The 56372-nt window shown below is 45.6% G+C and carries 60 protein-coding genes, 1 tRNA gene and 1 pseudogene (1 of these 62 only partly in view); 29 read left to right on the top strand and 33 right to left on the bottom strand.

Annotated elements, in window-relative coordinates; translation table 11 throughout:
- Positions 1-240: 240 nt before the first annotated feature.
- The 16 genes from BUB86_RS11815 to BUB86_RS11740 all read right to left on the bottom strand — a co-directional run bounded on the left by BUB86_RS11815 (position 241) and on the right by BUB86_RS11740 (position 13734).
- Complete coding sequence (locus tag BUB86_RS11815; protein WP_254795159.1) at positions 241-1881, bottom strand: DEAD/DEAH box helicase family protein; 1641 nt, start codon at positions 1879-1881, stop codon at positions 241-243.
- A gap of 371 nt (positions 1882-2252) precedes the next feature.
- Entirely contained in the window at positions 2253-3041 is a 789-nt protein-coding gene (locus BUB86_RS11810; RefSeq protein ID WP_073209763.1) for a hypothetical protein, read from the bottom strand.
- Between the two features lie 18 nt (positions 3042-3059).
- Positions 3060-3500 carry a hypothetical protein gene (locus tag BUB86_RS11805; RefSeq protein WP_073209761.1) on the bottom strand — a complete coding sequence of 147 codons (441 nt, stop codon included), beginning with the start codon at positions 3498-3500 and terminating at the stop codon, positions 3060-3062.
- Positions 3501-3560: 60 nt separating this feature from the next.
- Positions 3561-4232, bottom strand: coding sequence for a double zinc ribbon domain-containing protein (locus BUB86_RS11800; protein WP_073209759.1), 672 nt, complete (start codon positions 4230-4232; stop codon positions 3561-3563).
- Between the two features lie 4 nt (positions 4233-4236).
- Complete coding sequence (locus tag BUB86_RS11795; protein WP_073209757.1) at positions 4237-4527, bottom strand: hypothetical protein; 291 nt, start codon at positions 4525-4527, stop codon at positions 4237-4239.
- Between the two features lie 4 nt (positions 4528-4531).
- On the bottom strand, positions 4532-4945 hold the full coding sequence (locus BUB86_RS11790; RefSeq protein ID WP_073209754.1) for a hypothetical protein: 414 nt from the start codon (positions 4943-4945) through the stop codon (positions 4532-4534).
- Positions 4946-5396: 451 nt separating this feature from the next.
- A complete protein-coding gene (locus BUB86_RS11785) occupies positions 5397-5987 on the bottom strand; it encodes a tyrosine-type recombinase/integrase (protein WP_073209752.1) in 591 nt (196 codons plus the stop codon).
- Between the two features lie 100 nt (positions 5988-6087).
- Entirely contained in the window at positions 6088-6369 is a 282-nt protein-coding gene (locus BUB86_RS11780) for a hypothetical protein (RefSeq protein WP_073209750.1), read from the bottom strand.
- Entirely contained in the window at positions 6366-6518 is a 153-nt protein-coding gene (locus tag BUB86_RS17680; protein ID WP_175549492.1) for a hypothetical protein, read from the bottom strand. Before BUB86_RS17680 ends, BUB86_RS11780 begins: the two co-directional genes overlap by 4 nt.
- A gap of 169 nt (positions 6519-6687) precedes the next feature.
- Positions 6688-7704 (bottom strand): DUF3871 family protein, encoded by a 1017-nt coding sequence (locus BUB86_RS11770; RefSeq protein WP_073209745.1) that lies wholly within the window; start codon positions 7702-7704, stop codon positions 6688-6690.
- 449 nt (positions 7705-8153) lie between these two features.
- Positions 8154-9890, bottom strand: a complete 1737-nt coding sequence (locus BUB86_RS11765) for a hypothetical protein (RefSeq protein WP_073209742.1) — start codon at positions 9888-9890, stop codon at positions 8154-8156.
- On the bottom strand, positions 9884-10324 hold the full coding sequence (locus tag BUB86_RS11760; RefSeq protein WP_073209740.1) for a hypothetical protein: 441 nt from the start codon (positions 10322-10324) through the stop codon (positions 9884-9886). The genes BUB86_RS11765 and BUB86_RS11760 overlap by 7 nt, the downstream gene beginning before the upstream one ends.
- Before the next feature lie 46 nt (positions 10325-10370).
- Positions 10371-11066: a hypothetical protein gene (locus BUB86_RS11755; RefSeq protein WP_073209738.1), complete on the bottom strand. Its 696-nt coding sequence runs from the start codon at positions 11064-11066 to the stop codon at positions 10371-10373.
- Positions 11067-11290: 224 nt separating this feature from the next.
- Positions 11291-12175, bottom strand: a complete 885-nt coding sequence (locus BUB86_RS11750) for a hypothetical protein (protein ID WP_073209736.1) — start codon at positions 12173-12175, stop codon at positions 11291-11293.
- A 74-nt stretch (positions 12176-12249) separates the two neighbouring features.
- Positions 12250-13518: a tyrosine-type recombinase/integrase gene (locus BUB86_RS11745; RefSeq protein ID WP_073209734.1), complete on the bottom strand. Its 1269-nt coding sequence runs from the start codon at positions 13516-13518 to the stop codon at positions 12250-12252.
- A 142-nt stretch (positions 13519-13660) separates the two neighbouring features.
- Positions 13661-13734 (bottom strand) — tRNA-His (locus tag BUB86_RS11740).
- A gap of 134 nt (positions 13735-13868) precedes the next feature.
- Between BUB86_RS11740 and BUB86_RS11735 the strand changes: the two genes are divergently transcribed.
- From BUB86_RS11735 to BUB86_RS11725, 3 genes are all read left to right on the top strand, one after another.
- Positions 13869-14624, top strand: a complete 756-nt coding sequence (locus BUB86_RS11735) for a DNA/RNA non-specific endonuclease (protein WP_073209732.1) — start codon at positions 13869-13871, stop codon at positions 14622-14624.
- A gap of 94 nt (positions 14625-14718) precedes the next feature.
- Positions 14719-15501, top strand: a complete 783-nt coding sequence (locus tag BUB86_RS11730) for a Nif3-like dinuclear metal center hexameric protein (RefSeq protein ID WP_073209730.1) — start codon at positions 14719-14721, stop codon at positions 15499-15501.
- Positions 15502-15519: 18 nt separating this feature from the next.
- Positions 15520-16398, top strand: coding sequence for a zinc ribbon domain-containing protein (locus tag BUB86_RS11725; protein WP_073209728.1), 879 nt, complete (start codon positions 15520-15522; stop codon positions 16396-16398).
- A gap of 14 nt (positions 16399-16412) precedes the next feature.
- Here BUB86_RS11725 and BUB86_RS11720 read toward each other — a convergent pair whose 3' ends face one another.
- Complete coding sequence (locus BUB86_RS11720) at positions 16413-16862, bottom strand: type I restriction enzyme HsdR N-terminal domain-containing protein (RefSeq protein WP_073209726.1); 450 nt, start codon at positions 16860-16862, stop codon at positions 16413-16415.
- A gap of 48 nt (positions 16863-16910) precedes the next feature.
- Between BUB86_RS11720 and holA the strand changes: the two genes are divergently transcribed.
- From holA to BUB86_RS11700, 4 genes are all read left to right on the top strand, one after another.
- Complete coding sequence (holA, locus tag BUB86_RS11715; RefSeq protein ID WP_073209724.1) at positions 16911-17939, top strand: DNA polymerase III subunit delta; 1029 nt, start codon at positions 16911-16913, stop codon at positions 17937-17939.
- A 775-nt stretch (positions 17940-18714) separates the two neighbouring features.
- Complete coding sequence (locus BUB86_RS11710) at positions 18715-19203, top strand: helix-turn-helix domain-containing protein (RefSeq protein WP_073209722.1); 489 nt, start codon at positions 18715-18717, stop codon at positions 19201-19203.
- Between the two features lie 57 nt (positions 19204-19260).
- Positions 19261-20034, top strand: coding sequence for a dihydroorotate dehydrogenase electron transfer subunit (locus tag BUB86_RS11705; protein WP_073209720.1), 774 nt, complete (start codon positions 19261-19263; stop codon positions 20032-20034).
- Positions 20022-20927: a dihydroorotate dehydrogenase gene (locus BUB86_RS11700; protein ID WP_073209718.1), complete on the top strand. Its 906-nt coding sequence runs from the start codon at positions 20022-20024 to the stop codon at positions 20925-20927. Before BUB86_RS11705 ends, BUB86_RS11700 begins: the two co-directional genes overlap by 13 nt.
- 198 nt (positions 20928-21125) lie before the next feature.
- Here BUB86_RS11700 and aroC read toward each other — a convergent pair whose 3' ends face one another.
- Positions 21126-22202: a chorismate synthase gene (gene aroC, locus BUB86_RS11695; RefSeq protein ID WP_081373228.1), complete on the bottom strand. Its 1077-nt coding sequence runs from the start codon at positions 22200-22202 to the stop codon at positions 21126-21128.
- Positions 22203-22236: 34 nt separating this feature from the next.
- Positions 22237-22866 (bottom strand): peptidylprolyl isomerase, encoded by a 630-nt coding sequence (locus tag BUB86_RS11690; protein ID WP_073209716.1) that lies wholly within the window; start codon positions 22864-22866, stop codon positions 22237-22239.
- Positions 22867-23176: 310 nt separating this feature from the next.
- Here BUB86_RS11690 and BUB86_RS11685 point away from each other — a divergent pair, with 310 nt between their 5' ends.
- From BUB86_RS11685 to BUB86_RS11650, 8 genes are all read left to right on the top strand, one after another.
- The gene (locus BUB86_RS11685; RefSeq protein WP_073209715.1) at positions 23177-23539 is read left to right on the top strand and encodes a hypothetical protein; all 363 of its coding nucleotides are present in this window, start codon (positions 23177-23179) and stop codon (positions 23537-23539) included.
- Between the two features lie 156 nt (positions 23540-23695).
- Positions 23696-24571 (top strand): M48 family metallopeptidase, encoded by an 876-nt coding sequence (locus tag BUB86_RS11680; protein ID WP_073209713.1) that lies wholly within the window; start codon positions 23696-23698, stop codon positions 24569-24571.
- Between the two features lie 109 nt (positions 24572-24680).
- Positions 24681-26084, top strand: coding sequence for an aminopeptidase C (locus tag BUB86_RS11675; protein ID WP_073209711.1), 1404 nt, complete (start codon positions 24681-24683; stop codon positions 26082-26084).
- The gene (locus BUB86_RS11670) at positions 26077-26784 is read left to right on the top strand and encodes an SDR family NAD(P)-dependent oxidoreductase (protein WP_073209709.1); all 708 of its coding nucleotides are present in this window, start codon (positions 26077-26079) and stop codon (positions 26782-26784) included. Before BUB86_RS11675 ends, BUB86_RS11670 begins: the two co-directional genes overlap by 8 nt.
- Before the next feature lie 10 nt (positions 26785-26794).
- On the top strand, positions 26795-27238 hold the full coding sequence (locus tag BUB86_RS11665; protein ID WP_073209707.1) for a GAF domain-containing protein: 444 nt from the start codon (positions 26795-26797) through the stop codon (positions 27236-27238).
- Positions 27239-27499: 261 nt separating this feature from the next.
- On the top strand, positions 27500-28549 hold the full coding sequence (ilvC, locus tag BUB86_RS11660; RefSeq protein ID WP_073209705.1) for a ketol-acid reductoisomerase: 1050 nt from the start codon (positions 27500-27502) through the stop codon (positions 28547-28549).
- 54 nt (positions 28550-28603) lie between these two features.
- Positions 28604-29071, top strand: coding sequence for a MaoC family dehydratase (locus BUB86_RS11655; RefSeq protein ID WP_073209703.1), 468 nt, complete (start codon positions 28604-28606; stop codon positions 29069-29071).
- A gap of 9 nt (positions 29072-29080) precedes the next feature.
- Positions 29081-30532, top strand: coding sequence for an amidophosphoribosyltransferase (locus BUB86_RS11650; protein WP_073209701.1), 1452 nt, complete (start codon positions 29081-29083; stop codon positions 30530-30532).
- Here the strand turns inward: BUB86_RS11650 and BUB86_RS11645 are convergent.
- The 4 genes from BUB86_RS11645 to BUB86_RS11630 all read right to left on the bottom strand — a co-directional run bounded on the left by BUB86_RS11645 (position 30529) and on the right by BUB86_RS11630 (position 36945).
- Complete coding sequence (locus BUB86_RS11645) at positions 30529-32469, bottom strand: ATP-dependent DNA helicase RecQ (RefSeq protein WP_175549494.1); 1941 nt, start codon at positions 32467-32469, stop codon at positions 30529-30531. The genes BUB86_RS11650 and BUB86_RS11645 overlap by 4 nt on opposite strands.
- 124 nt (positions 32470-32593) lie before the next feature.
- The gene (gene recJ, locus BUB86_RS11640; protein ID WP_073209699.1) at positions 32594-34321 is read right to left on the bottom strand and encodes a single-stranded-DNA-specific exonuclease RecJ; all 1728 of its coding nucleotides are present in this window, start codon (positions 34319-34321) and stop codon (positions 32594-32596) included.
- A complete protein-coding gene (locus tag BUB86_RS11635) occupies positions 34321-35526 on the bottom strand; it encodes an aminopeptidase C (RefSeq protein ID WP_073209697.1) in 1206 nt (401 codons plus the stop codon). The genes recJ and BUB86_RS11635 overlap by 1 nt, the downstream gene beginning before the upstream one ends.
- Before the next feature lie 18 nt (positions 35527-35544).
- Positions 35545-36945 (bottom strand): aminopeptidase P family protein, encoded by a 1401-nt coding sequence (locus tag BUB86_RS11630; protein ID WP_073209695.1) that lies wholly within the window; start codon positions 36943-36945, stop codon positions 35545-35547.
- Between the two features lie 161 nt (positions 36946-37106).
- Between BUB86_RS11630 and trpS the strand changes: the two genes are divergently transcribed.
- Complete coding sequence (trpS, locus tag BUB86_RS11625) at positions 37107-38198, top strand: tryptophan--tRNA ligase (protein WP_073209693.1); 1092 nt, start codon at positions 37107-37109, stop codon at positions 38196-38198.
- A 32-nt stretch (positions 38199-38230) separates the two neighbouring features.
- On the opposite strand, the gene trmD is transcribed toward trpS, so the two are convergent.
- Entirely contained in the window at positions 38231-38911 is a 681-nt protein-coding gene (trmD, locus tag BUB86_RS11620) for a tRNA (guanosine(37)-N1)-methyltransferase TrmD (protein WP_073209691.1), read from the bottom strand.
- Complete coding sequence (locus BUB86_RS11615; RefSeq protein WP_073209688.1) at positions 38908-39753, bottom strand: patatin family protein; 846 nt, start codon at positions 39751-39753, stop codon at positions 38908-38910. The genes trmD and BUB86_RS11615 overlap by 4 nt, the downstream gene beginning before the upstream one ends.
- 122 nt (positions 39754-39875) lie before the next feature.
- Here BUB86_RS11615 and BUB86_RS11610 point away from each other — a divergent pair, with 122 nt between their 5' ends.
- A complete protein-coding gene (locus BUB86_RS11610) occupies positions 39876-40871 on the top strand; it encodes a hypothetical protein (protein ID WP_073209686.1) in 996 nt (331 codons plus the stop codon).
- Positions 40872-40926: 55 nt separating this feature from the next.
- Here the strand turns inward: BUB86_RS11610 and ligA are convergent, their stop codons facing one another.
- Positions 40927-42951, bottom strand: a complete 2025-nt coding sequence (ligA, locus tag BUB86_RS11605) for an NAD-dependent DNA ligase LigA (protein WP_073209684.1) — start codon at positions 42949-42951, stop codon at positions 40927-40929.
- Positions 42952-43057: 106 nt separating this feature from the next.
- Here ligA and BUB86_RS11600 point away from each other — a divergent pair, with 106 nt between their 5' ends.
- The 4 genes from BUB86_RS11600 (at position 43058) to BUB86_RS11585 (ending at position 46443) form a co-directional block, all read left to right on the top strand.
- On the top strand, positions 43058-43531 hold the full coding sequence (locus tag BUB86_RS11600; protein ID WP_073209682.1) for a hypothetical protein: 474 nt from the start codon (positions 43058-43060) through the stop codon (positions 43529-43531).
- Between the two features lie 34 nt (positions 43532-43565).
- Positions 43566-44459 (top strand): DMT family transporter, encoded by an 894-nt coding sequence (locus BUB86_RS11595; RefSeq protein ID WP_073209680.1) that lies wholly within the window; start codon positions 43566-43568, stop codon positions 44457-44459.
- Between the two features lie 986 nt (positions 44460-45445).
- Positions 45446-45775 carry a hypothetical protein gene (locus tag BUB86_RS11590; RefSeq protein ID WP_073209678.1) on the top strand — a complete coding sequence of 110 codons (330 nt, stop codon included), beginning with the start codon at positions 45446-45448 and terminating at the stop codon, positions 45773-45775.
- A gap of 2 nt (positions 45776-45777) precedes the next feature.
- The gene (locus BUB86_RS11585) at positions 45778-46443 is read left to right on the top strand and encodes a nucleotidyl transferase AbiEii/AbiGii toxin family protein (protein ID WP_073209675.1); all 666 of its coding nucleotides are present in this window, start codon (positions 45778-45780) and stop codon (positions 46441-46443) included.
- Positions 46444-46469: 26 nt separating this feature from the next.
- Here the strand turns inward: BUB86_RS11585 and BUB86_RS11580 are convergent.
- From BUB86_RS11580 to pheS, 4 genes and pseudogenes are all read right to left on the bottom strand, one after another.
- Positions 46470-46610, bottom strand: a pseudogene (locus BUB86_RS11580) (phenylalanine--tRNA ligase subunit alpha); the annotation flags it as partial.
- Positions 46611-46657: 47 nt separating this feature from the next.
- Positions 46658-46867 (bottom strand): helix-turn-helix domain-containing protein, encoded by a 210-nt coding sequence (locus BUB86_RS11575; RefSeq protein WP_073209673.1) that lies wholly within the window; start codon positions 46865-46867, stop codon positions 46658-46660.
- Positions 46868-46873: 6 nt separating this feature from the next.
- Complete coding sequence (locus tag BUB86_RS11570) at positions 46874-47356, bottom strand: hypothetical protein (RefSeq protein ID WP_139261579.1); 483 nt, start codon at positions 47354-47356, stop codon at positions 46874-46876.
- 183 nt (positions 47357-47539) lie between these two features.
- Positions 47540-48598: a phenylalanine--tRNA ligase subunit alpha gene (gene pheS, locus BUB86_RS11560; protein ID WP_073209667.1), complete on the bottom strand. Its 1059-nt coding sequence runs from the start codon at positions 48596-48598 to the stop codon at positions 47540-47542.
- 216 nt (positions 48599-48814) lie between these two features.
- Here pheS and BUB86_RS11555 point away from each other — a divergent pair, with 216 nt between their 5' ends.
- The 3 genes from BUB86_RS11555 to BUB86_RS11545 are packed head-to-tail and all read left to right on the top strand — an operon-like array spanning position 48815 to position 51346.
- Positions 48815-49570 (top strand): DUF4348 domain-containing protein, encoded by a 756-nt coding sequence (locus tag BUB86_RS11555; RefSeq protein WP_254795158.1) that lies wholly within the window; start codon positions 48815-48817, stop codon positions 49568-49570.
- Between the two features lie 16 nt (positions 49571-49586).
- Complete coding sequence (murB, locus tag BUB86_RS11550) at positions 49587-50588, top strand: UDP-N-acetylmuramate dehydrogenase (protein WP_073209663.1); 1002 nt, start codon at positions 49587-49589, stop codon at positions 50586-50588.
- Positions 50585-51346, top strand: a complete 762-nt coding sequence (locus BUB86_RS11545; protein WP_073209661.1) for an MBL fold metallo-hydrolase — start codon at positions 50585-50587, stop codon at positions 51344-51346. The genes murB and BUB86_RS11545 overlap by 4 nt, the downstream gene beginning before the upstream one ends.
- A gap of 165 nt (positions 51347-51511) precedes the next feature.
- Here the strand turns inward: BUB86_RS11545 and BUB86_RS11540 are convergent, their stop codons facing one another.
- The 3 genes from BUB86_RS11540 to BUB86_RS11530 are packed head-to-tail and all read right to left on the bottom strand — an operon-like array spanning position 51512 to position 52362.
- Positions 51512-51790: a hypothetical protein gene (locus tag BUB86_RS11540; protein ID WP_073209659.1), complete on the bottom strand. Its 279-nt coding sequence runs from the start codon at positions 51788-51790 to the stop codon at positions 51512-51514.
- 2 nt (positions 51791-51792) lie between these two features.
- Positions 51793-52143 (bottom strand): phage holin family protein, encoded by a 351-nt coding sequence (locus tag BUB86_RS11535; RefSeq protein WP_073209656.1) that lies wholly within the window; start codon positions 52141-52143, stop codon positions 51793-51795.
- A 3-nt stretch (positions 52144-52146) separates the two neighbouring features.
- Positions 52147-52362 carry a YtxH domain-containing protein gene (locus BUB86_RS11530; RefSeq protein WP_073209654.1) on the bottom strand — a complete coding sequence of 72 codons (216 nt, stop codon included), beginning with the start codon at positions 52360-52362 and terminating at the stop codon, positions 52147-52149.
- Between the two features lie 228 nt (positions 52363-52590).
- On the opposite strand from BUB86_RS11530, the gene BUB86_RS11525 reads away from it, so the two are divergent.
- The 5 genes from BUB86_RS11525 to thrS form a co-directional block, all read left to right on the top strand.
- A complete protein-coding gene (locus BUB86_RS11525; RefSeq protein ID WP_073209652.1) occupies positions 52591-53088 on the top strand; it encodes an SPOR domain-containing protein in 498 nt (165 codons plus the stop codon).
- Positions 53089-53099: 11 nt separating this feature from the next.
- Entirely contained in the window at positions 53100-53513 is a 414-nt protein-coding gene (gene ruvX / locus BUB86_RS11520) for a Holliday junction resolvase RuvX (RefSeq protein WP_073209650.1), read from the top strand.
- Between the two features lie 33 nt (positions 53514-53546).
- Positions 53547-54107 (top strand): peptide deformylase, encoded by a 561-nt coding sequence (gene def, locus BUB86_RS11515; RefSeq protein ID WP_073209648.1) that lies wholly within the window; start codon positions 53547-53549, stop codon positions 54105-54107.
- Positions 54108-54187: 80 nt separating this feature from the next.
- Positions 54188-56119, top strand: a complete 1932-nt coding sequence (locus BUB86_RS11510; protein ID WP_175549493.1) for a tetratricopeptide repeat protein — start codon at positions 54188-54190, stop codon at positions 56117-56119.
- An 83-nt stretch (positions 56120-56202) separates the two neighbouring features.
- Positions 56203-56372 carry the beginning of a threonine--tRNA ligase gene (gene thrS / locus BUB86_RS11505; protein ID WP_073209644.1) on the top strand. Its footprint extends 1774 nt past the window's final position, so the window shows 170 of its 1944 coding nt (coding positions 1-170); its start codon is at positions 56203-56205; its stop codon lies beyond the right edge, outside the window.

Genomic DNA, 56372 nt, shown 5'->3' with positions numbered 1-56372 from the left:
TGCTCTCAGTCTGGTTAATAGCGCATTTCTATCTTTAGAAAATCCGATTTTGCAGTAGTTCCCGCTCTTTATAAAGTATAGCATAGCCCATTACAGTCTATAGTCAAAGATGGTATCTCCAAATCGGTAACCATTCACCTTTTTGCCATCTATGGTTTGGCTACAACGCTCTACTTTATATATGCTACATTGCTTAATCTGCGTGGCTTTTGGTGATAATAGAATACCAAGCCGTTTGAACTATTCAGCAAGTTTTAGCTTCAAGTCCTTGTCACTGATGAACTCGTCCTTTTTATAGATCGCCTTGAATGCCTGTTGTAGTTTTTTCTTGTCCTTGACAGCCTTCATCATCTTATCCTTATTCCATCTGAGGCTGTTCATTTCCTTTTCAGTAAGGTATAATCTGAAATCTCGGAACTCTGGATTTTCATCATCGTAATCTGCTGATGGATGCTCCAAGTAGTCCTTTAGCAATTGCTCATAGGAGATAATGATTGCTCTGGCAAGTTGTACGTCAAACTTATCGTACTCTTTCTTGTCGATAGATTCTTGCTTGGTCTGTCTAAGTTTCTCGGACTTGTCATAGAACGCCCAGAGATTCTTTCCGTCTTTGTAAGCCTGACGTATCTTGTGCTTGTGGATGAAAGACTGTTTCTTGTACTCGTTATAAACTAATCGCCCATCCTCGATAGACAATAGATCAGTTTCTACCGTTACTCTGCGGATAAGCACTTCAAGTTCCGATTCATCAGCCTTACTTTGTAATGAAAGTAACTGTGCGGCATCTTCCTCTTTACGTTGCATTTCCTCTTGAAACTCCTCGTCTGATGGTATGTTATCATTGGTAGAGTAGATATGCACCATCGTATTTCGGAAAATGTTCTGGTACTCGCTGTTACATCTTAAACGACCACTAATTTGTTCCATTGTAGTAGATATATCCACCAGCGTTTGTGTCCTGTATGCATCGCTTGTTACTATTACCAATGCGTTATTGGAAAAGAGGTTGCAGCCCTGAAAGCATTTCTTGGTAAAGAAGTTGATGCGCTTATTGGGAGCGATAACCGATTCAATAGGATACTCACCAAGAATCAGCCTGTTACGTTTTCTGGTAGCACAGCATATTTTAACCCCGTCTCTATCTAATGCCAGTGACTCCACGACTTGTTTAATGGTTGTCACGGAATTAAGAAAGATAAATAATTGTTCTACCTCTTTTTCTTCTCCGTTGATGTCTGGTAGGGCAAATCCCTCTTCATTGAATATTCGGATTAGTTTGCACAGTCCTTTGCAAAGATTGGTAGCCTTGATCTTTCTAACAGTAATCGGCATTCTCTGGTTCCACTCTACCCGATAGTGTGGCAACCGTTTAAAGAACTCGATTTCGTAATCTTCATCTATTGGAGTTGCAGACAAGAATGTGTAATGATCAAAAGCCCGTATTGTCTTGCACATATTGGTAATAGCAGATTCTCGGAAATCCATATCTTCAAGAATCAAGTGATATTCATCTATTAATAGTTTCCAGCCATCAGTCTTACCATCCATCCACTTTAAGAGCTTAGGTAGGCTGTCATAAGTAACAGCAATCTTGTATATCTGGTGCTCTCTTATGTACTTATTGAATGCCGATTCAGTTACCTTCCCATAGCATTTGAACACCTCGTATCTGTTATTCTTATCTGCTGCAATGCTTTCGACTAAATCTATGAATGGGCATACTACAATATAGTTGCTCTTGCAATTAATGGCAACATAAGTACCACCAACATCTGTCTTGGTCTTGTTCACGATACCGTGAGGTAATCCATCTTGAAAATCGGGAAGCTCGCTTAGGTATCGGGCTTCTCCACCATTGATAATTTGAATTTCTGAACTCATTTTTAATGTTTTGATTAGTTAACTGTAACGGCATCTGAGCCAATAAATATAATCTGCTGATTGTTGACAAGTTTACAGTACAGAATATTTTCTCTGGTTCTTAAGGAGCGGCTGAAAAAAAATGTTCTGTTCCAGCGCAAAAGAAAGAGGCGTATTCCTACACCTCTGAGAAGTTGGATATATTGTGTTACTGAGAACTAATCAACTAACCAAGTATATGCTTTTCCGATTAGAAGTCCAAGTTAAAAATCTTAAATCTCTGGAATTGCCAAAATAAAGCGATTTTGCTCGGAATCTATTAGCAAGGGTGACAAATTAACAATTCGGGCTTATAAGAACAATTTTAGTGTTAAAATGTCACCCTCATATGTTTATTTGTTTAGACTCCGCTCAATAACTGTACATGCATATAGTAGAGCATATTGAAATCTCTTCTCACCAGACGATTTTGCTAGCAGTTCAAGTTTTGCTTTCGTTTCACTCAGTTTCCGATTCGGATCTTCATAGACAATTTCTTTTACCTCATTATAGATGTCGCAAATCTCGGCATGTCTATCAAGCCATTCGTATCTCTCCATCACATAAAGCTGGATGGCTTCAACATCAAAACGGTCATATGAATGAGTGTTCTGGAAATTATTCAGAGTAGAATCGTCCTCATCTTCAAGAGCTGTGATCTTATATTTCCCTAATAGACTCTTGCTAAAGAAGGCTTCGTTGTGCAATCCACTCTTCTTATCGCCCAACAAAATTGAATAATTATATAACACTATTCCAATGATTCCCCAAAATGCAAAGCCTGTGTCATAGTTTGAACTTACTATGCCTTCCTCTATCCACTCGCTAATTTTGCTGTCGAAGATAGCCTTAGCCTCTTTAACTGCATCAATCATTACTTTGTCGAGTCGAAATAGATTACTGTCCTCTATCAGTTCGTTACGCCATATATTAAAACTTTCACTATCCAATTTCGGATTGTCTTTGCACAATGATTCATGTGCTTTTTGAGCAGGTCGTAGTAAGTCTTCATCAGGCATGTCGCCATATCGCAAACTGGCCTGAGAAACACTTTCTTCTTCATTCTGATTTAATGCCCAATCAATCTGCTTGAGATTGAAGACGTCGTTTTCATTTAGTAATGATGGCTTCTTCTTTTTCATATTTCATATTGTAGCTATTTAATCAAACTTTACATCGGGATTCAGTTCTGCAGGAGTGTACCAAGTAATCCCATATTTTTCCTTTAGGATGCGCTTTTGTAAAGCCCATAGAGTGTGACAACTACCAAGTTTACTTAACAATTCTGCGGCACGGGCAGGATCAGTGGGTAACAACTCTTTGGCTTCCTCAATTCGTTTTTTTCGTAATTCATCTTGTGCTTTTAAGTCTGCACGAAGAGTTTTGAAGAACTCAACTATAATAGGATCGTCATCTTCTATGGGTTCTTCTTCCACTTTATATGACAGCCAACGTTCTTCTTGTGCTATTATCTCTTTGACAAATTGAGTATTGACCTCCCACATAACTTCAGGCAAAATGCGCTGGTATTCGGGGGATCGCTCTAAAGATTTGTTGTATGCCCGTAGTTCTTCTATTGATTTTCCTATTTGTTCATTCATGTTACGTTTATTCAACTAATAAGTAAATATTTCTACTCGGCATTATTATATGAGAAGGTTTTACTTAGAGAAGAATAGTACAATAGCTAAAATTATCATGATGAGTATAGGACCAAAAACAATTAAATAAGCAATATTAGTTTGTAAATTGCCTTGTTTTGCTGCTCTGGCCCATTCTTCTTCCTGTTCTTTTCTCCTCCTTCTTCTTTCTTCTTGTATTCTTCTTACTTCCTCGTCCTTCCTTCTTTGTTCTGCTTGTCCCTCAGGAGTCTTTAGCCATTCTTCATGTTGTTTCCTTGCCTTCTCCTGCTCTCGCTTCCTTTTATTCTCTTCATCAATCTTAGCCCATCTAATTCTCGCTTGTTCTTTTTCATATTTCTGTCTATTCGTACCACATTTGCTACAAGCAGGGTACTGAGAAGAATATTCATGTCCGCATTTGGGACAGGTCACGTAAAGATTGGTACTGCAATGGGGACAGAATTTTGAATCTGCGGGGATGATTTCACCACAAGCATGGCAAATCATGGAGTTTACCTTAACAATCTTTGGTTCGTTATCAACTATTTGGTGAGGATTCTCTCTTCTTGAAGAATAACTCCCAACAGTTTTTGAACTATTTGAAGGGACATCATAACCACGATAGTTACCTAAACCAGTAACCCTGTCAGTGCCGCAATTCTTGCAGTTAGCACCGTTACCAAATTCTTTTCCGCATACAGCGCACTTCATATAATTAATCGTTTAAAAGTTTGACTTCTACAATAGTTTTCAGTTCCATCAACTGAGTATAATTGTTTCTGTTGCTTTGTATTTGAGTAAATAGCTTCTGGGCAATCTCCTTCTTCTTTGGATCCTTCTCAAATTTGTCTGGATGGGACAGTTTAGACAGCTCTTTGAATAAAGCCTCGACCTCTCCACGTTTGTTGATATTTGAGAATAATCCTTGCATATCAAGTTGCTCTGCCTTGATCCTTTCGATTAATATGTCCTGTCCCGTTTGTTTCTTCTTTTTGAAAAACCACATTATATCACCTCCTTCCTTGTAAGAATCCCCCAAAGTTTACGAAATCCTTTATTCTCCAATCAACAAATTTTCCTGTTCTTGCATCTTCAATTATAAACGTGTCCCAATGTAAGACAAACATTCGTCTTACCAATGCTTGGTCAGAGAGAACTATTTTCCCAATAAGAATAATATCATCAACAGGAATCTCAGCACCTGCAGTTGCACGAATTACGATACCACTGACTATTCTTGGGGCTGAATACGGATGCCGATATGATTCATCAGGATTGCCATAGCACATTTCCGCTTCCAATAATGTATCAACAGTTAAGGACTGAAAGTAAGTCTTGGCTTTATTATTGAAATCATTGACAAACTTTCGTCTCTCTGCAGAATCTTTAACGAAGAAATTGACAACCTTATCTATTAACCCCATTTACAGTTTTAGCTCTATCTGTGCCAACTAGCCTCCCAGACATCAGCAGTTAATAAAAAGAAGGCGTGGGAACTTTAACTCACTACGCTACTTTGGCTCTGGACAGCCTACCATGTGTAATAAGCAAAGCCCACGCCAAAGGATATAATATTCCCACTTGGGGAGTAATATACCAATGACGTGGACGTTCTTGCTCATTATCTACATGGTTCGAATTGTCCAGATTCAAGTAGCAGATAACTACGCTAAACGCCCTGTCGCAGCTAACTCCGTAGAGTCGCTTTGACCTTACAAAGATAGTAAAATGGGCGTAAAGCAACGCAAGAACTTGCTTATTATTTAGAATTTTTAATTAAATCAAGCAAGAAGAGGCAATTATATATGGTTATTTTACTACGTATTTGAAAAAAGAAGGATAAGCCCACCCCATCTAGAGTAGGCTCACCCATCCTTAGAAAGTAAGACAGTCGTAAGTCTCTAAGATCTCTTCCTGTCTCAATCCCAAGTATCGTTTAGTGATGGCTACGCTGGAGTGGTTGAAAAGCTCCATCAGTTTTACCAATGCCAGCTCGGAACTCTCACCACTATTCATGTTGTACACTTGCCTACCAAAAGTCTTACGCAGGGAGTGGCAACTGAAATGGTTGATCTTCAAGCGGTACTTCTTCTTCAATTCCTTCAATATGGCATTAATCCTTTGGACGCTGAAAGTGGTACCTTTCTGACTAACCAAAATCGGAGATTCGATGCCTATGGGCTGGATATGGGTAAAACAGTCCTCGATGTGCTTCTGTAGCTCAGGATTCAGCCTGATGGTTCTACGCTTCCCTGTCTTTTTCTCAGTTATAGTGAACTCGGAAACACCAAGTATCTGCTTCCACCTTAAAGAGAGAATATCAGAAATCCGCAATCCTGTGAAACAACCGATCGCTACTAAAAGAGACATTTTGTAGTTTCCATCTTTTGCCAACTTACGAATGAGATTCATAGCGTCTGACCATATCAAATAGTCTGCTGTAGTTGTACTGTATTTCAGGGACATAATAATATTCGTTTACATCATTAAAAAGACAAAAGTGAACATTGTGAGATTGCCAGTTTTTCTAAGTTGCTGATAATCAGCACAACATTCACTTCTGATATTAGTGAACATTATCGAAAGGTCTTCTACCGTTCCGATATTCAATAAGAGAGTTGCATACTCTGTCATAAAGAGAGTGCCCCAAGCCAGCATAGAACCAACCAATGTAAGTTGACTGGTATTGGGACATCAGCTTTTGATCGTTCATCAATAGGCCGTAGAACTTTTCAAGAGAACGCTTCAAAGCCTGAGTAACCTTGATGTACTGGAGATTATTCTCTACTTGGCACAAACGGTACTGTAATTCCACGATGTGCTGAACGATTCGATCTGCCTTGTTCATCGTACTCTTAGTAAGTCCAACCTATTAATGCCCCAATAGTCACTCTCGATATTGCTACGTGCCTCCTGTTCGGAATTGGCATCAGTCCAAACTGTATCACCATCCTCAAAGTCTGAGCCTTGATAGATTCTGAAATAGTATCTTTTCATTTTTTTCAATTTTAGTAAGTGAATAAAAAGGGAGAGAGCCTCTATAGTGAAGCCCTCCCCCGATTGTGCCAAATATCGTCTTGGCGTAACGGTCACTTTCAGTCGTTTTTGTTTTAAGAGAGGAACGGCTCAAAGGACTTTGGAAAATCAGTAACTCTCCGTAAATAGATTAGCTAAGAAACCAACTGTAGCCACCTTCAACACCATGCATAGCATTATTGAGACCTACGCAGACATCAGTAGCGTTGACTGCACGCTGTAGATAGCTGTCAATGTAGCTGGACTTGTTGGCTTCCGTCATAAGATTGTGGAAACTCCACATAGAGATAGCACCATTCTCACCTCCGAAGTCTGGATTGCTGTAGAAACCACGACAAACGTTGTTGATCTGGCTGTCAGTGATCAGTAAGTTCGGAATAGAACGAGAAAGCCTCGGTGGTAATGCCTGGTACATTCTCATGCGTCCCACCAAAGTAGCAAACTGTGTTTCGCTGAGATAAGTATTGCTGAGAGTCTGCATCAAGTGGAGCTGCTTAGCTGGAAGAAAACTATAGAACAATTCCATAGCTGCCTTGTAGATGTCGCTCACAGTCATTACTTCCAACGACAGTTTGACACCATCGCCAGTAAGAATCTGGTTGGAGCAAATGCGGACACGCCAGCCTACGAAGATTGAAACCTTCTCCACTCCCTTGTTCTGACGGTAAAGATTCAAATCGGAATAGTTACGGACACCACCACAGCACAATTCAAGTTTCTGTCCGTTGACAGTCTCAAAGATGGTGGGAATAGTGAAAGCGAAAGCCATTCTCTGGTAGAACTGAGTCTTTTCGCACTCCAGAAGTTCAGAAGCTCGTTTACCTAAAGCATCAGGTGTACGACCTCTTACGATGTGAGAGACACGGATAGAAGGATCATTAACGGTTTCACCACGATAGAAGTCTTTGGCTGCTTCATGTATGCAGTTGATGAAATCTTGATGGGAAATAGTTAAATCCTGATTGCCCCAAGTAGGAACAACACAAGTAGAGGCCAACTCTTCAAGAGAAATGGCGTTAGTGTTAGCATCGAGGAAGCTAACAGAACTCTGCATTACAGGATCCTCAACGATCACTGCATCCTCGGCATCAGAAAAATCGATCAGCGGCTGAGCTGCCACTGGAAGCATTGTTACATAATTTTCCATAATTCTGAAAATTTGAGTTGTTAGACAATAGGAATTGTATATAAATACTAATCTACTACAGTTGCTCTAATATGGTTATTTTTAATTATAGTTGCTATTTTCCATATTGAGCACCCGAGGGGGCGATAAATATGGGTACACCTATTGTCCGATCACTCGATATTTTTTCAGAAGAAGGTAAAATGCATTTATTTAGATTTTTGTCAAAGTTCCATACGGCAGTTACTTATATAATATGTGTTTTCCATCATTAACGGGAGGGGCAAGATTCTGACAGAGTGGTTACTATAAATAGTTCAATCCTAGGGACATTTTTTAGAAATTCGGAAAAGTAAAATTTGATAAGTGGGATGCCCCTGCCAGCTCATATAAAGGTCGAGGGTGACAAAATTCTGATTTCATGCATCTGGTATAGGAAAACAGAATTTGATCGATTCTGTCACCTTTAACTATATGATAGGTGAAACAAGCCGATAACCTCTACTTTTCTTACTTCTCCAGTCCACAGTCTGAAAGTAATCATTGATCATTGTACCTTTAATAGGCTTCTCAGGGTGAATGTGAACCATGTCGAAGATTCGTTTCAACTCCTTAGTGATATAATCATTTGTGTAAGCACGACCAACTATGAAGGAGTTCTTGATTATCCTAACGACCTTATTCCCCTTACGCTGAACCAGTATCATTTCTTCGGCAATTGCCCTTTGATTATATTCAAGTTCCTCGATCCGTTTCCTACCCAGCAGTTCGAACGCTTCGACAATGAAAGGATCGATCTTGCGAATCTCGTTTATAAAGTCCATTGCATACTCGGAATCAGGATCTTCAAGTTCGCTTAGGAACTGTACCATTCTTCTGCGCTTATCTTTAGTTGAACGAGCCGCAGCAACAACTCTCAGTCCCTCATCATGCTTGTTGTATGGCTTATCCTCAAAAGTCGGAATAAAAAAATGGCAGTCATTGTACCAGAGCTTCACTTGCCCCCTGTATTTGTATCGACTCTCGACCAGTTTTTCATTGATAGCATTGTCGATAGCGAACCAGTTTTTAGTAAGATCAGGATAGAGATATTTGCGGAATGGCAAGGTTTCAAGAGCCTCTCCAAATGCGAATCGGCTTTCCCTGCTATCAGCGCTGTTATAAAAAGTTTGTATGGTATTGTAGGCATACTCATGTGCGGAGATCTCCCATTCAAGTTCGTCTCTAGTCTTAGCAACGATCTCTTCGTCTGTCCTGTATATATGGGTTGCAGAACTTATGCCGTTACGAAAACGACCGCATATCTGTATGCAATCAGTATCGACATCGAGCATCGTGTATGGCGACAAGTGAGGATCAGTAATCATTAGTAAGTCAGGCTTATAATCCAATTCCAAGTCAAATGCTGTATAGAATCGTCCCGTAAAGAAATTGTATTGTTTCATCGTCTTAGCAGACCAGACATTGTAAGCGTTTGTAAAGTCGTGTTCCGATTTCAGTTTGGTACGGCTCTTCGGAGCGCAGTAAACTGTAGCATTGTTCAACATTCCGAATTGCTTCATTATCGAGTAGATGCCATCCACTGAGTTAAAGAAGATGCACACCTTATTATTTTTATGGTTCTCCAGATATTCTCTGACAGTCCTAGCAATGCTGTATGTGTGTACTACCTGAATCTTCTGCTGATAGTCGTATTCAGCACTTATTTCTATAGTTTTGAAGTCCTTGAAGCGAGGATCACTGAACTTGATGGGAGTAGCAGAGACTAGTGCCTTTCGTTTAAACAGGAAAAAATCGTCCATTGGTAAAACGATGTCGGCTCTGTAGTCCACATCTTTAATAAGTTGGTGGCACTCGTCATCAAGCAAAAAGAAGTCGGTATAGATATTGAGATCACACAATTCACAAGCTTTCTTGACCTTCGGGAAGCTCTCTGGAGTAGTCATGATCTTGTAATGTTTATGCTCATGCAAATACTGCGCTATTTCTCCAACTGAGACCTTTTCATAGACCCCTAGCAGGTTCTTGTACTTCTGGCACTTGCTATTGATAACAGGAACATTCGGCACAAGAATAATGGAGTTCCGATAAGTATTTAGCTCCAATGTTGTTGCCCCACAGCCTGGTATTCTCTTTGATAGGATGCTGTTTGTGGGAATTTGACGTATTACGTCTGAAAGGTGTTGGTCTTTGTTTAATATTACCATAATTTTTGCTCAATTAAATAATTAATAAAATCGTCAGTTCTGCGGATTCTAAAAAAGAGTTTGCCAAATTTGAAGAAGGCTCGCAAGCTGATATAAGCCTCTGTTTCTCTGTGAAAAGACACAGGAAGTATGTTACAGCCTTGCTCGACTAGTCCTTTGACCTTGTTTTCTTTGTACCCATCATTAACTATATGAGATACAGCGGAAGGGAACACTCCGAAGTCCTCATAGTCACCAGTCTGGAGATAGCCGAGAATCCAATCCCAACTATCATCATTAAGTAGGTATCTGAGACCTGTCATTCCTTGACAACTAATCCAGACCTCTTCTTCCTCAACTCGAATATTGAGTTGTTTGTGCTGCATCATCAAGAGCTTAACTTGACGATGTACGGCTTCGTTGTCGTATGCGGATGGAAAATCTATCTGTGTCATATTCTTCAAATTTGAAGAATGGGGGATTGCTCCCCCGTTCTTTGGTTTAGGCAGCTTTAATCGTTTCGTTCACAATCTCTTCAATCTCCCTTGTCCTCTCCAAGCAGAAACGGAACTCCATCTTTGGGGCTATGATGAACGAGACACTTATGTATCTATTGTTCTCGTCTGCCTCGTCAGGGAGGAAGTCAGCGTTGATGCGGCATTTCAAGGTGGACTTCATGCACTGGCGGAAGATGTCGATGCGAGGGTCAACATTCGTGGCAGCAATGATGTGTTCTTCCTCACAATAGGCTTTCAGCTTTTCCAACTGTTCACCTCTCATGGCTCGCATTGTACGGCCTATCAGGTCTGTGTCTGCGAGAAGTGACAACTCTCTTGACAGTCTCTTGCCGTAGAAGAATGTAACTCGCATTACCAAGCAACCATCTTCGTCACGGAACCTTACGGTGACTGCACTCGGTTTCATCATAAAGCCATCGTACATGTCCTTAACAACCTGTGGGCTTACTCTGGCGTGAATTGTTGAGATTTCAGGTGCCGCAGTTTTTGTAGTCGGAACTTCAACCACTGGATCCACAGCCTTTTTGCTATTCGGCATCGAGGTAGTGAAACCTTTACTGCTCTTCTGGGTCTCATCTGATTTTTTTTGATCCATCATTGCGAACTCCATCATCATAAAATCTTCTTCTCTCTGAGTGTGCGAAAATCCATTCGTCACTTTTTTTACTTCCTTTTCCATTTTTTTTATTCATTTTGTTGTGAACCCAATGTTTAGTGCGAGGCGGGCGTATGACCTCTCAGAACCTTGAAACCCGATCGCTGCTTCTTGATTCCGCTGGCGAAGGTCGCAAGATTTCGCAAGATAGGCTGGTAGATAATTTCAAATTGGAAGAGTGCAATTTCTACCACTAAAAAAGGCACCCATTAGAGGATGCCTTGAATCATAAATATAATAAGGTGGAATTAGTAATATCTTCCACTGTCATTGTTCGGAGACAGTTTGTAATTTGATACTGCGAGGAAATCTTCTGGAGAATCAAATAATTTGAGATAGCTGTTTAAGCGGCTTCTGATGTGCTCTTCATTTACAGTATGTTTTTCACGCAATTCGCAACAGATTAGGAAATCCGCTATCAATCGGCTCTGCAAACGGCTGACGACATTCTCCCCACCAGACTTAAATTGGTCGGACTGTTGGAGTAGGTGGTATGTCCCCCATATGATCCGAGCTTCATCTTTATTAAGTTTAGGACCAAGTTTGCCATAATAGACAACTGATAACTCCTTTTCGGCTTCCTTGACATCCTTAACTCCAAGGTATTTGTCCAAGTAGCGTTCGAGTTCCATTTGTAGCCACGGCCGTGTAGTATCAACATTGGCACCTCCCTTGTCGAAAGCCACCCTGCACTTTTGGTTATATCGATGCTCACCACTATGTATTGCGATATATAGCTTTAGCATTTCAGGGCGTACCGTTGTGACGTACTCCCAGTATTCTGTGTCTAAGTCACTGACAGTCTCTATGGGGAAGAAATTCTTGACAAAGGAGAGAACCTTTGCTACCAGACTATCATCTTCTATGCTGTATTGACTACATAAAATCGGGAAAGTGATACTGCCCAAATCTGATGATTCGTTATTGCCATGCCAAGGTGATAACGGAAGGTATATCTTATTGTCAGGATCAAATTGCACAACCTTTTCGGGATTATAGGACAAGAATTCTTTTGCAAAATATATGGCATTGCTAAGTTCAATCTTATCCAATCCATAATATCCACAGAGTATTGGTTCTATCTCTTGAAAATCGTTAAGAGTGAATGATCCAAATTTCGTTTCATCTGTCATAATCGTCAAATTTTCGGCTAAGGTATAAAAAAACTCCCACCTACGCAAATGTAAATGGGAGATATTAGCAATTATTAGCCAAAAACGTACTTTACGACCTTGGCATTTGCCTTATTCTCGTTCACGAAGTCTCGTTCAATATAGATGTCTGTGACTCGCATGGATTCATCTATATGGTTCAATGCTTCATGTACCACGTATTTATCTATGCCTACTTTATTAAGGGCAATAGTAGCCCACGAGTGACGGGCGGCATAATATTCAAGGTCTAACAAATTCAGCTTGTCACCAATAGTTTTCAACCCCATGTTGATAGCCCGATTGAAATTCTTATCTGTATTATATAATAGGTGGAACTTGAAAACACGTTGCCCTGTCTTATCCCTGTATTTCTCAAATAGTGGCTTCAAAAATGGAGTTATTGTTACTTCCATCTTCGCCTTGTCGAGTCTTCGGGCTGTAGTCTTTGTACGATAGTAGGTAATGGTATCTTCGTTGATCTCCGTACAGTTGAATAGATCTGCTGAGTTCATCCCTATTAAACAGAATGAGAGGAGAAAACAGTCTTTAGCCAGATTAACTATGCTTTCTCGTTTCAGCGTTCCGTCTTTCTTACATTCATAAGGGTACTTCCAAATGCTTCTTATTTGATCGGGAGTTATAGCCCTCTTACGTGTAGCCTGTTGTTTCGGAATTACCACATATTCAAATGGTGAGTTTGTGATGCGGATTATGTTGCGGTCATAATCATTGTATTTCTTCTTAGCCTCATTGAACAAATGGCGCAGGCCTCCAAGGTAAAGTGAAGTACTGCGGTCGGACGGTACTCGTTTACCAGACTTCATTAGTGATTTTGCTCGTTGATTACTTTGCTTTTTCAGATAGTCCATGAAACCATTTAATATCTGAGCTGTAAGTTTAGAGGCATCAAGATGATCTGTGCCTATATAAGTGATAAAAGCGTTCAGGGCAGACTGGTAGTTTTTCTTGCCTTTAATTGTAGTAGTGGTTATCCACCATTGGCAGAACTGAATAAAGTCAACTGGCTTATGTCTTTCCTCGTCAGCTTTAATCATTTCTATAATATCGTCCAATGTGAAATGATGAGCATCCACCTGTAGTTTGTCGCACATCTCCTTATAGGTTTCTACAAGTTTGTCAACCTTCTGTTTGAGGATTGTTCCCTCCTTAAAAGAAAGGGATTTAGTGAGGTCTTCAGGGCTTGCAAATAGGCTCGTAGATAGCCTTTTTACCTTCCGATTGTACGTAAAACATAACTTTACATTGTACTTGCGGTCAACACGTAAACCGTCTTTTTTCACCATTGCCTTGATTGTCAGCATCTTACGTTAAAATTTTAGCGGTAAACAAAATGGGCTAAATCAACGGATTTTGACCCAAAAAGAGGGTATTATGATGCTGTTTAAGTCATATCCTCACAAAACAGAACTCCCGTAAGTCATTGACTCACAGGAGTTTGTGGAGGGTGCCCGGTGGGACTCGAACCCACGACATTCAGAACCACAATCTGACGCTCTAACCAACTGAACTACGGGCACCATTTCTGAATTGCGGGTGCAAAGGTACAGAGTTTTTTTGAATTGGCCAAATTTTTAATGCAGTTTTTTCGAAAAATCTGTGTTTTTAGGCTTTTTATTTGGATTTTTGCTGGTTATATGCTAATTTTGCAGGCATGAAAGGTACATTATTTAATATAAGTATAGCTCTTTTGACTCTGGTGGCTACGGCGTGCGAGGGGCAAGTGAAGTACGAGATGCCAGCACCGCTGAAGGATAGGGCAGAGCTGATATTGCAGCGAAAGGGATACACCACATCGTATAACAGCAAGACAAAGACGCCCAACTGGGTGGCGTGGCACCTGACAGATGCGCATACGCGTGGCAGATATCAGCGAAAGGAGGAGGTGTTTGCTGAGGATGAGAATGTGGCTGCGCCCAGAGCCACCAATCAGGACTACTACAACTCGCGCTACGATCGCGGACACATGTGTCCTGCTGGCGACAATAAGTGGGATAAACAGGCAATGACAGAAAGCTTTCTGTTTACTAACATCTGTCCGCAGAACCACGGACTGAACAAGTATGAGTGGAACGATGTGGAGATGAAATGTCGCGAATGGGCAAGGAAATATGGTGCGATAGACATCGTGTGCGGCCCCATATTCGACCAGAAAGGGGTGGAGCAGAAGACGATTGGAAAAAACAAGGTATGGGTGCCCACGCGCTTCTATAAGGTGATATTATGCCGCAAGGGCGAGCCTAAGGCCATAGGGTTTATATATCGTAACGAGGGCAAAAAACAGCTGATAGAGAACGCTGTGTGTAGCGTAGATGAGGTGGAACGCGTGACTGGCATCGACTTCTTCCCTGCTCTCGATGATAAAACAGAGCGTAGGATTGAGGCAAAAGCCGATCTGAAACAGTGGTGAGCAGAGAGAGGCTAAAAGCGAGAAATGGTTAAAAATATTAAAATTATTCACTATTCACTATCCACTATTCACTTTTATTTGTAACTTTGCACCCGTGAAAATAAAAGAAGTGCTGAGCGCCCTTGAACGTTTCGCGCCTCTGCCCTTGCAGGAAAGCTGGGATAATGCTGGCCTACAAGTTGGACTGACAGAGACGGAGGTTTCAGGGGCATTATTGTGTCTGGACGTGAACGAACGTATCGTTGACGAGGCCATGGCGAAGGGTTGCAATCTGATTGTGAGCCACCATCCGCTGTTGTTTCGTGGACTGAAGACGATTAGCGATCTGAACGACGTGCAGCGCACCGTGATGAGTGCTATACAGAAGGGTATAGCAGTGGTATCGATGCACACCAACATGGATAATGCCAAGGGTGGTGTGAACTACCGCATAGCCGAGAAGCTAGGGCTTCAGGATGTAAAGTTTTTAGCACCTGCCGGAGCTGATGGCGAGGCAGGAAGTGGGGTAGTGGGCGAGCTGGCCGAACCGCAGGCTGCCGACGATTTCATCATCGCTGTGAAAAAGGCCTTCGGCGTGGAGTGCGCCATGTGTAACGAACTGCTACGTCGCCCTATCAAGCGCGTGGCATTATGTGGCGGTGCGGGCGACTTTTTGCTGGACGAAGCCGTTAAGAATCAGGCAGATGCGTTTATTACAGGCGAGATGCACTATCACCAGTACTTCGGCTACGAACAGACGATTCAGATATGCGTGATAGGTCACTATCAGAGCGAGCAGTATACGGCTGAAATTTTCGAGGAAATCATCCGGAAGGAGTGCCCAGACGTGAAAACCTACATCGCTGAGACAAATACGAATCCAATATTATACATTTAAAATAATTTCATAAAGATTATGGCAAAGAAAGATCCATCAGAGTTATCAGTAGAAGAGCGCCTGAAGACGCTTTATCAGCTGCAGACAGCTCTCTCGGCTATCGACGAGAAGCGTGCACTGCGTGGCGAGCTGCCACTGGAAGTACAGGACCTGGAAGACGAAATCGAGGGCTTGACAACACGTGTAGATAAGATTGCTGCCGACATCGCTGACTATCAGAGAGCTATCAGCCAGAAGAAGGGTGAGATTGCTGATGCCGAGGCCAGCGTAGAGCGCTACAAGGCTCAGTTGAACGAGGTGAAGAACAACCGTGAGTACGACACACTCTCGAAGGAGATTGAGTTCCAGACACTGGAGATTGAGCTCTGTAATAAGAAGATTCGCGAGGCAAACAATAAGATTGCCGACAAGGAGCAGGAGAAGGCTAACAGCGAGGCTCTGATAGCTGAGCGTCAGGGCGATCTGGACGTGAAGAAGAACGAGCTGGAGGAGATTATGGAAGAAACCCGCGTAGAGGAGGAGAAGCTGAAGGAGACTGTTAAGACTCTGGAGGCTAAGATTGAGGGCCGACTGCTTACATCGTTCAAGCGCATCCGTAAGAACGCTCGCAACGGTCTGGGTATCGTTTACGTACAGCGTGATGCCTGCGGTGGTTGCTTCAACAAGATTCCCCCCCAGCGCCAGCTTGATATCAAGATGCACAAGAAGATCATTGTTTGTGAGTACTGCGGACGAATCATGATTGACCCAGAGCTTGCAGGCGTAAAGATTGAGAAGCCAGCTGCAGCAGCCGACGAGAAGAAGAGAGGTGCTAAGCGCGCCATCCGCAAGTCGAGTGGCACATCTACATCGTCAGCTTCATCAAAGAAGGCTGCCGATGCTAACGATATGGCTTAAGAGAGAGATTTTTGTTATAAATTCTGATAGTCGGGAATGTCCTCGAGAAAGCAATATTTTTGGTTCTCGTAATCCATACGGCAGCAGATGTGCTGCATGCCGTTACTGACAATCAGGTAATCCACCTTCAGCAGGAGATTGTAGGCCGAAATCTGGTCGAACGTCTTCTGCTGAAGTTTTATTGTGGGGGCCTTGTATTCGATAATCATCTGGGGCTGGGTCACCTTATTATATAATACGGAGTCGCAACGCAGATGCTTTTCGCCAACACTGAGTTCTATCTCGTTGCCCAACAGTCCTGCGGGGTAACCTTTGTGGTCTATAAGATAGTGCACAAAGTGCTGACGAACCCATTCCTCAGGCGTCAAAGCAACGTATTTTCTGCGTAAAATGTCGAAAATTAGTTGCTTATTGCCCTGTTGGGCGATTTTTATTTCGTATGTAGGGAGGTTTAATCGAAACATTTTTGTAAATTTGCAGGCAAAAATACAAATAATAATTGAAATAGCACTATGGCTGAGGCAAAAAATGCAAGTTTTGAGAGTATAATGCGCGATTTGGAGGCTGGAAAATACGCGCCCGTCTACTATCTGATGGGCGATGAACCGTACTATATCGACAAGATAGCCGACTATATCGCAGAGCATGCCCTGCAGCCCGAAGAACGCGACTTTAACCAGACGATACTCTTTGGATCGGATGTCAATGCATCGCAGATAGCCGACCTGGCGCGCCGTTATCCTATGATGGCCGAAAAGCAGGTGGTGATAGTGAAAGAGGCGCAGAATATCAAGAACACCGAGGCGCTGGAGCGTTATTTCAGTCAGCCTATGGCATCAACCATACTGGTGATGTGCCACAAAAACGGCAAGATCGACGGCAGAAAATCGGGCTACGTGAAGGCGATAAAATCGTCGGGCATCTTGTTTGAGAGTGCAAAACTCAAGGATAGAGATCTGCCAGCTTTCATCGAGAACTATCTGAAATCACGCCAGGTGAAGATTGACGTGAAGAGCGTGCAGATGATAGCTGAGAATATTGGCGCAGATTTGAGCAGACTGGTTGGCGAGCTCGACAAGGTGATACTTTCGCTGCCTGAGGGGAATAGGGTAGTGACTCCACAGATTGTGGAAGACCAGATTGGAGTGAGCAAAGAGTTTAACGGATTCGAGTTGCGCGATGCCATTGTGAGTCGCAATGTGTACAAGGCAAATCAGATAATAAAATATTTTGACGAAAATCCAAAGGCTGGTTCCATCTACTCATTTCTCCCGTTGCTCTTCGGATACTTCCAAAATTTGATGATTGCGTTTTATGCGCCAAATAATAAGAGCCAGGAGGCGGTAGCAGAATGGCTGGAATTGAGAAATCCATGGGCTGCGAAGGACTACATGACGGGTATGAGAAACTACTCTGGAATGAAGGTGATGCAGATCATTTCGAAGATACGAGAGATTGACGCCAAAAGTAAGGGTCTGGATAACCCAAATACCTCTGCTGGTGAGCTTATGAAAGAACTGATTTTTTACATTTTACACTAAATAGGGTAGGTTTTAAGCTCTAGAATTTGCAAAAAATGCACTCTTGATGAGTGCTTTTTTTGTGCCTAAATGCCTGAGAAATAGGGGAGTTACGAGGATTCTTACCCCTTCAAAACTCGCGTATTTCCAGAATTTCGTAGAACGGTGCAGAATACGTGAGAAATGAAGAAATTCGCCATTTTGGGACATCTGGAATTTGGCTTTCACATTTATTTTGATTACGCTTTCTAAATTCAAGTTCGTAAATTCGAACCAATATTTAGAAATTATATAGTTTAGAGTTTAGAATTTAGAGATTTAAAGACGTGAATCAGGATTTAATATTTAAATATCAATATCTGAATTTTAAGATTCTGATTTGTATATTCATATTTATACATACCAGTATATACATATATAAATACTTAAAACTCAATCAGTTATAACGATTATGCATAAAAATGTTCCATCTATAAGCCCAAAAACAGGCAAAAAGTGAATTTTGCCCTAGAAAACGTATTGTTATATGTAAATAGTTCATTTATACCCAGTTAGTTACAAAAATGCACTAAAATATAGGTTTGTGCAGTTTATTTATCTAAAATTTAGATTTATAACTTCAAACCTCTCTATACGCCAAATCTAATTTTTGATTTACAAATATAAAACCATAAACTTAAATTATAAAATCTTAAATTGTATCTACATTTGTTGTATAATTCAATTTTTTGTTTTACCTTTGTAAACTGAAAGAAAAACGGGCCCAATGGCCCCTAAAAGTACATCATGATAAGATATGAAAGATAGAATCAGGCAAATTATGGAGTCTCAGCACATGACTCAACAGCTCTTCGCCGACTACATTGGTCAGAGTCCGGCTACCCTTAGTAGCATCTTTAATGGCAGAACCAGACCCACCCTTAACATCGTGGAAGCCATTAAAAAGAAAATTCCTAACATCAATACCGATTGGTTGATGTTTGGTTCAGGCGACATGTATCTGGCCCCAAACACCCCTTCTAGGGATCTGTTTTCGGATGCTGATAGTGCTGTTGATACCCACCCTATCGATCAAAATCCGATGCTAGATTTTGATACAGTCCCTCAGGTGGCCCCTCAAATTGCTCCTCAGACACCCCAGAATTTTAATAGTGTAAGGACTACACACCCGGAAATCGTTCATCAAGAGGTAAAAATACAAGACAAACCGCAGCGTAAAGTCATCGAGATCCGTGTGTTCTATGATGATCAGACCTGGGATACTTTTGTACCTGCCAAGAAATAATTTTTGTGGTTTCAAAAAATAGTTGTATCTTTGTACCCGATTTAAAAAATTCGTAGTATGAAGAAGTATATACTAGACCTAAAGGTTAAGCAGGTAGAACAGATTCATCAGCGTTATGTGCTCATAAAACTGACACACGAAACTGCCCTGCCTGAGATGCTGCCCGGTCAGTTTGTAGAGGTGCGAGTTGATGGATCGCCATCAACATTCCTGCGCCGCCCTATTTCCATTAACTTTGTGGATCGCGAGAATAACGAGCTCTGGCTGCTAGTGGCCACCGTAGGCGATGGTACCAAGCAGTTGGCCAAGTTGCAGTGTGGCGATGTGTTGAACTGCGTGTTGCCTCTGGGTAATGGCTTTACGCCTGCCAAGCAGGGCGAGAAGGTGCTGCTGGTGGGTGGAGGCGTTGGTGTGGCTCCACTGTTGTATATGGGTGCCGAGATGAAGCGCCAGGGCATTGAACCTACCTTCCTGCTTGGTGCACGTACAGCCAACGATCTGCTGATGCTGCCCATATTTAATAAGTACGGGCGCGCGTACGTAACAACCGAGGATGGCTCGATGGGCGAGAAGGGATTTGTGACTAACCACTCTATCCTGAGCCAGGAGCGCTTCGACCGTATCAGCACTTGTGGCCCAACGCCTATGATGAAGGCTGTGGCTCGCTATGCGCGTCAGAATGACGTTGACTGTGAGGTATCGCTCGAGAATCTGATGGCATGCGGACTGGGTGCCTGCTTGTGCTGTGTAGAGAAGACCACAGAGGGCAATCTGTGTGTTTGTAAGGATGGACCCGTGTTTAATATTAAGAAACTGTTATGGCAAGACTAAATGTAAAAATAAAAGACCTTGAGCTGAAGAACCCTGTGATGACTGCATCGGGCACTTTCGGCTACGGACTGGAGTTTGCCGACCTGATGCCTATCGATGGTATTGGCGGTATTATTGTGAAGGGTACCACGCTGAATCCACGTCAGGGTAACGACTATCCGCGTATGGCCGAGACAGCCAGCGGTATGCTGAACTGTGTGGGATTGCAGAACAAGGGTGTTGACTATTTCTGCGAGCATATCTATCCCCAGATAAGGGATATCGACACCAATATGATAGTGAACGTGAGTGGCTCAAGTCCTGAAGACTATGCGGAGTGTGCTGCCCGTATCGATGCTCTCGAGAACATTCCTGCTATCGAGCTGAACATCTCGTGCCCTAACGTCAAGGATGGCGGTATGGCATTTGGTGTGACCTGTGCTGGCGCTGCCAGTGTGGTAAAGGCCGTAAGAGCCCGCTATCACAAGACGCTGATTGTGAAACTGAGTCCTAACGTGACTGATATCACAGAGATTGCCCGTGCCGTAGAGGCTGAGGGAGCCGACAGCGTATCGCTTATCAACACGCTGATGGGTATGGCTATCGATATCGAGAAGCGCAAGACGCTGCTGAGCATCAATACAGGCGGACTGAGTGGTCCTTGCGTGAAGCCTGTGGCTCTGCGTATGGTTTGGCAGGTGGCTAAGGCTGTGAACATTCCTGTAATAGGTTTGGGTGGCATCAGTACGGCTAAGGATGCCATAGAGTTCCTGATGGCTGGCGCAACAGCTATCGAAATAGGTACAGCCAACTTCCTTGATCCTGCTGTCAGCATCAAGGTTCGCGATGGTATTAACGATTGGCTTGATGCACACGGATGCCAATCGGTAGACGAGATCATCGGAGTGATTTAAAAATCAGAGCTTCTTTTGGGTAAATACAAAATTTGAGGGCTAGCAATTGCTAGCCCTCAACCAACACAAAAACTAAACTAGACTTAACTAAAGCTATTCCGGGGTTTTCACAAATCCCTGAATGCGCTGCAAAGGTACAAATACTTTTCTAAACTACCAAATGTTTTTTGCAATATTTTGCATTCATGGGGCATTTTTCTATAAAATTACTGCTTTTTGGAGTAAAATATAGTCTAAAATGGTCATTGCAGCCATACTTTCTACCACAGGAACTGCACGTGGCAAAACGCACGGATCGTGTCGTCCGCGAGCAGTAAATGTGGTGGGATTTCCCTCCATATCTACTGTTTCCTGTTCAGTAAGTATAGTGGCCACTGGTTTGAAAGCCACACGGAAGTATATATCTTGTCCGTTACTTATTCCACCCTGTATGCCGCCGCTGTGATTGGTGGCGGTGGTGATGTTGCCATCCTCATCGCGCTTAAACACATCGTTCACCTGGCTTCCACGCATGCTGGCGAAGTTGAATCCCTCGCCATATTCAAAGCCTTTCACGGCATTGATACTCAGCATGGCCGAGCCCAGGGCAGCGTGCAGCTTGTCGAACTCAGGTTCGCCAAGTCCTGCAGGGCAGCCTTTAATCACACAGGTGATGACGCCTCCGATGGTGTCGCCCTCAGCTTTTACTTGGGTAATCAGCTCCTCCATCTGTGTCGCCTTCTCAGCATCAGGACAGCGAACGGCGTTAGTCTCGGTAAGATCCAGGTTGTAGAGCTTGTAATCCTTCTCCAGCGCTATATCGCCTACCTGCGATGTATAGGCCTGAATGCTGATGCCCTTCTGTCGAAGCACCAGTTTGGCCAATGCTCCACCTACGCAACGGCTGATAGTGATGCGCGCCGATGTGCGCCCGCCACCGCGATGGTCGCGAATGCCGTATTTCTGATAGTAGGTGTAGTCAGCATGCGATGGACGGAAAATGCAGCGCATATTCTCGTAGTCCTGCGAGTGCTGGTTAGTGTTACGTACTATGAATCCGATGGGGCAGCCTGTTGACTTGCCTTCGAACACACCACTAAGAATCTCTATCTTATCGGCCTCATTGCGCGATGTAGTGATTTTGCTCTGACCTGGACGACGGCGATTGAGTTCGCTTTGAATGAAGTCTACATCGATGTCGATGCCAGCAGGCATGCCATCAACCACACCCCCCACAGCCTCTCCGTGACTCTCGCCAAACGTTGTCAGCCTGAATATCTGCCCGAAACTATTCATAATTATCAATTATCAACTATCAATTATCAATTGATTAATGGCAGTGTCCGCATCCGCAGCCGCCATCGTGATGATGATGATGATCGTGATCGCCACAACCACAGTCGTGATCGCCACATCCGCATCCGTCGTGATGGTCGCCACATCCGCTGCAACCACCGCTGCATCCGCCCGTCATGTGCTTAATCAGGTGCTGAATCTCCTCCTCGGTAGCCTCGCGGTTCTCAATTACGCGGCCCTTGAAGTTCAGCGTCTTGCCAGCCAGAGGGTGGTTGGTGTCAACAGTCACGCCGTCTTCCTCAATCTTAGCTACCTTGGCCATAAACTGGTGGTCTTCGTTATCCATCAGTGTGATAACGGCACCCTCGAAGATGTTCTCGTGGTCGAAGTGGCCGTTAACGGTGAATACCTCGCGTCCCACCTTATGTACGCCCTCAGCAATATACTCGCCAAAAGCCTCGGCAGGAGTCAGTTGGAAATCAAAATCGCTACCTTTCTCCAATCCTTTTACCTTAGCCTCAAAAGCATCGAGTGCTACACTGAATCCTGTAATAAACTCAAATGGACGCTCATCGCCAGTCTGCTCTTCCAGCTCGCTCTTACCATCCTTGATGCTATAGAGCTGGTAGACAACCGACATAAATCTGTTCTTTGTTTCTTCCATATACCTATTTATATATACTATTTAGTTTCAGCGTGCAAAGATACGCATTTTCCATCAAATAGCAGCAAGTTTAATCTGAAAATATAAAAAAATCTTTATTTTCGCCATTCGTTGATATGTATCAATAAAAGCGCTGTGTTCGCACACAATTTTCCCAAAAGGCTTGTTCAGTTCAAAAAATCGCCGTACCTTTGCAGCGTCAAAAGACAAATACAAAGTAAAAAAAGAGTTTTTAAAGGATAACGAATTAAAGTAAAAAAGTAGGTTGGCTGAGAAAGCTGACTGAGTAAAAAAAAGAAAGGGTAAAAAGATGAAAAAGATGATTATGACACTGGTAGCAATGTTGAGTATGACAACCGCATTTGCTGAGGATGAGAACACCAACGCTGTAAAGAACGTTGAGGCTTACAAGATGGACGTTAACATGGATAAGCTTGCTAGCGCTCTGAACCTCGACTGGAACCAGCGTGACGCTGTAGAGAACATCCACCGTGTGTTCAACACTGAGATGACTTATGCTGCTCAGTACGGTAAGAACGATCGCGAAAACATGGTTAAGCGCGCTATCGATACCGACGTAAAGCGCATGCGCTCAGTACTTTCTAAGGAGCAGATGCACACATATCTCATGCTGCTCAACACCACACTTAACAACCGTGGTCTGAACAAGTAAATTCATAGTTTTTTAGTTATTATTGGTCATTCTATTTTGGGGGCATTCCAGCGGGGATGCCTCTATTTTTATGCTTAAAATTTGCAAGTATCGAAAATTTTTATTTACTTTGCACTCGGAAAAGTATATAAACCATTAATAATAACAAAAAGACGTATGAAAAAGGTTAAGTTTTTTATCATGTCGATGGTAGCCGTATTGTTGGTTAGCTGCGGTACCACTAACACAGTGCCCATCACAGGGCGTAAGCAGAGACTGATGGTTTCAGATGGTGAGGTTCTTACGCTCTCAACCCAACAGTATCAGGAGTTTATGAAGTCTGCCAAGCTCTCTACCAATGCTACTAATACTGCCATGGTAAAGCGTGTGGGTACTAATCTTGCCAATGCTGTGGTAAACTTCCTTAACGAGAACGGCATGCAGAATGATGTACAGAATTATCAATGGACATTTAATCTGGTGGCCGATAATCAAGCTAATGCTTGGTGTATGCCTGGCGGACTGATTGTGGTTTACGAGGGGCTGCTGCCAATTACAAAGGACGAAGCTTCGCTTGCCATCGTGCTGGGCCACGAGATAGCTCACGCAGTGGCACGTCACTCAGCCGAGCAGATGAGCAAGCAGATTCAGCAGCAGTATGGTGTTCAGGGTGCAGGTGTATTGGCTAGCATTCTGGGTGTTGGCGATAATACCATCGCCCTTGGTCAGGCTGCAGCTGCACAGGGCCTGAGTTTCTTGAACCTCAAGTACTCTCGCGACAATGAGAACGAGGCCGACCATCTGGGTCTTATCTTCGCTGCTATGGCAGGCTACGATCCAAGCGTGGCAGTATCGTTCTGGGAGCGTATGTCGGCAGCTAGTGGTAATAAGAGTACAGCCGAGTTCCTGAGCGATCACCCATCTGATGCTACACGTATCAAGAACATCCAGGGATGGTTGCCTGAGGCTCAGAAGTATTACAAGCCAAAGACTACCACCACAACTACCAAAAAGACAACCACCAAGAAAACAACGACAAAGAAAAAGAAATAGGAATAAAAAGGAATAAAAGGGACGTATGTTCTGCGACTTCATCAAGGGGTGGGGTAATGTCCCTTTCACTTCCCTTTCACTTCCCTTAAACTTCAATTTAAATTATAATATGGTAAACAAATCAGTTTTAATCCTTTTAGCAGCCTGCGGCCTTTCGGCTCAGGCTTTTGCACAGGGTGGGGGCATTTCGGCCCAGATGTTACAAGAGATTCAGAAAGAGCAGAAGCAGTGTGGTAAGGAGCGTGTTATCGCCAATGCCGTCTATGGCATGAGTATCGATGCGCTGGCCAAGAACTACAAGGCTGCTGCCACACCTATCGACACCCACTTCTCAGTAGAAACCCGCAAGCAGAGCATCACCGACCAGAAGTCGTCAGGTCGCTGCTGGATGTTCAGCGGTCTCAACGTGCTGCGTTCTAACTATATGGCTCATGCCGACTCTGTCAGCATCGAGTTCTCGCAGGCCTACCTGTTCTTCTGGGATCAGTTGGAGAAGGCCAACCTCATGCTGCAGGGTGTTATCGATACTGCCAAAAAGCCTATCGACGATCAGCGTGTGCAGTTCTTCTTCCATTCGCCCATCGGCGATGGCGGTACCTTCTGCGGTGTAGCCGACTTGGCACCTAAGTACGGACTCGTTCCCTCTGAGGTCATGCCTGAGACCTTCACCAGCGAGAATACCTCAAAGGCTCGCAGCCTGATTTCGTCAAAGCTTCGTGAGTTTGGTCTCCAGCTGCGCGATATGGTTGCCAAGAAGAAGAGTGCTGCTGATATTCAGAAGGCCAAGACTCAGATGCTCACTCAGATCTATCGCATGCTCAAGCTTACACTGGGTGCTCCAGTCGAGAAGTTCACCTATGCCTTCCACGATAAGGCTGGTCGCCAGCTGGGCGAGGCTAAGGAGTACACACCACTCAGCTTCTACAAGGAGGTGGTTGGCGACGATATCAAGGGCACCTTTATCATGGTGATGAACGACCCACGTCGTGAGTACTACAAGACCTACGAGGTAGAGTACGACCGCCACACCTACGATGGTACCAACTGGCGCTATCTCAACTTGCCTATGGACGAGATTGAGCAGCTGGCTATTGCCTCGCTCAAGGATGGTCGCAAGATGTACAGCTCTTACGATGTAGGCAAGCTCCTCGATCGCAAGCGCGGCTATGCATCGCTCGATAACTTCGACTACGGTTCAGTCTTCGGCACCACCTTCGCTATGGACAAGGCACAGCGCATCAGCACCTTCGATAGCGGCTCTACCCATGCCATGACGCTGACTGCTGTCGACCTCGACAAGCAGGGCAAGCCCATCAAGTGGAAGGTCGAGAATTCTTGGGGCCCTTCTAACGGCCAGCAGGGCTGCATCATCATGACAGCCGAGTGGTTCCGCGAGTATATGTTCCGTTTGGTTGTCAACAAGAAGTACGTATCCGAGAAGCTCCTGAAGGCTTACAACACTAAGCCTGTGATGGTTATGCCCGAGGATCCATTGTTCCTGCCCGATGAGTAAAGCAATCGTTATAGGAGCCTCGTCGGGTATAGGGCTTGAGGTAGCCCGCCTGCTCATCCAGCGTGGCTGGACGGTGGGAGTAGCTGCCCGCAGGGTTGACCTATTAAATACCATTGGCGCTGCTGATGTCGAGATGATCGACGTTACCAGCGCCAATGCTGATTCTAGTCTCATGGCTCTTGTAGAGCGCATGGGAGGTATGGACCTGTTTTTCTACGCCTCGGGCATAGGTAAGCAGAACCGCGAGTTGGCAGCCGATATCGAGCTGGCCACACTCCAGACCAATGGCGTTGGCTTCACCCGTATGGTGGGTGCCGCCTATCGCTATTTCGCCCAGCAGGGTAGGGGCCACATCGCCTGCATCACCTCTATTGCAGGCACCAAGGGTCTTGGCCCGTCGCCTGCTTATTCCGCCACCAAGGCCATGCAGAATGTCTATCTGCAGGCTTTAGAGCAGCAAGCCCACGCTCGCGGCCTCGATATACGTATTACCGATATCCGCCCAGGCTTTGTCGATACCGCCCTGTTGGCCGGCGATTTCCACTATCCCATGATGCTCAAGCCCCAGACCGTTACCCGTGAGATCATCTACGCCATCGAGCACAAAAAACATATCCGCGTCATCGACTGGAAGTATCGCATCCTCACCGCCCTCTGGCGCAGGGTTCCCCGCTCCATCTGGCGCAGAATTAAACTATAATATAAAGATAATGAATAAAATAGAAATGTATAAGCTGCTCTGCGAGCAGATAAAGAGCCTGACACAAGGCGAGACTGACGAAGTGGCTAAGATGGCAAACATCGCGGCTGTGATACATGAGGCAATGGGATTCTGGTGGACGGGATTCTATCGCGTGAAGAACGGTGAACTGATTCTGGGGCCATTCCAAGGGCCTGTGGCTTGTATGCATATACCTTTTGGTAAGGGTGTGTGCGGCACGGCTTGGAAGCAGGGCGAGACCATCGTGGTGCCTGATGTGGAGCTGTTTCCTGGGCACATAGCCTGCAGTAGCGAGAGTCGCTCGGAGATTGTGGTGCCGGTGTGGAATGCTGATGGCGAGATATCGGCGGTGCTGGATATTGATAGTCGCGAGTTGGCTACGTTCGATGACGTGGATAAGCAATTTCTGGAAGATATTGTAAAGTACTTATGATCAGACTACCCCTGGCCCCTCCTAGCTTAGGAGGGGAAAACTGGGGGGAGTGGGGCTATCGCATAGAAAAACGCAAAAAAGCAGACTAAAATTTTGGTTATTTCGGCGATTATGCTTAATTTTGCACCCGATTTATTTAGTTAACGCCCAAGTCGCACTCTCTGAGTAGGGTGGGAGCGGACTAACAATACGACGGCTCTCGGGTAGGGCTGGCACAGTACGCAGGGATTATATTAACATCTTAAAATTATTATTGCTATTATGGCACAAATGAATTTCGGTGGCGTAACAGAGACTGTTGTCACCAGCAAAGAGTTCTCACTCGAGAAAGCACGTGAAGTATTGAAGAATGAAACCATCGCTGTGATTGGTTATGGCGTTCAGGGCCCAGGTCAGGCCTGCAACCTGCGCGATAACGGATTCAACGTGATTGTTGGTCAGCGCCCAGGTAAGACCTACGACAAGGCTGTGGCCGACGGATGGGTTCCAGGCGAGACACTGTTCTCTATTGAGGAGGCCGCCGAGAAGGGTACAATCCTCTGCATGCTTCTGAGCGATGCTGGTCAGATTCAGCAGTGGCCCACCATCAAACAGTATCTGAAGCCTGGCAAGACTCTGTATTACAGCCATGGTTTCGCCATCAACTGGAGCGATCGTACAGGTGTAGTTCCACCAAAGGATGTCGACGTGATTATGGTTGCACCTAAGGGTAGCGGTACCAGCCTGCGCACTATGTTCTGCGAGGGCCGCGGACTGAACTGCTCGTATGCCATCTATCAGGATGCTTCTGGTAATGCCAAGGATAAGACACTGGCATTTGGTATCGGTATCGGTGCTGGATATATGTTTGAGACCACCTTCGAGCGTGAGGCTACATCAGACCTTACTGGTGAGCGCGGCTCGCTGATGGGTGCCATTCAGGGACTGCTGCTGGCTCAGTACGAAGTACTGCGCGAGCACGGACACTCTCCATCGGAGGCATTTAACGAGACCGTTGAGGAGCTCACACAGAGCCTTGGCCCGTTGTTTGGTGCAAAGGGTATGGACTGGATGTATGCTAACTGCTCTACTACTGCACAGCGTGGTGCACTTGACTGGGCTCCACGATTCCACGATGCCATTAAGCCCGTTATGGAGTGGCTGTACTACAGCGTACAGACCGGTAATGAGGCTCAGATTACCATCGACGCTAACTCTAAGCCTGACTACCGTGCAGGACTCGAGAAAGAGTTGGAGGCTATGCGTAATCAGGAGATGTGGCGTGCTGGTGAGACTGTACGCAAGCTGCGTCCAGAGAACCAAGACGTATAACACTATAGTCACGGGGGTGCACACGCATCCCCGTGATTCATTTTAAAATATGATATGGGAAAATTAGTAATTAATTCGTACGATGAATTCGCAGCCCATCTGGGTGAGGAGCTGGGAGCTTCCGACTGGCTGCAAGTAGACCAAGACCGCATTAACATGTTTGCGGACGCCACACTCGACCACCAGTGGATACACGTAGACGTGGAGCGTGCCAAGCAGGAGAGTCAGTACAAGAGCACCATTGCTCACGGATACCTGACACTGTCGCTGCTGCCATACATGTGGGACCAGATTATTGAGGTGAACAACATCAAGATGCTGGTGAACTACGGCATGGACAAGATGCGCTTTGGTCAGCCTGTCATCACAGGCTCGAAGGTGCGACTGGTAACTAAGTTGCACAACATACAGAACCTGCGCGGTATCTGTAAGGCAGAGATTGAATTCAGGATTGAAATCGAGGGACAGCGCAAACCAGCACTGGAGGGTATCGCATCGTTCCTGTATTATTTTAATAATTAAAAAAGAGGTATGGGCGGATTTTTTGGAACCATTTCCACTAAGTGCTGTGTTAACGACCTGTTCTACGGCACCGACTATAACTCGCATCTGGGTACTAAGCGTGCCGGACTGGTGACATTTGATGAGGAGAAGGGATTCTGTCGTAAGATCCACAACCTGGAGCGCGACTACTTCCGTTCGAAGTTCGAGGATGAGCTCGACTCGTTCTCTGGCAACCAGGGCATCGGAGTAATCAGTGATACCGACCCGCAGCCTATCCTGGTAAACTCGCATCTGGGCCGTTATGCAGTAGTGACTGTGGCCAAGATCAACAACATAGAGGAGATTGCCAAGGAGCTGCTGGACAGGCGTATGCACTTCAGCGAGTACTCGGCCAACACAATCAACCAGACCGAACTGGTGGCGCTGCTCATCAACATGGGCCGCACATTTGTTGAGGGAATCAACCTGGTATATGAAAAGATAGAGGGATCGTGCTCGATGCTGATACTCACAGAGAAGGGTATCATTGCAGCACGCGACTTCCTGGGACGTACACCTATCGTGATAGGACAGAAGGAGGGCGCCTTCGCTGTGAGCAGCGAGACAACCAGCTTCCCTAATCTGGACTACAAGCGAGTAAGAGACCTGGGACCTGGTGAGATAGTATTCCTGACTGCCGACAAGATGGAGGTTCTGAAGGAGCCTTGGAAGAGAGAGCAGATTTGCTCGTTCCTCTGGGTGTACTATGGATTCCCTGCATCTGACTATAACGGCATTAACGTGGAGTATGTTCGTGAGACCAACGGAAAGATGATGGGTGAGAAGGATGAGACCGAGGTAGACTGCGTGTGCGGTGTGCCCGACTCAGGAGTAGGTATGGCGCTGGGATATGCCGAAGGTAAGGGTGTGCCCTACAAGCGTGCCGTACTGAAGTACACACCAACATGGCCTCGCTCGTTTACTCCTGGCAACCAGGAGCGCCGTTCGCTGGTGGCTAAGATGAAGCTGATACCTAACCCAGCACTGCTGAAGGACCAGCGCGTGGTGTTCTGCGACGACTCAATCGTTCGCGGTACTCAGCTCAAAGACAATGTAAAGACTTTCTTCGAGTACGGCGCCAAGGAGGTGCACTGCCGTATCTCGTGCCCACCACTGGTTTACGGATGTCCTTTCATAGGATTCACTTCGTCAAAGAGTGACATGGAACTGATAACACGTCGTATCATCAAGGATTTTGAGGGCGACGATAAGAAAAATCTGGAGAAGTATGCTCAGACCGATTCGCCTGAATACAAGCGAATGGTTGACGAGATAGCCAAGCGACTGGGACTGACTACATTGAAGTTCGCTAAGCTTGAGGATCTGATTAAGAGTATCGGCATGGATAAGTGCCGCGTATGTACTCACTGCTTTGATGGTAGCAGCTACTGCCACGAGCACGATAAGGAAGACGAGCGCCAGCTGAAAATAGATTTTTAAGATTTTGAGAGCTGGCCGTCGGCCTGACGTATGATTAACTCTTCGTCAGAAAGATAATCTAAAGCAGCATCGAGTTCGCTATCAGGCAGCTCGATGCTTTTTAAGTCTGTAATGGGGTGGGGTTTATCGTCGTTGAGCAGTTTGAGAATGGCCTCTGCGGCTGCAGTGAGTTGGGACTCAGACACCATGCCTTCCTGGCGATGGGCCAGACACACATCGCACTGGCCACAGTTGTGGTAGTTGCGCTCGCCAAAATAGCGCAGCAGCTGGCGAGAACGACACACACGATCGTTAGTGGCATAACGAATCATGGCCTGTATGCGTTCTGCAAACTGCGCCTTACGCTCCTCGTAGACGGCAGGCATAATCTGGATGTACTCCTTATCCTCGCGACGCTGGGTGTAGCGGATGTAAGGCGTCTTCTTCTGCGGAATGAAGTGCAGGATGTGGCGCTGCGACAGACTCTTGAGCGTGAGGTAAACCTGCTGAGGCTGCAGCTGGGTAACGGTGGCCAGATAGGCCTCGTCGATATAATTATAATCGGTAAACAGGCCGCCATAGTTGCGCAGCAGGGCGGTGATGACCTTGTCCTCGTTAGGACTGTTGTTCTCCAGGCGATAGAGATCGTTACGGCTCACGGTAAACATGACACGAGCCTGATTGTCCTGTTCTTCAGTGTACTCGATATAGCCGGCTCGCTGCAGAATCTTGAGCGAAGAGTCGACCTGAATCGGGAAGTGGCGGAAGGCGTGACAGAACTTATCGATGTTGAACTCGAAGGTGTGACCATAGCCTGAACCTACACCTATCTGATAGAAATAGGCCAGATGCTCATAGACCTGGCGGATGTAGTCCTTGTCAGGGAAGGTGTCGGTGATGCGCTTCTGCAGTTTGCGCTCGTCGGCATGATTGTAGAGCAGTACGGCGTAGGCCTTAAGCCCATCGCGACCAGCACGGCCTGCCTCCTGGAAATAGGCCTCGATGCTGTCAGGGCAATCCACATGTACCACCACGCGCACATCGGGCTTGTCGATACCCATACCAAAGGCGTTGGTGGCTACCATCACGCGCTGTTTGTCGTCCTGCCACTCGCGCTGGCGCTTATCCTTCTCGCAGGCATCGAGACCAGCGTGGTAGAAGGTGGCTGTGATGCCAGCCTCGTTGATAATCTCGGCATACTCCTTGGTGCGGCGACGGCTGCGGGCATAGACAATGGCTGAGCCCTTGGTGCTCTGTAGGATGTGGATGAGCTCGCCAATCTTATCGTCGGCGTGGCGAACCACATAAGCCAGGTTCTTGCGCTCGAAGCTCATCTTGAAGAGATTAAATCTAGTAATGCTAGCATTACTTGCATTACTAGCATGGCTAGAAATTCTAGCCAAGCGGACTTGGATATCCTCTACCACCTGAGGGGTGGCGGTGGCTGTAAGCGCCAGAACGGGCGCTTGGGGGATGAGCTTGCGGATATTGGCTATCTGCAGATAGGAGGGGCGGAAATCGTAGCCCCATTGCGAGATACAGTGAGCCTCGTCGACGGTGATGAAACTAATCTTCATGTGGCGAAGCTTAGTCTGGAAAAGCTCACTCGACAGGCGTTCGGGCGATACATAGAGCAGCTTGATACCACCAAAGATGGCGTTCTCGAGGATGGTGATAATCTCCTCGTGAGCCAGTCCGCTATAGATGGCTGCTGCCTTGATGCCACGACGGCGCAGGTTCTGCACCTGGTCCTTCATCAGCGCAATAAGTGGGGTGATGACGATGCAGGTGCCCTCCTGAGCCAAAGCAGGCACTTGGAAAGTGATGGACTTTCCACCGCCTGTAGGCATTAATCCAAGTGTATCGTGGCCGCTACCTATAGACTCGATGATTTCGCGCTGAATCCCGCGGAAATCATCGTAGCCCCAGTATTTTTTTAGAATTAATTGATAATTGATAGTTGACAGTTGACAATTATGATTACTCTGCTGTGATGGTTCAGCATTAGTAGGTGCATTTTCATGATCCTCCACTGTATTCATAATTATCAACTATCAATTATCAACTATCAACTATCAATTGTCAATTGTCAGCCTCTGAAGGCTGTATGTCTTCAATTTGAAGCTGTACTTCAGTGCGCTTGTAGATATTATCCTCGATAGTATAGACAATATCGAACGAGCGTTTAGATTTGATGTAACGTGCTGAACCACTCTGGCCAAAGGCTATGCCGTTAAGCACATTGCTTGACTTAGAGTCGACCAGTTCGAGTTTGATGTGCTCCTGCTGGCGTCCAACAACCTTCGATGTGCCATAGTCGTACACATTGCGGGTGCAGAACAGTGGCTTGGGGTTGTCAGGGCCGTGAGGCGCAAACTTCTTGAGGTCGTTGTGCAGGCGCTTGGTCACATCCTTAAAGTCGATCACAGCATCGATGTCGAGTGTAGCCTCAGTCTGTTCTGGCTGAATGTGCTCCATCACGTACTTCTGGAATCGGCTGCGGAACTCAGGGATATTTTCGATTTTGAGCGACAAGCCTACGGCATAGGTGTGTCCGCCAAAGTTTTCGAGCAAGTCGCGACAGCTCTTGATGGCGTCGTACACGTCGTAGCCAGCCACACTGCGGGCTGAACCTGTGGCAATGCCATTGAATTTGGTGAGCACCACCGTTGGACGGTAGTAGAGCTCAGTGAGTCGCGAGGCCACAATGCCGATGACACCCTTCTTCCAGTTCTCATCGTAAAGCACGATGCTGGCGTGGTGCTTCTGGCTCTCCAGCTTTTCTACAATCTGGTTGGCCTCCTCAGTCATCTGCTTGTCAACATCCTTGCGCTGCTCGTTATATTCATTAATGTGGTTAGCCTCGGCCAGTGCCTTCTGAAGGTCTTTCTCGACCAGCAGATCAACGGCCTCTGTTCCATTCTGCATACGGCCTGAAGCATTGATACGCGGACCAATCTTAAACACGATGTCGCTCATGGTGATTTCGCGACCAGTAAGTCCGCAGATATCGATGATGGCTTTGAGTCCTACTGAGGGGCTCTGGTTCAACTGCTTCAATCCGTGATAAGCCAGTATACGGTTCTCGCCCATGATAGGCACGATGTCAGCCGCAATACTTACGGCACAGAAATCGAGCAATGGGATGAGGCGTGAGAATGGAATACCGTTGTTCTTGGCAAAGGCCTGCATGAGTTTGAAACCTACGCCACAGCCGCACAGGTGCTTGAAGGGGTAGGTAGAATCCTGGCGCTTGGGGTTAAGAATCGCCACAGCATCGGGCAGTTCATCATCAGGCACGTGGTGGTCGCAGATGATGAAGTCGATGCCCAGACTCTTGGCATAGGCTATCTCGTCGATTGCCTTGATACCGCAGTCCAGTACTATGATGAGCTTGATGCCTTTTTCGGCTGCATAGTGCAGTGCCTTCTTACTGATACCATAACCCTCTTCGTAACGATCGGGAATGTAATATTCGATGTTAGAATAGAACTGCTGCAGGAATTTATACACCAAAGCTACCGCCGTACATCCATCCACGTCGTAGTCGCCGTAGACCATGATGCGCTCTTTGCGCCCCATAGCATCGTTGAGCCTGTCTACAGCCACGTCCATGTCGTTCATCAGGAACGGATCAATCAGCTCGTTAAGCATCGGACGGAAGAAGCGCTTAGCCGCGCTCTCCGTTTTGATGCCTCGCTGAATAAGGAGGTTGGCGAGTATCGGACTCATGCCGATTTTCTCTCCAAGCTCCTTAGCCGCCGTCTGTTGTTCTGATGTAGGTGGTTGGTAATTCCATTTAAAATGCATTAGATACCAAGCTTTTTACGAATATCAGCAGGAATAGCGTTTTTATTGATGAGGAAATCCATCGTATTTGCAGCGATGTAAGTCTTGGTCATGTACCAGATACCCTTGTACTTACCAGTCTCGCCCCAAGAGTTCTTAACCATGTAGTACTCCTTACCCTTCTGGTCCTTGGCAACACCATAGATCAGCATGCCGTGGTCGTCGGTGAGCTCCCAGTTGTCGAAACGCTCCTGGCGCAGCTGCTGTGTAGCAACAATCTCAGGAACGGTGCAACCCAGTGAGTCGATAACGTTAGCCTTCTTAGCTGGCTCCAGGCGCAGCCACTTAGCCATATCGCTACCTGTGAGTGAAACAGCAGCCTTGTTGTCGATGGCGTAAGCCAGACCATCGCGTGTGAAACCAGGCTCAGAAACGTCGCCGCCCCAAGCTACGGTATAGCCATTGTCGATAGCATTGTCGATAATGCGCATCATCTCGTCCATAGGAACGTTGTAGCTCTGTGGGAATCGCCAGTTGTCCTGTACCTCTACAGCAAATGTGGTGTAGAATGGGTGGTGGGTATAGCTGGTGATTGATACATAATCGTCGAGGTTAATGCCCAGCGAAGCCATGAAGCTCTTTGGGGTGTACTCCTTGCCCTCGAAGGTGAACTTCTCAGGGCACTTGCCAAGGTAAGCGTCGAGGATACCCTGGAATCCAACCTTCCACTGAGTTGACAGCTTCTTAGAGTCGCTCTTAGCAACAGCTGCTACGTATGGCTCGAGTAGTGAGAAGAACTCGTTGAAGTTGTTGAGTGAGTCGCCATACAGTGAACCTGCGAAAGGCATGATGCCCTCAGGAATGATACCGTGGGTCTTCATGGTAGCGAGTACATCCTCAGATGAACCGCCCTGAGCAAACTGGCAGTCGCCGTGGTAGCGAACCACCTGGATGGCACGATCCATGTAGGTCTTGTTCTCAACAAAGCTCTCGTCGAAGTTGTAAGTCTTGCCAGTAGCCTTCAGCACCTCAGCCTCGAAGAATGAGAGGGTAGAGTAGTTCCAGCACGTACCTGAACGGTTCTGGTCCTTGATGCTGGTGATAGGATTCTCCTTGATGGTGGTGAAAACTGGCTTGTTAGCGTTCTTCTCGGCACCCTTCTTCTTAGCTGCCGAAGCACTCAGAGCAACCATTGCTACGAGTGCGAGTGTAAAAATCTTCTTCATTTTCCTTTTTATTTTTTATTATTGATTATTCGTTGCCATGAACTCCTCTACATCCTTGGGGTGATAAGGAATTCGCTTGGTGCCAAGGAATCGGCATCCGTCCTTGGTAATCAGGATGTCGTCCTCGATGCGGATACCGCCAAAGTCCTTGTAGGTCTCCAGCTTGTCGAAGTTCAGGAACTCCTTGCAGTGTCCGCTGGCCTTCCACTCGTCAATGAGCTGTGGAATGAAGTAAATACCTGGCTCATCAGTAATCACAAAGCCCTCCTCGAGCTTGCGACCCATGCGCAGGCAGTTGGTGCCAAACTGCTCGAGGTTAGGACGAGTCTCCTCGTCGAAACCTACGTAGATCTGGCCCAGCCCCTCCATATCGTGAACGTCCATACCCATCATGTGTCCCAGTCCGTGAGGCAGGAACATGGCGTGAGCACCTGCTGCTACAGCCTCGTCGGTATCGCCCTTCATCAGGCCGAGTTCCTTGAGGCGTTCTGTCATCAGTCGGCAAACTGCAAAGTGAACATCCATATATTTCACACCAGGCTTAGCCACCTCGATGGCATAGTCGTGACAGGCTTCCACGATAGAGTAGATTTCCAGCTGGCGCTGGGTGAACTTACCTGATACAGGCATGGTGCGTGTGTGGTCAGAACAGTAATCGTCCAACTCGCAACCTGCATCGCAGAGTGCCAGACGACCTTCCTCTAACTTGGCTCCTGAAGGGTTTCCGTGCATAATCTCGCCATGCTGGCTGAAGATGGTGGCAAAGCTGTTACCCTGAGCCAGACTGCGGGCGATACCGTCAACCTGACCTGCGACGAAGCGTTCAGTAACACCTGGACGTATCAGCAGCTGGGCTGTGGTATGCATCGCATAACCCACCTCGCAGGCGCGCTCAATGGCCTCAATCTCCTGAGGCTCCTTGGTGGCGCGCATCTTGACTACGGCCTTGATCAGATCGAGCGAGGCGGCCTCCTTCTGCTTAGAAGGATGGATGCCCAGCAGGTCCATAATCTGGATCTTGATGTCGAAACGATAGGGGGGGAGGAAATGTTTATTGACCATTGACCATTGACCATTGACCATTTTGGTCAAATCCTTCATGGGGGCTGTCTTCTTAACGCCTACCTCAGCAGCCAGATCGGCTACTGATGGGGTGAAGCCCATCCATACAATATCCTCTACGTCGATATCATCGCCAAAGAGCCACTCTTCGTCGTTATCAATATCAATCACACCAACAAGTCCGTCGCGGTGCTGTCCGAAGTAATAGAGGAATGATGAGTCCTGCCTCATCGGGGCGTATGCGTTAGCAGGATAATTGGCTGGCGAATCGTTGTTACCAAACAAAACAATCACTCCTTTTCCAACCAGTTTCTTTAATTCCTGACGCCTTCTAATATATGTATCTTTGCTAAACATTTGTTGAAAATACGTTATTATTAATCAATTTGTCGGCAAAGATACACATTTTTCTACACATATGTACATAAGAACATATATTTTTTTGTTCTTTTTGTTCTTTTGTCTCAAAAAAATAAGTACCTTTGCACGCAAATTTGAAAATTAAGACTAAAAAATATATGGGAAAAGTAATTTTGACGGGCGACCGTCCCACTGGTAAACTCCATCTTGGACACTATGTTGGCTCACTTCGTCGACGTGTGCAATTGCAGAATCAAGGCGACTTCGATCGCATGTTTGTTTTCATGGCCGATGTACAGGCTCTGACTGACAATGCTGATAATCCAGAGAAGATTCGCCAGAACATCATAGAGGTAGCACTCGACTATCTCGCAGCAGGATTGGATCCTGAAAAGTGTACGCTCTTTATCCAGAGTCAGATTCCTGAGCTGGCTGAGCTTACCACTTATCTCATGAACCTGGTTTCAGTCAGTCGTGTACAGCGCAACCCAACCGTTAAGACTGAGGTAAAGATGCGTGGTTTCGAGGGCGAGAGTATTCCCCTTGGATTCTTCTGCTACCCTGTATCACAGGCTGCCGATATCACCCTGTTCAAGGCTACTACCGTTCCTGCTGGTGAGGACCAGGAGCCTATGCTCGAGGTAACTCGCGAGTTGGTTCGTCGTTTCAACCAGATTTACGCTCCAGTACTTGTTGAGCCAAACATCATGCTGCCTGAGAACCTCACAGCACGTCGTCTGCCAGGTACTGATGGTAAGGAGAAAATGTCGAAGAGCCTTGGCAACTGTATCTATCTTTCTGATACCGCTGACGATGTATGGCAGAAGGTTCGCTCAATGTATACCGACCCTGAGCATGTGAATCTGAATGATCCAGGCCACGTAGAGGGTAACGCTGTGTTTACCTATCTCGATGCTTTCTCAACAGATGAGGACTTCGCTAATTTCCTGCCTGAGTATCAGAACCTCGACGAGCTGAAGGATCACTATCGTCGTGGTGGACTGGGCGATATGAAGTGCAAGAAGTTCCTGAATCAGGTACTCAACCAGTTCCTGGAGCCAATGCGTGTTCGCCGTGCTGAGTTCGAGAAGGATATCCCTGAGATTTATAACATCCTGAAGAAGGGTACAGAGCAGGCTCGCGAGGTTGGCGCCCAGACTATGGACGAGGTTCGCAAGGCCATGCGTATCGACTACTTCAACGATGCTGAGCTGATTCGCCAGCAGGCTGAAAAGTTTGCTCAGAAATAAATAAATTCCCCTCCTGAGTAGGAGGGGAATTTTTATTTATCTTTCAGCAGATCGGGGCGAAGCCTTCTTGTTCGCTCCATCGCTTGTTCAAATTCCCACTCACGTATTTTCGCCTCGTTGCCACTCAGCAATATCTCTGGCACCTTCCATCCTTTGTAATCGGCAGGACGGGTGTAGATAGGTGCTGCGAGGATATCGTCCTGGAAACAGTCGGATAGGGCACTCTGCTCATCACCAATCACACCAGGCACCACACGCACGATGGCATCAGCAATCATGGCTGCTACCAGCTCGCCACCAGTCAGCACAAAGTCACCAATAGAAATCTCCTTGGTAATCAGGTGCTCACGTATGCGCTGGTCAATACCTTTATAGTGACCAGCCAGAATAATCAAGTTCCCCTTCAACGACAGCTCGTTGGCCATGTGTTGATCGAAGCGTTCACCATCTGGCGATGTAAAGATTACTTCGTCGTAATCACGCTCTTCCTTGAGGGCTGTGATACAACGATCGATAGGCTCGCACTGCATCACCATGCCAGCGCTGCCTCCGTATGGATAATCATCTACTCGGCGCCACTTGTCGAGGGTGTAGTCGCGAAGATTATGTAAACGTATTTCTGCTAATCCTTTCTTCTCAGCTCTGGCCAGAATCGACTCATGAACAAAGCCTTCCAGCATCTCTGGCAGTACGGTTATAATATCAATTCTCATCTAAAAAATGCTTTAATTCTCTCTATGTATTTCATGCCTGTCTGTCGACCAATATCGTATATACGCTGCATCTCCTCAGGGTCGTGCGATATATGACCAATCTGGAGTGGAGCTTCAGGACGGATAACCAATGCCCTGCCTGTTGACTCTGCCTGATAGACGTATGCCAACTGCTTGTTGTACATAATATGACGCTTGTCCAATGCTTCAATCATGTTGGGATATTTCCTCAGTGCTATACGCATCAGTGGCATCAGTTTGTTGTGCTCCTTTACGTAGCCATCAGGCTGGGTGAGTATCACCAGATTCTTTTCGTAACCAATACTCTCGAAGTACTCCAAAGGAATAGAATCGGCTACACCGCCGTCAAGAACTTTCATACCTTCCAACTCTACCACTTTAGATACCAGCGGCATCGAGGCCGAGGCGCGAATCCAGTCGTAGGTGGTTGGTGTCACCTTGGGCAGCGACTTGTATACGGGCTTACCTGTTTCTACATCTGTACAAACGGCAATAAACTCCATAGGATTGGCATCGTAGGCTGCATTGTCGAATACGTCGTATTTAGTAGGAATCACGTGGTAGCCAAACTCGGCGTTATACAGGTCGCCCGTCTTGAGTAGCGACTGCCACGAACAGAACCTGCTGTCGTGGGCAAATCGCTTGTTATAGCGGATGGCGCGACCTGGTTGGCGGCTCTTATAGTTGCATCCAAAGGCGGCTCCGGCTGATACTCCTATCAGTCCGTCAGGCTCCACATGTGCCTCCATCATCACATCGATGATGCCAGCTGTGAAGAGCCCTCTCATAGCTCCACCTTCTAATACCAGTCCCTTTTTCACGGGTGCAAAGGTAATATTTTTAATTAAGAATTAAGAATTAAGAATTAAGAAATAACAAATATATAGTAAAAATATGTTGATTATTTGGCGTTTTCGCTTTTTCTACTTACTTTTGCAGCGTGATGAAAAAGTTAGGACTACTGCTTTTGCTGCTTGTGGCAGCCCAGATGGCTTGGAGTCAGGCCATATACGATCCTAAATGTATTACGCTGATGGATGCACCTCTGGAGGGTACTGATTCTGCGTTTGTTCCTGCACTTAAGAGTGTGGGATTTGTTCGGATAGATAGTGAGGATGACGAAGATTCCTATGTTTTCAAGGGCGATTACTATGGCATTAAGGATGCTAAGCTCGAAGTGACTGTCAACGATAAAACTAAGATGTTGTCGGAGGCAACTGTTACCTGTGGTCCGTATCGCACTCGCGAACTCTTTGAACGCAACCAGAAATATCTGTTGGGCAAGCTGCAGCGGGAGTGGGGCAACTTCAAGGCTAAGGGCGATGGCTCGCTCTATGTGCTCACAGATTACGGTTATATCCGCCAGACCATCACGCTTCACGAGAATGGTGCGCACTCCATTCATTACTATTATCTCAACATGGCGCCTTTTTATAAAGATGCATCGAACATGGGTCTGAAGGGCTTTGTGCAGGAGGTGATAACTGATAATCCTGTGGCCGAGAATCCCATCGAACATTTCGATGAGATGGGTAAGTTGGAATCTGCGGAACTTGCTGACCGTCAGTACAATCAGGTGGGTTATCTCATCGCTGCTACCATTACTGAGGGTGGCGAGAAGAAGCAGATTCAGTACGAATATAACGACGAAGGCAACCTGAAGCGTACCATCCAGACCAACACCGTTTCTGGCTTGAAACTGGTTACTGATTACAAGTATAACGATGATGGCGAGATGACCCAGCAGGCTCAGAAAGCATTCGATAAGGATAACGAATGCATTATGAGCGTAACGATGAAATACGAGATTGAAGAGCGCGACGATAACGACAACTGGACGCGAAACCTGCTCCACATCACCAACTGGCTAAAAGGCCAGCGCGCCCAAACCATCGAAGTAACCCAAACAAGAACAATCAGTTACTGGGATGAGGATTAAATTAAAATTCCCCTCCTGAGTAGGAGGGGCTAGGGGTGGTCTGAACAAGCGAAAATTATTCAATCATACTCAGGAATTCCTCCTCAGATACAATCCGAATCCCCAGTTTCTCTGCTTTCTGCAGTTTCGAAGGCCCCATATTCTCGCCAGCAAGGATAAACGATGTCTTGCTGCTGATGCTGCCAACGTTCTTTCCACCATTCTGCTCGATGATGGCCTTGTACTCATCGCGACTGTGATGGGCAAATACACCACTAATCACTACACTCTGTCCTGCCAACTTGTTAGAGACGTTAGCAGTTTGAGCCTCAGATAGTTGCATCTGCAAACCATAACCTCTCAATCGCTCCACAATCTCAAGGTTGGTGGGATTGTGGAAGTAGGTAATAATGCTCTTGGCCATCACCTCGCCAATGCCCTCAATCTCCTGCAGTTCCTCGATGCCTGCATTCATCAGCGCATCGATATTCTTGAAATGTCGGGCCAACAGTTTGGCTGATGTCTCGCCCACAAAGCGGATGCCAAGCGCAAACACCACGCGCTCGAAAGGAACCTCCTTCGAAGCTGCAATACCATTTACGATACGCTGGGCCGACTTGGTGCGACTGCCATCGCCATTAATCTGCTGAACGTCGATATCGTAGAGGTCTGCGATATTATTAATAAGGTGGTGACGATAGTAATCATCTACCGTTTCAGGTCCCAGCGAGTCGATATTCATCGCCTTGCGCGCTATGAAATGCTCAATGCGACCCTTAATCTGTGGAGGACAGCCTGAGTCGTTGGGGCAATACCACGCAGCCTCGCCTTCATAGCGAACCAATGGCGTGCCGCATTCAGGGCAGCGCTTGATAAACTCTACGGGTTGGGCGATGATGGGGCGCTGATCGATGTCTACACCCACAATCTTTGGGATAATCTCGCCACCTTTCTCTACATACACGTAGTCGCCAATATGCAGGTCGAAACTCTTGATAAAGTCCTCGTTGTTGAGTGTGGCGCGCTTCACGGTGGTGCCTGCCAACTGCACAGGATCCATATTGGCCACAGGCGTGATGGCACCAGTACGACCTACCTGATAAGTTACCTCGTTGAGACGGGTGCAAACCCTTTCGGCCTTGAACTTATAGGCGATGGCCCAGCGTGGACTTTTGGCTGTAAAGCCCAAAGCACGCTGCTGGCGTAACGAGTTCACTTTCAGTACGATACCATCAGTAGCCACGGGCAGTTTTTTGCGCTCTGTATCCCAGTAGTTGATGAAGTCGTAAATCTCTTGCAGCGTCTTTACCTTCTTCATGCCCTCTGAAATCTTGAAGCCCCAGCTACGAGCCACTTCCAAGTTTTCAAAATGTCCTTCAGCAGGCAGTTCCTCGCCTAACAGATAATAGAGGTAGGCATCGAGTTGTCTCGAGGCCACCAAGCTCGATTTCTGACTCTTCAAAGTGCCGCTGGCGGCGTTTCGTGGATTAGCGAATAGTGGCTCTTCAGCCTCCTCGCGCTCCTTATTCAGTCGCTCAAACACGCTCCAGGGCATCAGTATCTCGCCTCGAATCTCAAACTCGCGAGGGTAGGCGGGAGCAGCAAAAAGATCGTCAGTTGCAGGTGGAGTCAATACCAGAGGTATTGAGCGGATGGTTTTTACGTTAGCTGTTACGTCATCGCCATGCACACCATCGCCACGAGTCACAGCCTGAACCAGCTTGCCATTCACGTAGGTCAGCGATATCGAGAGTCCGTCGTATTTCATCTCGCAGCACACCTCGAAATCTTCGCCAGCCAAGCCTTTCTTCACGCTTTCGTACCAATCGGCCACATCCTGTTCGTTGTAGGTGTTGGCCAGCGAAAGCATGGGGTATTTATGCTCAACCTGACGGAACTCCTCGTTCAAGTCGCTACCTACGCGTTGTGTTGGCGAGTTAGGGTCGGCCATCTCAGGATGCTTGGCCTCAAGGTCCTGAAGCTCGTGCATCATAAAGTCGAAGTCCTGGTCGCCAATGGTAGGTTGGTTCAGCACGTAGTATCTGTAATTATGCTCGTGAAGCTCCTTGCGAAGCTGCTCAATACGCTTTATTTCGTCCATTATTCATTGATTTTTGTGTGCAAAAATACAAAAAAGATTTTAAATCAAAACAATTTTCAATCTTCAATGTTCAATTTTCAATAAAAATACTACCTTTGCACTCGTTATGTGGATGATGTTTCGTGTGGTGCCCATCATGTGGCGGGCTGTTCGTCCAAGCAAGGTTGTGGATATGCCTGCTGTGGTCAACTCTTTCTGGATGCGGAAGGGGTTCGAGGGCCTGACCTTTTTTGGTCAGATCCTGACGCCATCAGAGGAGACTGCAAAGCTTTTCAAGGTTTCGCCAGCCATGAAGAACCACGAGATGATACATCTGCGCCAAGCCCAGTCGTGTGGCGATTCGTGGTTGCGTTTCTACCTATTATATATATGGTATTGGTTGCGCGCCCTGCCTGCAAACCGCAAGATGAAACATGGTGCCTACCTGCTGAATCCCTTTGAAATGGAAGCCTATCGCCACATGAACAATCTCAATTACCTCGCCAACCACGAGGCCACCGAATGGCGCCAATTCGCGAAGATGAAACTTCGCGATCGCCTTGCCATTTATCGAGGTAATGTCCCTATCACTTCCCTTTAACTTCCTTTTAACTTCCCTTTAACTTCCACAAATCATGAACAAAAAACTCCAAGCGCATAGCGCTATCTTCTTTGCCAACACCATTTTCGGCCTTGGCGTACCAGTTACCAAACTTCTGCTCGACGAGTGGGTAACCCCAATGGGCTATATGGCCTCGCGCTCCCTTGGTGCCTGCATCTTGTTTTGGGTGATTGCAGCCTTTCTGCCCAAGGAGAAGGTGGAGCGTAAAGACCTGATAACCATACTGTTTGGTGGATTGCTGGGTTTTGTCATCTCGCAGACGCTTACTGCTTGGGCGCTCGACTATACCAGTCCTGTTTACTTCTCGCTCATCGCCACTTTGACGCCTGTAGCTGTGATGCTTTGTGCCGCTTTGACCATTGGCGAGAAGATTACCCCCATGAAATCGCTTGGTGTGCTACTTGGCATCGCTGGTGCTATCCTGATGGTGCTGATGAGTCAGTCGCTTGGTTCTGGTAAGAACGATCTGATAGGTATTGGCCTCGCTATTCTGAGTGTGCTCACATGGGCTATCTATCTGATTATCACCCGCAATGTGGCCTCAAAATATTCGCCAGTAACCCAGATGAAGTATGTTTTCCTCATCTCTGCCATCGTTACTGTTCCCATCGCATGGCCAGAGCTTTCAGCCAATGCCCTCTACACTCCAGCGTGGGGTTGGGATGGCGTTGCCGAGATGGCCTTCATTGTGATTGGCGCCACAGCCTTAGGCTACTTCCTCATCCCCTTCGCGATGAAATACCTCCAAGCCACAACTGTTTCGATTTACACCAATCTCCAACCCGTCATTGCCTCCTTCGTAGCCATCATGCTTGGCCAGGATGTCCTTACATGGGATAAACCCGTAGCAGGCGCATTAGTGCTAATTAGTGCCTACATCGTAACAGTAGTTACAGCAAAAGAATAAAAAATCTGTCGCTCAAATTTTAAAATATCGATTAAACACTACCAAAAGTAGTGTATCTGTCTTACTGCCAGTTATTTGCGTAACTTATAAACACTACCGCAAACACTACTAAAACACTACTAAAACACTACAAAAACACTACAAAAAAGTAGCTTCTGCACTATCTCTCAAACATGATGATGCATTGTAGCAAAGTTTATCTGGTATACTAGTGTCTAAATTCTCTAGAGAATTTTCTGCTAAGATACGTACTAACTATTGCTACTACGCCTACTTGAATCAAAATTCTCTAGAGAATTTCTGCACTACTACTAATACTAAATGTTCAGCCATGCCGACTTGTGTTTCTCTCCTTAGGCTATAATCCTCATTTTGTACTATAATGGTAGTGTTTAGGTAGTGTTTTTGTAGTGTTTATGTAGTGTTTTTGTAGTGTTTGCGGTAGTGTTTGAAAATAGTGTAACATTCTAATAATTAATGTTTTAACACACTTTTTGTAGTGTTTGACCCAATTTTATGTAATCTCTACCACAAATTTCCCTTCATTGGTCGTAAGGACCTTATGGCAGACTCATTCTGATTCTTCAAAAACAACATGGGGGGAGGGTAGACGGGACCCTAAACGGGAGGGTAAACCAATCTACCCTCCCGTCTTCAATCCCAGTGTTTATGCCACTTCCCGCCCCAAACGGGACCCTGGGAGGGTAAGACAGAATGTCTTGTTATAGACTCAGTGGTTCACAATACTCCTTATTCACGACTCTATCGCGCATTAACTTCATATCAGTAAAGTTTCTGCTAATATTCTGCACGAGTTCTTATTCTCTTTTGCCCATATAGGCTAATAGAGTTGGGGCAAAGATAAGGATAATTTTCGAATATTGCAAATTATTTGAGGAGAAAATGCAAAATTAATATTTTCTTGCCCAATTATTTGCAAAGTTCAAATATTTGTTTTATTTTTGCAGCGATTAAAAGATATTTAAATGGAAGATATTAGATCAGAGTTGTTTCGTAAGCTAAAAGACGAGAATTGCTTTTGGAGCTACGATTTGTCGAAGATGGATGACATCTCCGATGAGGCTCTTATTGAGCATGTGATGCTTTATCTTGACATTGAAGATATTAATAAGCTATTCAATATTTTTAGATACAAGAAAGTTAAGCGTGTTTGGTTAGACCGTGTAGCTCCTCAAGGTGAGATGTATCGACCATATAATATCCTTTATGCATGGTATTACTTTGGAGCTAAGCGGCCAGAGGCTTATGTAAAGAGTATAGAAACACGACACATTAATAAAATATTGGCAGCATAAATATGGATCAATCCAAATCATTAGCTCCTCATACAGGAAAAGTATTTGAGACTATTTCTCGTTTGGAGTGTATAAAACCTTATACGCTTGTTGGAGGAACAGCTCTATCGTTACAGATAGAGAAACGCCAAAGTGAAGATTTGGATTTTATGAAATGGCCTCAGAAAAAGAACGAGAAATGTGAAGTGGATTGGCCGGTCATTAAGAAAGAGCTAGAGGGTGTAGGAGAGGTGAAAGATTATGAAGTTGGAGGTTTTAACTTTGTGTCTTTCAATTTTGAAGGAGTGAAACTATCTTTTTATACTCCTCCGCGTATAGCGATCAAGTCAATGCAAAGAATACCATATATTAATAATATGTGTATTGCTGATATGGAAAGCATTGGTGCAATGAAAATGGAGGCAATGCTACGAAGGTCGAAATTCAGAGATTATTATGACATATATTCCATCTTAATGGAAGGTGGAAATATTAATAACATGATTTCAGCAGCATTAGAGCATTCTGAGCATAAATTACGAACTCGTAGTTTGTTGGCAATGCTAACAAATGGGAAATTGTTTGTAAAAGAGAAAGGATTTGAAGAACTTAAACCGGTATATGATGTTTCGCCTATTGATATTCAGGAATATATCAAAGCAAAATTATTAGAAAATAAAAAGAGGTGACCTTGTGGCCACCTCTAAAACTATATTTAGTTTGCTGATTCGAATTCTTCGAGGAATCTTGTATCGTTCTCTGAGAACATGCGGAGGTCGCTGACACGGTATTTGAGGTTGGTGATACGCTCAACACCCATACCGAAGGCGTAACCTGTGTACTCCTTAGAGTCGACCTCCTCGAAGAACACCTCCCATGGTTCATCGGAATTAATGTTTACGGTTATTCGTCTCTGTATTCAAGTATGTCACCTGGTTGGCAACCCAGCTCGCGGCAGATGGCCTCGAGGGTGCTGAAACGGATGGCCTTGGCCTTACCCGTCTTTAAGATGGAGAGGTTGGCGAGTGTCAAACCCATGCGCTCGGCAAGTTCGCTGAGCGACATTTTGCGCTTAGCCATCTCAACATCAAGATTTACAATTATCTGTCCCATAGGCCGTTAGACGGTTAAGTCTTGTTCCTTTTTCAGCTTGATGGTATCCTTGATGAATTTAGGTATAAAAAAGAAGCTGAAAACCATAAAATAAACTGGAGCGCCATAAAGATTACGGCTCAGAGCTGGCAGTTTGTCCATATATTCGGGCTCGATGTGGGCATAAACATAGTCGAGTGTAATGCCTGCAACTATATAATATACTATAAAGGCTACCACTGCGAGGTAATATACCCAAAGAGTCCAACGGGTGTACTGCTTTTGAACGTAGGTAAGAAAACACGCAGTCCAATAAACAATCCAAGTAATTGACTTGCCTGCAGACTCAACCAAACTGCAACGGGCTTTACTATAGTCGTAAAATGTTGTAGCCACCTGCATATCATGTACGTCGCTATACACTGCATAAACAGCCCAGGCAATGATTCCAATCAAAACACCTGTACTAATAGGGTTCTTTTTAATGATTTGTAGTAAACTTGTACTCATATCTGTTTTATTGTTTAATTTGATTGTTTTATCGATTATCGATATGCAAAAGTATATATTTCTGCGATACCAGCCAAATAAAAACGATAAAAACTTATCGAAAAACGATAAATTTAACTTTTAGAAACAAAAAAGCCCCGAATTTTGCTTCGAGGCTTTGATTTATCAGAAAAACAGTAAACCTTAGTTTGCTGATTCGAATTCTTCGAGGAATCGGGTATCGTTCTCTGAGAACATGCGGAGGTCGCTGACACGGTATTTGAGGTTGGTGATACGCTCAACACCCATACCGAAAGCGTAACCTGTGTACTCCTTAGAGTCGATGCCGCAGAGCTCGAGTACGTTTGGATCGACCATACCGCAACCCAGAATCTCTACCCAGCCTGTGTGCTTGCAGAAGCCGCAACCCTCGCCACCACAGATGAAGCAAGAGATATCCATCTCGGCTGATGGCTCTGTGAATGGGAAGTAAGATGGGCGCAGACGAATCTTGGTGTCAGCACCAAACATCTCCTTGGCGAATGAAAGCAGAACCTGCTTCAGGTCGGTAAAGGATACGTTCTTGTCGATATACAATCCCTCAACCTGATGGAAGAAGCAGTGTGCACGAGCGGTGATGGCCTCGTTACGATAAACACGACCTGGGCAGATGACACGGATAGGAGCGGTAAGCTTGCCGTTCTCGTCGTGCATGTGCTCCATGACACGAGCCTGAACACTAGATGTGTGCGAACGCAGAAGGATGTTCTTAGTTACATCGTTAGGATGCTGAGATACGAAGAAGGTATCCTGCATATCGCGTGCGGGGTGATCGGCAGCAAAGTTCATCTTGGTGAAGATGTGGTTATCGTCCTCAACCTCAGGACCATCGGCCAATACAAAGCCCATGCGTGAGAAAATATCAATAATCTCGTTGGTTACAATGGTAAGTGGGTGGCGTGTACCCAGATTAACAGGGTAGGGAGTACGTGTAAGGTCGAGTGTCTCTTCGCCAGACTCCTGAGTCTCGCAGTCCTCGCGCAACTGGTTGATGCGCTCAGTAGCCAGAGTCTTCAGCTCGTTAATCTTCATACCAACCGTCTTCTTCTGGTCGGCTGCAACCTCACGGAAGTCGTTCATCAGGGCTGTAATCTCACCCTTCTTGCTCAGATATTTCAGTCGGAGCTGCTCAACTTCCTCAGCGTTTTTAGCGCTCAAATTCTGTACTTCTTTCAGAAGTTCGTCTATCTTATCAAGTATCATAAACTATAAAAATTGCAATTTTGCGTGCAAAGGTACAAAAAAAATGAGAAAATGGATTAAGAATTGAGAATATTTTGTACCTTTGCCGAAATTTTGAGAGAAATTAGAAAGATTAGGTTACTCCTTAAGTAGATGAAAAGGTATTTTTTAGCGTTTTTTGCATTTTTGCTTTTAACGTTCTCGTGCACAGGGAACAGGGCAAATCAAACTGACGAAGTGCCAGCCGACTCAGTGGCTGACTCTACTGACACCACAGATATAGACACACTGGAGATGCTGATAACAGAAACTCCAATGCCAAGAGCTGCTGATGCCATGTTCGACGATTTTCTGTTTAACTTCCTTGCTAACAAGAAGTTACAGAAGGAGCGTGTGGTGTTCCCGCTCAGAGTGACTGAGAATGGCACCACTACCAAAATCGAGGCAAATGACTGGAAGATGGAACATCTGTTTATGCGCCAAGGTTACTACACCTTATTATTTAATAGCGACAAGCAGATGCAGCTGATGAAAGACACCGCTGTTAATGAGGCTACGGTAGAGAAGATTCTGCTGGCTAAGAACCAGGTAAAGAACTACTGCTTTCAGCGCATAAAGGGCGCCTGGCTGCTGCGCGAGATTAAGGTTACTCCGCTGCAGACTGATGCCAACGCATCGTTCCTTTCGTTTTATAAGCGATTTGTTACTGATACGGTTTTCCAGATAAAGAGCATCAGCGAGACGGTAGACTTTGTTGGTCCGGATCCTGATGACGATTTCAATATGATGGAGGGTGTGATTACACCTGATACATGGGAGGCTTTTGCACCAACATTGCCACACAAAACCCTCTACAACATTATTTATGGTAAGCCTCAGGAGGAGGGAAAAGAAAAGATATACCTGCTAAGAGGTGTGGCTAATGGACTCGAGATGGAGCTACGCTTCAAGAAAGAGGGTGGCAAGTGGATGCTGAAGAAGCTAATGACTTAATAGTGAAAAGTGAATAGTGAAAAGTGAACTGAATTATAGTCTGAAGCAGCATAACACATTTGGCATTGATGCCAAGTGTGCACAATTTGTGGAGTATAGCTCAGAGGCTGAGGCTAAAGAGGTGGCTGAGTTGCTCCGTACGTCACGCGTACCTTATATAATAATAGGTGGAGGCAGCAATCTGTTGTTGACTCGCGACTACGAGGGTATCGTGGTTCACTCAACCTGTAAAGGTATAGAGCGCCAAGGTTCGCGACTGATATGTGGAAGTGGCGAGGTGTTCGACGATGTGGTGGCCTATAGTATCACCCAGGGCCTTTATGGTGCTGAGAACCTGTCGCTGATTCCTGGCGATGTGGGTGCAAGTGCTGTTCAGAATATTGGTGCCTACGGTGCTGAGGCTAAGGACTTGATACATAGCATACGAGCCATTGAGATTGCCACAGGAAATGTGTGCGTGATAGAGAATGCTGAGTGCGAATATGGTTATCGCCAGAGTCGATTCAAGCACGACTGGAAGAATCAGTATCTCATTGTTAGCGTAGAATATGAGTTCTCTGAGACTTTTGAACCTCGTCTGGATTATGGTAATATCCGCTCTGAACTCGAAAAGAGTGGCATCAGTAATCCTACAGCGCATGAACTTCGCGATACCATTATCCGCATACGTGAGGCCAAGTTGCCCGATCCTAAGGTGCTGGGCAATGCTGGTAGTTTCTTTATGAACCCCATAGTAGCCCGCTCGAAATATAATGAACTGGCTGGCCAATACGAAGGAATGCCTCACTACGATATTGATGCTGAAAACGTGAAAATTCCTGCTGGCTGGATGATTGACCAATGTGGCTGGAAAGGTAAATCGCTAGGTAGGGCAGGGGTTCACGATAAGCAGGCTTTGGTGCTGGTGAATCGTGGTGGCGCTACAGGACAGGAGATAGTAAAGCTTTGTGAGACGATACAGAAGGATGTTAAACAGAAGTTTGGTATCGATATCTATCCGGAGGTTAATGTGATATGAAGCTGACTTTTTTAGGCACAGGAACATCGTGTGGCGTACCAGTTATAGGTTGCCAATGCAAGGTTTGCCAAAGTGCCGACCCTAAAGATAAACGTACACGTTGTTCTGCACTAGTGGAAACAGAGTCAACCCGCATTCTGATAGATTGCGGTCCTGATTTCCGTCAGCAGATACTGCCACAGCCTTTCCGTAAGATAGATGGCATATTGATTACCCACTCGCATTACGACCACATGGGCGGAATGGATGATATTCGTCCTTATTGCCAGTTTGGGGCTATCAACGTTTATGCCGATACGTTGGCTAAGCAGTCGATGCTTGAAATGTTGCCCTACTGTTTTGCAGAAAACCGCTATCCTGGCGTACCAGCCATAGGACTGCATGAGATTTTTCCTCACGAACCTTTGCAGATAGGCGATATGGAGGTGATGCCGATACAAGTGATGCATGGCAAGCTGCCAATTTTAGGTTATAGAATAGGAAAGCTTACCTATATCACAGATATGAAGACCATCGACGATGGTGAGCTGAAGTATATCGAAGGAACAGAGCTATTGGTGGTAAATGCACTCAGATTTGATAAGCCCCACCATTCTCATCAACTGATGGACGATGCGATTGACTTTGCCCGTAAGGTAGGTGCCAAGCGTACTTTGATTATACACGTGTGTCACGATGTTGGGCTGCATAAGGAAGTAAACAAGCGTCTGCCTGAGGGGATTGACCTGGCTTACGATGGACAAGAAATATATCTATAATTTTGTGAAACCACGCAGTATTACCTTAAAATAGGTTAATTTGGGGGCGATAATTAGGGGATTTTTTTGGAGATGTCGAAAATAATCGTACCTTTGCAGCGTGTGTTTTTCATAGTATTAGATTTAAGGTTAACAAAGGTTTGGGTCACAGCGGTGACCCTTTTTTTATATTTTCCTCTTTCGTTTACCTTTTCCAAACAGGTATCCGTAACCCTTCATCAGCTTACGTACCAGCAGAAATGCATCGATAGCCATAAAGCCGTTGCTTACCAAACTGGCTATATAGTCGCCCTTCGATGTCTCGTCGCGCTTAACAAACGTATCGTTCCAAAGCGCGGTTACCTTCTCGCTGTCTTTCTGAATCTCATCAAGCAGCGCATCTTTACGCTCGCGTATCTCATCGAGCGTACAGAAATCATGGGTGTTCTTATTATTCTGCGTCATAGTTATTTACCAAGTAATACACCTGCCAGGAATCTAACCAGAGGTTTTTCGATCCAAGGCTTGCGGAAGAAGAAAAAGAGGATAAGCAGCAACAGATAGAGTATGGCGATGATGAGGAATGCAAGCGCATGACCTGTGATGGGGGCCAGCCAGAAAGCTAGTGCAAACGACAGGTATGTCAATACTGCACAAATCACCAAAATAAACACGATAGCCAAGGCGGCAGCTGTAACCAGACGTACCACCTTGTCTATAGCGTCGAGCTTAACGTATTCCGTTTGTAGCCCGAGATAGTGTTTTAGCACCTCTATCAGCTGTGCTATGTTTTCAACGTTCTTATCGCTGGATAGCATGGGTTACTCCTCCTCAGCTGCTGCGTCCTGAATGTCGTCTACAAGGTCAACAACCTCTTTACGGCTCAGTTTGATGTTGTGCTTCTTCAGGAAGTCCTCAACAGCATCTGTGATTTTTACACGAGTGTCCTGTCCCTTTTCGGGAGCTACCAGAATACCAAGTGCTGCTCCGGCGATAGCACCGCCAAGGAAAGCGCCAATGTAACCTAAACTTTTCATAACCTTACTTATTTAATAAATTAATAATTACGATTGTTATTTGTCTGCAAATATACGAAAGTTTTCGTTTGTAATGCAAAAATGCGCCAATTTTTTTATAAAAAAGTTGTGATTTCCCCGTTTTAACAAACTTTATGCCGCATTTTGGCTCGCTTTTGAGCAATAATTAGTAATTTCGCACTCGAAATAATTGAATTAATAATAAATTTGAAATAAAAATTAGGAAAAATGAAGAAGTACACTGTATTGTGCGCAGGCCTCTGCCTCGCCATGGCAATGACAAGTTGTAAGACAAGTGAGAGTGCCTATAAGAAGGCTTATGAGAAGGCAAAGCAGTATGATACTGCTCAGCCCACAGCTCCACAGACACCTGTTGAGACAGCTCCTGTTGTAGCTCCTGTAGAAGCAAAGCCTGCTACAGATGCCCAGGTTGTTGACAATCTTGACAACGTTTCTGTACGTCAGGAAAGTGTATCGCTGGTTAGCGGTAGTGGTCTTAAGGCTTTCAGCGTTGTGGTTGGTTCATTTGGCGTTCGTGCTAATGCTGAGGGCCTGATGCAGCGTCTTAAGGATGCTGGTTACGATGCTCAGGTTGTAAAGAACGACGATAAGAATATGTATCGTGTTGTTGCTTCTACCTTTGCTGATAAGGCTTCAGCAGCTGCAAGTCGCGATAAGATTCGTGCATCATATCCTGATGCTTGGTTGCTTTATAACGCTCGTTAATAAAAGCAACATTGGCCCGGATATTATCTATCGATTACGGTAAGAAGCGCACCGGATTAGCAGTCACCGATCCTCTGCAGATCATCGCTGGAGGGTTGGCGACTGTTGCTACATCTGAGCTCTTCGATTATCTGCAAGCATATATCAAGCGCGAGCAGGTTGAGATGATTGTTATTGGTGAACCACGTCAGCCTAATGGTGAGCCAAGTGAGAATCTGGCGCGAGTTCAGCAGTTTGTGAATCGTTGGCGCAAAGCCGTTCCACAGGTCCCCATTCAGTTCTATGATGAGCGATTCACCTCTGTATTGGCCCATCAGGCTATGTTACAGGGTGGACTGAAGAAGAAGGATCGCCAGAATAAGGCGCTTGTAGACGAAATCAGTGCCACAATCATCTTGGAGGATTACCTCCGTTCCCGCAAGTAATTGTGAATTATAAATTGTGAATTTTGAATTAGTATGATATTACCTATTTATGTATTTGGTCAGCCTGTTCTCCGCAAGGTAGCAGAGGATATTACGCCTGATTATCCCCAACTCAAGGACCTTATTGGTGATATGTGGGATACGTTGGCTGAGTCAGAAGGTATTGGATTGGCTGCACCACAGATTGGTAAGCCCATCCGCCTAGTAGTTATTGATCTCGATGTATTGTCGGACGATCTGCCTGAGTATAAGGGATTCCGCCATGTATATATCAATGCTCATATCGTGGAGTATGACGAGTCGAAGACAGATGTCTCTGAAGAGGGATGTCTTTCACTTCCAGCCATTCACGAGAAGGTTACTCGTCCCAGTCGTATCCGTGTAGAATGGGATGATGAGAACTTTGAGCATCATGACGAGTGGATCGAGGGTTATCTGGCTCGTGTGATGCAGCATGAGTTTGATCACCTTGACGGAAAAATGTTTGTGGATCGTATTTCTCCGCTTCGCAAGCAGCTCATCAAGAGCAAGCTCCGTGCCCTCACTCAGGGGCGTTACCGTTGTGGTTACAAGACCAAGGTCGTTAGACATTGAATATTGAAGATTGACCATTGACCATTATGAATAGTAAGTTCTTGAGATGGATATTGCTGTCGTTAGTACTGCAATGTTCAATGTTCAATGTTCAATGTTCAAAGTGCTTGGCGCAGTTTAATACTGATCGCCTGGTGATGATAGGGCGCTCGGCGCTCTATTATGAGGATTATGTGCTCAGTATACAGTACTTTAATCAAGCCATCAGTATGAAGCCTTGGCTCTATGAGCCTTGGTTCTTCCGTGGCGTTGCCAAGTTTTATCTCGACGATTATCGTGGGGCTGAGAGCGATTGCTCTGAGGCCATAGAGCGTAATCCTTATGTGGAGAGTGCCTATGAGTTACGCGGACTTTGTAGAATTAACCAGAAAAAGTATCGCGAGGCTATAAGCGATTACGATCGCGCCTTACGTTACAACCCTGATAATCAAGGACTTTGGCACAACCGTATACTTTGTCTTATTCAGGAAAAAGATTACGATTTGGCGTTGGCTCAGATTGATACGATGTCAACCCGATGGTCGAAGTATGCCCGTGCATATGCTATGCAAGCCGAGATTTATCTGCTGAAACAAGATACCACCAAAGCAGTTAAATCTCTGGATAAGAGCCTTGAGCTCGACCCTTACGATGGTGGTATCTGGGCTGAGAGGGCTGTTATCAGTCTGGCTCGGCAGAAGTGGAAGGAGGGTGAGGAGTTCCTTACTAAGAGTATCCACTTGCTGCCTAAGCATTCTGGCAACTATATCAATCGTGCTCTGGCACGTTTCAATCAGAATAATCTTAGAGGTGCAATGGCCGATTATGATACGGCGCTTGACCTCGATCCTAATAACTTCCTTGGTCACTACAATCGTGGACTACTTCGTGCTCAGGTGGGAGACGACAACCGCGGTATTGAGGATTTTGACTTTGTGCTGAAACTGGAGCCCAATAATATCATGGCTCTTTTCAACCGCGCTTTGCTGTTGGAACAGACGGGTAATCTGCGAGCCGCCATTCGCGATTATTCTAAGGTGATCGAGGAGTATCCAAACTTCTGGTTTGGACTCCAGCATCGTGCATCGTGTTATCGTAGGCTTGGTAACACCAAACAGGCTGAACTTGATGAGTTCCGCATTCTTAAAGCCCAGATGGATAAACATTATGGCAAGCAGCCAAGACTTTCGAAGAAACAGATGCGTAAGCGTAGTGATATAGATCCTGATAAATATAACCAATTGGTTGTGGCTGACGAGCAGGAAGTTGAACACGAATACAAGAGTGACTATCGTGGACGTGTGCAGAACCGTAAGACAAATGCTACTCTGCAACCAATGTATGCACTTACGTTCATACAGCCGCAGAGCAACTTAAAGACAGATACACCATTTGAGAATTCGGTAGATGCCTTTAATCAAGCCTCAGGTTCGCATACCATCTATCTATCGTGCGACCAGACAACTGTTAGTGAGGATCGTATGAAGCGTACGTTTGAGTATATCGATTCGCTGAGTACAATTATTGACAAGACTAAGACGACATCTAAAGTCGCCCCACTGCTGTTGCTCCGTGCTATTGCTTATGGATCAATCCAAAACTTCGACAATGCAATTGACGATCTTAGCATCTGTTTGCAGATAGACTCAACCTCGTCTTTAGCCTATTGGCAGCGAGCTGTTTGTCAGGCCAAGATCAATGAATTTAATGCCTCTGAGGGTACTAATATCGACCTCAAGTCGGCCAACGTGCTTGGTGACCTCTCTGATGCCATTGCCTTAGCACCACAGAATTCATACCTATATTATAATAGGGGAAATCTATATGCGCTTCGTGGTGACTATCAGCGCGCTATAGCTGACTATTCTCAGGCTCTGACTCTGAATCAGGATATAGCCGAAGCATGGTATAATCGCGGATTGGCAAAAATCTTTGCAAAGCATGTGGAAGAGGGTATAGAAGATTTGTCGAAAGCAGGAGAATTAGGACTCTATCAGGCATATAGTGTTATCAAAAAATACCGTGATAAGTAAATTTTTCGATTAAACATGCACATATTCGGAATAAAAGCACTATCTTTGCACGCAATTTAAAATTTCAAACATATATTGTAGATATGATTAACATTACTTTCCCAGACGGATCTGTTCGCTCGTATGAGCAGGGCGTTACTGGTTTTCAGATTGCAGAGAGCATCTCACCGGCTCTCGCACGCAGCGTTGTAAGTTGTGGAGTGAACGGCGAGACAGTAGAGCTGAATCGTCCTATCAATGAGGATGCAACTAT

Origin of the sequence: Xylanibacter ruminicola, from assembly GCF_900142525.1 — a bacterium.
GTDB lineage: Bacteria > Bacteroidota > Bacteroidia > Bacteroidales > Bacteroidaceae > Prevotella > Prevotella ruminicola_A.
This window is presented reverse-complemented; position numbering and strand designations above follow the sequence as displayed.

What these genes read in the sequence shown, in the direction of transcription:
- BUB86_RS11815 (WP_254795159.1), bottom strand. Translation starts at nt 1,881, where the DNA reads ATGAGTTCAGAAATTCAAATTATCAATGGTGGAGAAGCCCGATACCTA.
- BUB86_RS11810 (WP_073209763.1), bottom strand. Translation starts at nt 3,041, where the DNA reads ATGAAAAAGAAGAAGCCATCATTACTAAATGAAAACGACGTCTTCAAT.
- BUB86_RS11805 (WP_073209761.1), bottom strand. Translation starts at nt 3,500, where the DNA reads ATGAATGAACAAATAGGAAAATCAATAGAAGAACTACGGGCATACAAC.
- BUB86_RS11800 (WP_073209759.1), bottom strand. Translation starts at nt 4,232, where the DNA reads ATGAAGTGCGCTGTATGCGGAAAAGAATTTGGTAACGGTGCTAACTGC.
- BUB86_RS11795 (WP_073209757.1), bottom strand. Translation starts at nt 4,527, where the DNA reads ATGTGGTTTTTCAAAAAGAAGAAACAAACGGGACAGGACATATTAATC.
- BUB86_RS11790 (WP_073209754.1), bottom strand. Translation starts at nt 4,945, where the DNA reads ATGGGGTTAATAGATAAGGTTGTCAATTTCTTCGTTAAAGATTCTGCA.
- BUB86_RS11785 (WP_073209752.1), bottom strand. Translation starts at nt 5,987, where the DNA reads ATGTCCCTGAAATACAGTACAACTACAGCAGACTATTTGATATGGTCA.
- BUB86_RS11780 (WP_073209750.1), bottom strand. Translation starts at nt 6,369, where the DNA reads ATGAACAAGGCAGATCGAATCGTTCAGCACATCGTGGAATTACAGTAC.
- BUB86_RS17680 (WP_175549492.1), bottom strand. Translation starts at nt 6,518, where the DNA reads ATGAAAAGATACTATTTCAGAATCTATCAAGGCTCAGACTTTGAGGAT.
- BUB86_RS11770 (WP_073209745.1), bottom strand. Translation starts at nt 7,704, where the DNA reads ATGGAAAATTATGTAACAATGCTTCCAGTGGCAGCTCAGCCGCTGATC.
- BUB86_RS11765 (WP_073209742.1), bottom strand. Translation starts at nt 9,890, where the DNA reads ATGGTAATATTAAACAAAGACCAACACCTTTCAGACGTAATACGTCAA.
- BUB86_RS11760 (WP_073209740.1), bottom strand. Translation starts at nt 10,324, where the DNA reads ATGACACAGATAGATTTTCCATCCGCATACGACAACGAAGCCGTACAT.
- BUB86_RS11755 (WP_073209738.1), bottom strand. Translation starts at nt 11,066, where the DNA reads ATGGAAAAGGAAGTAAAAAAAGTGACGAATGGATTTTCGCACACTCAG.
- BUB86_RS11750 (WP_073209736.1), bottom strand. Translation starts at nt 12,175, where the DNA reads ATGACAGATGAAACGAAATTTGGATCATTCACTCTTAACGATTTTCAA.
- BUB86_RS11745 (WP_073209734.1), bottom strand. Translation starts at nt 13,518, where the DNA reads ATGCTGACAATCAAGGCAATGGTGAAAAAAGACGGTTTACGTGTTGAC.
- BUB86_RS11735 (WP_073209732.1), top strand. Translation starts at nt 13,869, where the DNA reads ATGAAAGGTACATTATTTAATATAAGTATAGCTCTTTTGACTCTGGTG.
- BUB86_RS11725 (WP_073209728.1), top strand. Translation starts at nt 15,520, where the DNA reads ATGGCAAAGAAAGATCCATCAGAGTTATCAGTAGAAGAGCGCCTGAAG.
- BUB86_RS11720 (WP_073209726.1), bottom strand. Translation starts at nt 16,862, where the DNA reads ATGTTTCGATTAAACCTCCCTACATACGAAATAAAAATCGCCCAACAG.
- holA (WP_073209724.1), top strand. Translation starts at nt 16,911, where the DNA reads ATGGCTGAGGCAAAAAATGCAAGTTTTGAGAGTATAATGCGCGATTTG.
- BUB86_RS11710 (WP_073209722.1), top strand. Translation starts at nt 18,715, where the DNA reads ATGAAAGATAGAATCAGGCAAATTATGGAGTCTCAGCACATGACTCAA.
- BUB86_RS11705 (WP_073209720.1), top strand. Translation starts at nt 19,261, where the DNA reads ATGAAGAAGTATATACTAGACCTAAAGGTTAAGCAGGTAGAACAGATT.
- BUB86_RS11700 (WP_073209718.1), top strand. Translation starts at nt 20,022, where the DNA reads ATGGCAAGACTAAATGTAAAAATAAAAGACCTTGAGCTGAAGAACCCT.
- aroC (WP_081373228.1), bottom strand. Translation starts at nt 22,202, where the DNA reads ATGAATAGTTTCGGGCAGATATTCAGGCTGACAACGTTTGGCGAGAGT.
- BUB86_RS11690 (WP_073209716.1), bottom strand. Translation starts at nt 22,866, where the DNA reads ATGGAAGAAACAAAGAACAGATTTATGTCGGTTGTCTACCAGCTCTAT.
- BUB86_RS11685 (WP_073209715.1), top strand. Translation starts at nt 23,177, where the DNA reads ATGAAAAAGATGATTATGACACTGGTAGCAATGTTGAGTATGACAACC.
- BUB86_RS11680 (WP_073209713.1), top strand. Translation starts at nt 23,696, where the DNA reads ATGAAAAAGGTTAAGTTTTTTATCATGTCGATGGTAGCCGTATTGTTG.
- BUB86_RS11675 (WP_073209711.1), top strand. Translation starts at nt 24,681, where the DNA reads ATGGTAAACAAATCAGTTTTAATCCTTTTAGCAGCCTGCGGCCTTTCG.
- BUB86_RS11670 (WP_073209709.1), top strand. Translation starts at nt 26,077, where the DNA reads ATGAGTAAAGCAATCGTTATAGGAGCCTCGTCGGGTATAGGGCTTGAG.
- BUB86_RS11665 (WP_073209707.1), top strand. Translation starts at nt 26,795, where the DNA reads ATGAATAAAATAGAAATGTATAAGCTGCTCTGCGAGCAGATAAAGAGC.
- ilvC (WP_073209705.1), top strand. Translation starts at nt 27,500, where the DNA reads ATGGCACAAATGAATTTCGGTGGCGTAACAGAGACTGTTGTCACCAGC.
- BUB86_RS11655 (WP_073209703.1), top strand. Translation starts at nt 28,604, where the DNA reads ATGGGAAAATTAGTAATTAATTCGTACGATGAATTCGCAGCCCATCTG.
- BUB86_RS11650 (WP_073209701.1), top strand. Translation starts at nt 29,081, where the DNA reads ATGGGCGGATTTTTTGGAACCATTTCCACTAAGTGCTGTGTTAACGAC.
- recJ (WP_073209699.1), bottom strand. Translation starts at nt 34,321, where the DNA reads ATGCATTTTAAATGGAATTACCAACCACCTACATCAGAACAACAGACG.
- BUB86_RS11635 (WP_073209697.1), bottom strand. Translation starts at nt 35,526, where the DNA reads ATGAAGAAGATTTTTACACTCGCACTCGTAGCAATGGTTGCTCTGAGT.
- BUB86_RS11630 (WP_073209695.1), bottom strand. Translation starts at nt 36,945, where the DNA reads ATGTTTAGCAAAGATACATATATTAGAAGGCGTCAGGAATTAAAGAAA.
- trpS (WP_073209693.1), top strand. Translation starts at nt 37,107, where the DNA reads ATGGGAAAAGTAATTTTGACGGGCGACCGTCCCACTGGTAAACTCCAT.
- trmD (WP_073209691.1), bottom strand. Translation starts at nt 38,911, where the DNA reads ATGAGAATTGATATTATAACCGTACTGCCAGAGATGCTGGAAGGCTTT.
- BUB86_RS11610 (WP_073209686.1), top strand. Translation starts at nt 39,876, where the DNA reads ATGAAAAAGTTAGGACTACTGCTTTTGCTGCTTGTGGCAGCCCAGATG.
- ligA (WP_073209684.1), bottom strand. Translation starts at nt 42,951, where the DNA reads ATGGACGAAATAAAGCGTATTGAGCAGCTTCGCAAGGAGCTTCACGAG.
- BUB86_RS11600 (WP_073209682.1), top strand. Translation starts at nt 43,058, where the DNA reads ATGTGGATGATGTTTCGTGTGGTGCCCATCATGTGGCGGGCTGTTCGT.
- BUB86_RS11595 (WP_073209680.1), top strand. Translation starts at nt 43,566, where the DNA reads ATGAACAAAAAACTCCAAGCGCATAGCGCTATCTTCTTTGCCAACACC.
- BUB86_RS11590 (WP_073209678.1), top strand. Translation starts at nt 45,446, where the DNA reads ATGGAAGATATTAGATCAGAGTTGTTTCGTAAGCTAAAAGACGAGAAT.
- BUB86_RS11585 (WP_073209675.1), top strand. Translation starts at nt 45,778, where the DNA reads ATGGATCAATCCAAATCATTAGCTCCTCATACAGGAAAAGTATTTGAG.
- BUB86_RS11575 (WP_073209673.1), bottom strand. Translation starts at nt 46,867, where the DNA reads ATGGGACAGATAATTGTAAATCTTGATGTTGAGATGGCTAAGCGCAAA.
- BUB86_RS11570 (WP_139261579.1), bottom strand. Translation starts at nt 47,356, where the DNA reads ATGAGTACAAGTTTACTACAAATCATTAAAAAGAACCCTATTAGTACA.
- pheS (WP_073209667.1), bottom strand. Translation starts at nt 48,598, where the DNA reads ATGATACTTGATAAGATAGACGAACTTCTGAAAGAAGTACAGAATTTG.
- BUB86_RS11545 (WP_073209661.1), top strand. Translation starts at nt 50,585, where the DNA reads ATGAAGCTGACTTTTTTAGGCACAGGAACATCGTGTGGCGTACCAGTT.
- BUB86_RS11540 (WP_073209659.1), bottom strand. Translation starts at nt 51,790, where the DNA reads ATGACGCAGAATAATAAGAACACCCATGATTTCTGTACGCTCGATGAG.
- BUB86_RS11535 (WP_073209656.1), bottom strand. Translation starts at nt 52,143, where the DNA reads ATGCTATCCAGCGATAAGAACGTTGAAAACATAGCACAGCTGATAGAG.
- BUB86_RS11530 (WP_073209654.1), bottom strand. Translation starts at nt 52,362, where the DNA reads ATGAAAAGTTTAGGTTACATTGGCGCTTTCCTTGGCGGTGCTATCGCC.
- BUB86_RS11525 (WP_073209652.1), top strand. Translation starts at nt 52,591, where the DNA reads ATGAAGAAGTACACTGTATTGTGCGCAGGCCTCTGCCTCGCCATGGCA.
- def (WP_073209648.1), top strand. Translation starts at nt 53,547, where the DNA reads ATGATATTACCTATTTATGTATTTGGTCAGCCTGTTCTCCGCAAGGTA.
- BUB86_RS11510 (WP_175549493.1), top strand. Translation starts at nt 54,188, where the DNA reads ATGTTCAATGTTCAATGTTCAAAGTGCTTGGCGCAGTTTAATACTGAT.